47 protein-coding genes and 1 pseudogene (1 of these 48 running past the window's edge) are annotated in these 57,671 nt (G+C 70.9%); 26 read left to right on the forward strand and 22 right to left on the reverse strand.

The features are described from left to right. Positions 1 to 129: 129 nt before the first annotated feature. Genes urtB through urtE form a run of 4 tightly spaced genes read left to right on the forward strand, consistent with a single transcriptional unit; the run spans position 130 to position 4,357 of the window. Entirely contained in the window at positions 130 to 1,719 is a 1,590-nt protein-coding gene (urtB, locus tag QR78_RS07745) for an urea ABC transporter permease subunit UrtB (protein WP_048426925.1), read from the forward strand. A 2-nt stretch (positions 1,720 to 1,721) separates the two neighbouring features. Next, a complete protein-coding gene (gene urtC, locus QR78_RS07750; RefSeq protein WP_048426926.1) occupies positions 1,722 to 2,858 on the forward strand; it encodes an urea ABC transporter permease subunit UrtC in 1,137 nt (378 codons plus the stop codon). Continuing rightward, on the forward strand, positions 2,855 to 3,646 hold the full coding sequence (gene urtD / locus QR78_RS07755; RefSeq protein ID WP_089504209.1) for an urea ABC transporter ATP-binding protein UrtD: 792 nt from the start codon (positions 2,855 to 2,857) through the stop codon (positions 3,644 to 3,646). Before urtC ends, urtD begins: the two co-directional genes overlap by 4 nt. 15 nt (positions 3,647 to 3,661) lie before the next feature. Further along, the gene (gene urtE, locus QR78_RS07760; protein ID WP_048426927.1) at positions 3,662 to 4,357 is read left to right on the forward strand and encodes an urea ABC transporter ATP-binding subunit UrtE; all 696 of its coding nucleotides are present in this window, start codon (positions 3,662 to 3,664) and stop codon (positions 4,355 to 4,357) included. Positions 4,358 to 4,361: 4 nt separating this feature from the next. Here urtE and QR78_RS07765 read toward each other — a convergent pair whose 3' ends face one another. Further along, positions 4,362 to 5,234: a LysR family transcriptional regulator gene (locus QR78_RS07765; protein ID WP_048426928.1), complete on the reverse strand. Its 873-nt coding sequence runs from the start codon at positions 5,232 to 5,234 to the stop codon at positions 4,362 to 4,364. A 99-nt stretch (positions 5,235 to 5,333) separates the two neighbouring features. Here QR78_RS07765 and QR78_RS07770 point away from each other — a divergent pair, with 99 nt between their 5' ends. From QR78_RS07770 to QR78_RS07835, 14 genes and pseudogenes are all read left to right on the forward strand, one after another. Next, a complete protein-coding gene (locus QR78_RS07770) occupies positions 5,334 to 6,449 on the forward strand; it encodes an alkene reductase (RefSeq protein WP_048426929.1) in 1,116 nt (371 codons plus the stop codon). Between the two features lie 275 nt (positions 6,450 to 6,724). Further along, positions 6,725 to 7,321: pseudogene (rimP, locus tag QR78_RS07775) on the forward strand (ribosome maturation factor RimP); the annotation flags it as partial. A gap of 72 nt (positions 7,322 to 7,393) precedes the next feature. After that, on the forward strand, positions 7,394 to 9,073 hold the full coding sequence (gene nusA, locus QR78_RS07780) for a transcription termination factor NusA (RefSeq protein WP_048426931.1): 1,680 nt from the start codon (positions 7,394 to 7,396) through the stop codon (positions 9,071 to 9,073). A 29-nt stretch (positions 9,074 to 9,102) separates the two neighbouring features. Beyond that, positions 9,103 to 9,882 carry an RNA-binding protein gene (locus tag QR78_RS07785; RefSeq protein WP_244276483.1) on the forward strand — a complete coding sequence of 260 codons (780 nt, stop codon included), beginning with the start codon at positions 9,103 to 9,105 and terminating at the stop codon, positions 9,880 to 9,882. 115 nt (positions 9,883 to 9,997) lie between these two features. Beyond that, positions 9,998 to 12,997, forward strand: coding sequence for a translation initiation factor IF-2 (gene infB / locus QR78_RS07790; RefSeq protein ID WP_048426933.1), 3,000 nt, complete (start codon positions 9,998 to 10,000; stop codon positions 12,995 to 12,997). Between the two features lie 167 nt (positions 12,998 to 13,164). Continuing rightward, positions 13,165 to 13,575: a 30S ribosome-binding factor RbfA gene (gene rbfA, locus QR78_RS07795; RefSeq protein WP_089504210.1), complete on the forward strand. Its 411-nt coding sequence runs from the start codon at positions 13,165 to 13,167 to the stop codon at positions 13,573 to 13,575. Between the two features lie 220 nt (positions 13,576 to 13,795). After that, positions 13,796 to 14,896 carry a tRNA pseudouridine(55) synthase TruB gene (truB, locus tag QR78_RS07800; protein ID WP_048426973.1) on the forward strand — a complete coding sequence of 367 codons (1,101 nt, stop codon included), beginning with the start codon at positions 13,796 to 13,798 and terminating at the stop codon, positions 14,894 to 14,896. A gap of 12 nt (positions 14,897 to 14,908) precedes the next feature. Next, positions 14,909 to 15,334: an acyl-CoA thioesterase gene (locus QR78_RS07805; protein ID WP_048426934.1), complete on the forward strand. Its 426-nt coding sequence runs from the start codon at positions 14,909 to 14,911 to the stop codon at positions 15,332 to 15,334. 133 nt (positions 15,335 to 15,467) lie between these two features. Then, positions 15,468 to 16,379, forward strand: a complete 912-nt coding sequence (locus tag QR78_RS07810; protein ID WP_048426974.1) for a LysR family transcriptional regulator — start codon at positions 15,468 to 15,470, stop codon at positions 16,377 to 16,379. 124 nt (positions 16,380 to 16,503) lie between these two features. Further along, on the forward strand, positions 16,504 to 18,039 hold the full coding sequence (locus tag QR78_RS07815) for an ABC transporter substrate-binding protein (RefSeq protein WP_048426935.1): 1,536 nt from the start codon (positions 16,504 to 16,506) through the stop codon (positions 18,037 to 18,039). A 333-nt stretch (positions 18,040 to 18,372) separates the two neighbouring features. Beyond that, entirely contained in the window at positions 18,373 to 19,317 is a 945-nt protein-coding gene (locus QR78_RS07820; RefSeq protein WP_048426936.1) for an ABC transporter permease, read from the forward strand. Next, positions 19,314 to 20,162: an ABC transporter permease gene (locus QR78_RS07825; RefSeq protein ID WP_202972706.1), complete on the forward strand. Its 849-nt coding sequence runs from the start codon at positions 19,314 to 19,316 to the stop codon at positions 20,160 to 20,162. Before QR78_RS07820 ends, QR78_RS07825 begins: the two co-directional genes overlap by 4 nt. Beyond that, positions 20,162 to 20,986 carry an ATP-binding cassette domain-containing protein gene (locus QR78_RS07830; RefSeq protein ID WP_179945840.1) on the forward strand — a complete coding sequence of 275 codons (825 nt, stop codon included), beginning with the start codon at positions 20,162 to 20,164 and terminating at the stop codon, positions 20,984 to 20,986. Before QR78_RS07825 ends, QR78_RS07830 begins: the two co-directional genes overlap by 1 nt. Continuing rightward, positions 20,983 to 21,819, forward strand: a complete 837-nt coding sequence (locus QR78_RS07835; protein WP_048426937.1) for an ATP-binding cassette domain-containing protein — start codon at positions 20,983 to 20,985, stop codon at positions 21,817 to 21,819. Before QR78_RS07830 ends, QR78_RS07835 begins: the two co-directional genes overlap by 4 nt. Before the next feature lie 250 nt (positions 21,820 to 22,069). Here QR78_RS07835 and QR78_RS07840 read toward each other — a convergent pair whose 3' ends face one another. Both QR78_RS07840 and aptA read right to left on the reverse strand, forming a co-directional pair. Next, positions 22,070 to 23,566 carry a CoA-acylating methylmalonate-semialdehyde dehydrogenase gene (locus tag QR78_RS07840; protein WP_048426938.1) on the reverse strand — a complete coding sequence of 499 codons (1,497 nt, stop codon included), beginning with the start codon at positions 23,564 to 23,566 and terminating at the stop codon, positions 22,070 to 22,072. Between the two features lie 287 nt (positions 23,567 to 23,853). Next, complete coding sequence (gene aptA / locus QR78_RS07845) at positions 23,854 to 25,185, reverse strand: omega-aminotransferase AptA (protein ID WP_048426939.1); 1,332 nt, start codon at positions 25,183 to 25,185, stop codon at positions 23,854 to 23,856. Positions 25,186 to 25,348: 163 nt separating this feature from the next. On the opposite strand from aptA, the gene QR78_RS07850 reads away from it, so the two are divergent. The 4 genes from QR78_RS07850 (at position 25,349) to QR78_RS07865 (ending at position 28,944) form a co-directional block, all read left to right on the forward strand. After that, the gene (locus QR78_RS07850) at positions 25,349 to 25,900 is read left to right on the forward strand and encodes a cupin domain-containing protein (protein ID WP_048426940.1); all 552 of its coding nucleotides are present in this window, start codon (positions 25,349 to 25,351) and stop codon (positions 25,898 to 25,900) included. A gap of 69 nt (positions 25,901 to 25,969) precedes the next feature. Then, on the forward strand, positions 25,970 to 26,671 hold the full coding sequence (locus QR78_RS07855; RefSeq protein WP_244276485.1) for a GntR family transcriptional regulator: 702 nt from the start codon (positions 25,970 to 25,972) through the stop codon (positions 26,669 to 26,671). Positions 26,672 to 26,800: 129 nt separating this feature from the next. Then, positions 26,801 to 27,697, forward strand: coding sequence for a dihydrodipicolinate synthase family protein (locus tag QR78_RS07860; protein WP_048426942.1), 897 nt, complete (start codon positions 26,801 to 26,803; stop codon positions 27,695 to 27,697). 5 nt (positions 27,698 to 27,702) lie between these two features. Beyond that, positions 27,703 to 28,944, forward strand: a complete 1,242-nt coding sequence (locus QR78_RS07865) for an NAD(P)/FAD-dependent oxidoreductase (RefSeq protein WP_048426943.1) — start codon at positions 27,703 to 27,705, stop codon at positions 28,942 to 28,944. Positions 28,945 to 29,099: 155 nt separating this feature from the next. On the opposite strand, the gene paaZ is transcribed toward QR78_RS07865, so the two are convergent. The 8 genes from paaZ to QR78_RS07905 all read right to left on the reverse strand — a co-directional run bounded on the left by paaZ (position 29,100) and on the right by QR78_RS07905 (position 43,988). Continuing rightward, positions 29,100 to 31,130: a phenylacetic acid degradation bifunctional protein PaaZ gene (paaZ, locus tag QR78_RS07870; RefSeq protein ID WP_048426944.1), complete on the reverse strand. Its 2,031-nt coding sequence runs from the start codon at positions 31,128 to 31,130 to the stop codon at positions 29,100 to 29,102. 142 nt (positions 31,131 to 31,272) lie between these two features. Next, the gene (locus tag QR78_RS07875; protein ID WP_048426945.1) at positions 31,273 to 33,045 is read right to left on the reverse strand and encodes a HAMP domain-containing methyl-accepting chemotaxis protein; all 1,773 of its coding nucleotides are present in this window, start codon (positions 33,043 to 33,045) and stop codon (positions 31,273 to 31,275) included. 189 nt (positions 33,046 to 33,234) lie between these two features. Further along, on the reverse strand, positions 33,235 to 35,511 hold the full coding sequence (locus QR78_RS07880) for an NADP-dependent malic enzyme (protein WP_048426946.1): 2,277 nt from the start codon (positions 35,509 to 35,511) through the stop codon (positions 33,235 to 33,237). Positions 35,512 to 35,997: 486 nt separating this feature from the next. Then, positions 35,998 to 37,830 carry a dihydrolipoyl dehydrogenase gene (gene lpdA, locus QR78_RS07885; RefSeq protein WP_048426947.1) on the reverse strand — a complete coding sequence of 611 codons (1,833 nt, stop codon included), beginning with the start codon at positions 37,828 to 37,830 and terminating at the stop codon, positions 35,998 to 36,000. A gap of 24 nt (positions 37,831 to 37,854) precedes the next feature. Next, positions 37,855 to 39,207, reverse strand: coding sequence for a dihydrolipoyllysine-residue acetyltransferase (gene aceF / locus QR78_RS07890; RefSeq protein ID WP_082172116.1), 1,353 nt, complete (start codon positions 39,205 to 39,207; stop codon positions 37,855 to 37,857). 300 nt (positions 39,208 to 39,507) lie between these two features. After that, entirely contained in the window at positions 39,508 to 42,165 is a 2,658-nt protein-coding gene (aceE, locus tag QR78_RS07895) for a pyruvate dehydrogenase (acetyl-transferring), homodimeric type (protein ID WP_048426949.1), read from the reverse strand. Between the two features lie 200 nt (positions 42,166 to 42,365). Next, positions 42,366 to 42,635 (reverse strand): DUF6489 family protein, encoded by a 270-nt coding sequence (locus QR78_RS07900; RefSeq protein WP_048426950.1) that lies wholly within the window; start codon positions 42,633 to 42,635, stop codon positions 42,366 to 42,368. Between the two features lie 387 nt (positions 42,636 to 43,022). Continuing rightward, entirely contained in the window at positions 43,023 to 43,988 is a 966-nt protein-coding gene (locus QR78_RS07905; RefSeq protein WP_048426951.1) for a LysR family transcriptional regulator, read from the reverse strand. Positions 43,989 to 44,104: 116 nt separating this feature from the next. On the opposite strand from QR78_RS07905, the gene QR78_RS07910 reads away from it, so the two are divergent. After that, positions 44,105 to 45,052, forward strand: a complete 948-nt coding sequence (locus QR78_RS07910) for a ring-cleaving dioxygenase (protein ID WP_048426952.1) — start codon at positions 44,105 to 44,107, stop codon at positions 45,050 to 45,052. A gap of 100 nt (positions 45,053 to 45,152) precedes the next feature. Next, positions 45,153 to 46,058 (forward strand): hypothetical protein, encoded by a 906-nt coding sequence (locus QR78_RS07915; protein ID WP_048426953.1) that lies wholly within the window; start codon positions 45,153 to 45,155, stop codon positions 46,056 to 46,058. A gap of 33 nt (positions 46,059 to 46,091) precedes the next feature. Here QR78_RS07915 and QR78_RS07920 read toward each other — a convergent pair whose 3' ends face one another. From QR78_RS07920 to QR78_RS07950, 8 genes are all read right to left on the reverse strand, one after another. After that, on the reverse strand, positions 46,092 to 46,283 hold the full coding sequence (locus tag QR78_RS07920; RefSeq protein WP_048426954.1) for a hypothetical protein: 192 nt from the start codon (positions 46,281 to 46,283) through the stop codon (positions 46,092 to 46,094). Between the two features lie 577 nt (positions 46,284 to 46,860). Beyond that, complete coding sequence (locus QR78_RS33990; RefSeq protein WP_125940038.1) at positions 46,861 to 47,163, reverse strand: hypothetical protein; 303 nt, start codon at positions 47,161 to 47,163, stop codon at positions 46,861 to 46,863. An 84-nt stretch (positions 47,164 to 47,247) separates the two neighbouring features. Further along, complete coding sequence (locus QR78_RS07925) at positions 47,248 to 48,144, reverse strand: NAD(P)/FAD-dependent oxidoreductase (protein ID WP_048426977.1); 897 nt, start codon at positions 48,142 to 48,144, stop codon at positions 47,248 to 47,250. A gap of 121 nt (positions 48,145 to 48,265) precedes the next feature. After that, positions 48,266 to 48,604, reverse strand: a complete 339-nt coding sequence (gene grxD / locus QR78_RS07930) for a Grx4 family monothiol glutaredoxin (RefSeq protein ID WP_048426955.1) — start codon at positions 48,602 to 48,604, stop codon at positions 48,266 to 48,268. A 76-nt stretch (positions 48,605 to 48,680) separates the two neighbouring features. Next, positions 48,681 to 49,211: a DUF29 domain-containing protein gene (locus QR78_RS07935; protein ID WP_048426956.1), complete on the reverse strand. Its 531-nt coding sequence runs from the start codon at positions 49,209 to 49,211 to the stop codon at positions 48,681 to 48,683. 65 nt (positions 49,212 to 49,276) lie between these two features. Next, positions 49,277 to 49,513, reverse strand: a complete 237-nt coding sequence (locus tag QR78_RS07940; protein ID WP_048426957.1) for a BolA family protein — start codon at positions 49,511 to 49,513, stop codon at positions 49,277 to 49,279. Positions 49,514 to 49,758: 245 nt separating this feature from the next. Then, on the reverse strand, positions 49,759 to 51,981 hold the full coding sequence (gene purL, locus QR78_RS07945; RefSeq protein WP_048426958.1) for a phosphoribosylformylglycinamidine synthase subunit PurL: 2,223 nt from the start codon (positions 51,979 to 51,981) through the stop codon (positions 49,759 to 49,761). An 84-nt stretch (positions 51,982 to 52,065) separates the two neighbouring features. After that, the gene (locus QR78_RS07950; protein ID WP_048426959.1) at positions 52,066 to 53,235 is read right to left on the reverse strand and encodes a PepSY-associated TM helix domain-containing protein; all 1,170 of its coding nucleotides are present in this window, start codon (positions 53,233 to 53,235) and stop codon (positions 52,066 to 52,068) included. Between the two features lie 480 nt (positions 53,236 to 53,715). On the opposite strand from QR78_RS07950, the gene QR78_RS07955 reads away from it, so the two are divergent. Further along, positions 53,716 to 54,981 carry a branched-chain amino acid ABC transporter substrate-binding protein gene (locus QR78_RS07955; RefSeq protein WP_082172129.1) on the forward strand — a complete coding sequence of 422 codons (1,266 nt, stop codon included), beginning with the start codon at positions 53,716 to 53,718 and terminating at the stop codon, positions 54,979 to 54,981. Between the two features lie 29 nt (positions 54,982 to 55,010). Here QR78_RS07955 and QR78_RS07960 read toward each other — a convergent pair whose 3' ends face one another. The 3 genes from QR78_RS07960 to QR78_RS07965 form a co-directional block, all read right to left on the reverse strand. Beyond that, a complete protein-coding gene (locus tag QR78_RS07960; RefSeq protein WP_048426960.1) occupies positions 55,011 to 55,514 on the reverse strand; it encodes a CinA family protein in 504 nt (167 codons plus the stop codon). A 42-nt stretch (positions 55,515 to 55,556) separates the two neighbouring features. After that, positions 55,557 to 55,697, reverse strand: a complete 141-nt coding sequence (locus QR78_RS35470) for a hypothetical protein (protein WP_165602092.1) — start codon at positions 55,695 to 55,697, stop codon at positions 55,557 to 55,559. Between the two features lie 297 nt (positions 55,698 to 55,994). Continuing rightward, entirely contained in the window at positions 55,995 to 56,948 is a 954-nt protein-coding gene (locus QR78_RS07965) for an NAD(P)/FAD-dependent oxidoreductase (RefSeq protein WP_244276607.1), read from the reverse strand. A gap of 187 nt (positions 56,949 to 57,135) precedes the next feature. On the opposite strand from QR78_RS07965, the gene QR78_RS07970 reads away from it, so the two are divergent. Beyond that, positions 57,136 to 57,671: the 5' portion of a glutaminase gene (locus QR78_RS07970; protein ID WP_048426961.1), read on the forward strand. 394 nt of this gene lie beyond the right edge of the window; the window shows 536 of its 930 coding nt (coding positions 1-536); it begins with the start codon at positions 57,136 to 57,138; the stop codon falls past the right edge of the window.

Raw genomic sequence — 57,671 nt, forward strand, 5'->3', positions numbered from 1 at the left:
GGATCCCGGATCTCCTTCCACTTCGTTCCAGTCGTCCGGGAAAGGGGCGGGCGCCCAGCACGATGGACGCCACCACCGCCGCCTCGTCTCGCGAGGCAAATACATTCTTCTCCCCCGGACACTGACTGAATGCGCCGCTGCCTCGTCCTACTCCTCGTCGCCTGGTGCGCCGTCTGGGCCCTGCCCGCCGCCGCGCAGACCGGGCCCGACGCCGCCTATGCCCGGCTCGCCAGCGACAGCTATTCCGACATCGAGGCCGGCATCGCGGCGCTCGCCACCAGCGGCGATCCCAAGGCCGGGCCGGTCCTGCGTGCGCTCGCCGACAACCGCCTGCTCTACCGCCCGGACGACAAGGCGCTCGCCATCAAGGACGGCGCCAAGGTGACCGACGCCCGTACTGGCGCCGCCGTGAGCCCCGACGGCCTCAAGCCCGTGCGGGTCAACAACCGGGTCCGCCGCGCGATCGACGCCGCCCTCGGCAGCCTCAACCTGCTCGCCCCCGACGCCGCCACCCGCCGCAACGCCGCCGATGCGGTGTTCAAGGCCCGCGACGCCGCCGCGCTGCCGGCCCTCGACGCCGCGCTCGCCCGCGAATCCGACGCGGGCGTGAAGCGCAGCCTGCAGGAGGCCCGCGCCGCGGCGTTGCTGGCGAAGTCCGGCACCCCTGAGATCGAGCGGCTTTCGGCGATCGACATCCTCCAGGCCCGAGGCGATTCGGAAGCGCTCGGCATCCTGCGCGGCCTCGCGACCGATCCCGCCCAGAGCGTGCGCGACGCCGCCGCCCGCGGCGTGTCCGGCATCGAGACCCGCCAGGCCCTGATCGCGAACGTCCAGAACGCCTGGTACGGCGTGTCGCTCGGCTCGGTGCTGCTGCTCGCCGCCATCGGCCTTGCTATCACCTTCGGGGTGATGGGCATCATCAACATGGCGCATGGCGAGATGGTGATGCTCGGCGCCTACACCACCTACCTGGTGCAGGAGCTGATCCGCCAGAAGGCCCCTGGCCTGTTCGACTGGTCGCTGCCGATCGCGATCCCGCTCGCCTTCCTGGCCGCCGGCGCCGTCGGCGTCCTGATCGAGCGGACCGTCATCCGCCACCTCTACGGCCGGCCGCTGGAGACCCTGCTCGCCACCTGGGGCATCAGCCTCATCCTCCAGCAGGCGGTGCGCTCGGTCTTCGGCCCGACCAACCGCGAGGTCGGCGCGCCCTCCTACATGTCCGGCGCCTTCGACCTGTTCGGCCTCTCGATCACCTGGGGCCGGCTGTGGATCGTGGTGTTCGCGCTCGCCGTCTTCGTCGCCCTCAACCTGATCCTCAAGGCGACCTCCTTCGGCCTGAAGACCCGCGCCGTCACCCAGAACCGCCGCATGGCCGCCGCCATGGGCATCCGCACGCCCTGGATCGACGCCTTCACCTTCGGCCTCGGCTCGGGCATCGCCGGCGTGGCGGGGGTGGCGCTCTCGCAGATCGACAACGTCTCGCCCAATCTCGGCCAGGGCTACATCATCGATTCGTTCCTGGTCGTGGTCTTCGGCGGCGTCGGCAACCTGTGGGGCACGCTGGTGGCGGCGCTCACGCTCGGCGTCGCCAACAAGTTCCTCGAGCCCTATGCGGGCGCGGTGCTCGGCAAGATCCTGCTCCTCGTCTTCATCATCCTGTTCATCCAGAAGCGGCCGCGCGGCCTGTTCGCGCTCAAGGGCCGGGCGGTGGAGGCCTGACCATGCTGCTCTCCCGCATCGACAAGCCGGGCTGGATCTTCCTCGGCGTGCTGGCGGCGGCCTGCATCGCCGTGCCGGCCCTCAACCTGCTGACCGCGCCGGGCTCGGGCCTCCACGTCCCGACCTACGCCGTCTCGCTGATGGGCAAGTACCTCGCCTACGCGATCCTGGCGCTCAGCCTCGATCTCGTCTGGGGCTATTGCGGCATCCTCTCGCTCGGCCACGGCGCGTTCTTCGCGCTCGGCGGCTACGCGATGGGCATGTACCTGATGCGCCAGATCGGCCCGCGCGGCGTCTACGGCAATCCGATCCTGCCCGACTTCATGGTCTTCCTGAACTACAAGTCCCTGCCCTGGTACTGGCACGGCTTCGATTGGTTTCCCTTCGCCGCCGTGATGGTGCTGCTGGTGCCGGGCATCCTCGCCTTCGTGTTCGGCTGGCTCGCCTTCCGCTCGCGGGTGACCGGCGTCTACCTGTCGATCATCACCCAGGCGATGACCTTCGCGCTGATGCTCGCCTTCTTCCGCAACGACATGGGGCTGGGCGGCAATAACGGCCTCACCGACTTCAAGGATATTCTGGGCTTCAACGTCCAGGCGCAGGGCACCCGCGTCGTCTTGTTCGTCCTCACCGCCGTGGCGCTGGCGCTCGCCTATCTCGTCGCCCGCTTCATGACGACCTCGGCCTTCGGCAAGGTGCTCATCGCGATCCGGGATGCCGAGTCCCGCACCCGCTTCCTCGGCTACCGCACGGCGCATTACAAAGTGCTCGCCTTCACCGTCTCCGCCATGATGGCGGGGGTGGCCGGCGCCCTCTACGTGCCGCAGGTCGGCATCATCAACCCGTCCGAATTCGCCCCCGCCAACTCGATCGAGGCGGTGATCTGGGTCGCGGTGGGTGGGCGCGGCACCCTCGTCGGCGCGGCTCTCGGCGCGGTCCTGGTCAACTACGCCAAGACGCTGCTCACGGGCGCGATGCCGGATGCCTGGCTGTTCGCCCTCGGCGCCCTCTTCGTCGTCGTCACCCTGTACCTGCCCAAGGGCATCCTCGGCACCCTCGCCGAGCGCCTCGGGGCGCGGCGGGCCAAGGTGCGCACGGACGTTCCCCCCGCCCTGGCCGAGGAGGGCCGCGGATCATGAGCGCCGCGATGGCTCTGCCCGTTTCCGACCCGGTTCACGAGAAGCGCCTCACCCAGGCCCTGCTCTACGTCGACGACATCAAGGTCACGTTCGACGGCTACCGGGCCCTGCGCGGCCTGTCCCTGACCCTGATGCCCGGCGAGATGCGGGCGATCATCGGTCCGAACGGCGCCGGCAAGACCACGATGATGGATTGCATCACCGGCAAGACCCGGCCCGATACCGGCCAGGTGATTTATGACGGCGTGCACGACCTGACCCGGATGGACGAGGCGGCCATCGCCGAGCTCGGCATCGGCCGCAAGTTCCAGAAGCCGACGGTGTTCGAGAGCCAGTCGGTCGCCGACAACATCCTGCTGGCGCTCAAAGGGCCCCGCGCCGCGACCGCCTCTTTGTTCGGCTGGCGCAACCGGGTCGAGCGGGCGCAGATCGACGCCATCCTGGAGACGGTGGGGCTCACCGCCCACCGGGCCCGGCCGGCGGCCGACCTCTCGCACGGCCAGAAGCAGTGGCTGGAGATCGGCATGCTGCTGGCGCAGGACCCCAAGCTCCTCCTCGTCGACGAGCCGGTGGCCGGCATGACCGATGCCGAGACCGAGGCGACCGCGACGCTCCTGCGGCGTATCGCGAAAGACCACGCGGTCATCGTGGTCGAGCACGACATGCATTTCGTGCGGGCGCTGCAATGCCGCGTCACCTGCCTGCACGAGGGCGCGGTGCTCGCCGAAGGCTCGATCGATTCCGTCTCGGCCGACCCGCGGGTGGTCGAGGTCTATCTCGGCCGCTGAGGATCTTTTTCAGTCATGCTCTCCGTCGAGACCATCGATCTCCATTACGGCGCGGCGCAGGCTCTGCGCGGCGTCTCGCTGAGCGCCGAACCCGGCAAGGTGACGGCCGTGCTCGGCCGCAACGGCGTCGGCAAGACCTCGCTGATGCGCGCCATCGTCGGCCAGCAGCCGGTGTCGAAGGGCGCGGTCAAGCTCGACGGGCGCGACATCAGCCGGCTCGCCCCCTACGACCGCGCCCGCCAGGGCATCGCCTTCGTGCCGCAGGGCCGCGAGATTTTTCCGCTCCTCACGGTCAAGGAGAACCTGGAAACGGGCTTTGCGCCCTGCAAGCGCGCCGACCGCTACGTGCCGGCCGAGATCTACGATCTCTTCCCGGTTCTCAAGGACATGCTGGGCCGGCGTGGCGGCGACCTCTCGGGCGGCCAGCAGCAGCAGCTCGCCATCGGCCGCGCCCTGGTGACCCGTCCCCGCGTCCTCGTCCTCGACGAGCCGACCGAGGGCATCCAGCCCTCGATCATCAAGGATATCGGCCGGGCGATCGACTACCTGCGGGGCAAGGGCGACATGGCGATCGTGCTGGTCGAGCAGTACTTCGAATGGGCCCGCGACCTCTGCGACACCTACGCGGTGATGGATCGCGGCCAGGTGGTCGAGGCCGGGCCGCGCTCGGGGATGGTCGAGGCGCAGGTGCGGCGGTGGCTGTCGGTCTGAGCCCTCACGCCAATCCCCGCTCCAGGGCCGCCAGAAAAACCCGCAGCTTCGGCGGCGCGTAGCGCGCCGTCGGGTAGAGGGCCCAGATCGACAGGTCCTGCGGCTCGGCATCGCCGAGGGCGACGCTGGCGAGGCGCCCCTCCGCCAGCTCGTCCTTGACATCCCAGTAGGACAGGAGCGCGAGGCCGAGCCCGCGCCGGCAGGCCTCGTGCACGCCCTCGATGCTGCTCGACGTGAAGCGCCCCTCGATCCGCACGTTGCGGGATTGGTGGCCCGAGCGGAACGGCCAATGCGTCACGCCGGTCAGCCGCACGCAGTCGTGGGCCGCGAGGTCGGCGAGGCCGGCCGGTGCGCCCCGCGCGGCGAGGTAGGCCGGGCTCGCGCAGAGCAGGCGCGGGTTGGGGGCGAGTCGCCGGGCGATCAGCCCGGAATCCCGCAGAGGCGCGATCCGGATGGCGACGTCGAACCCCTCGCCGACGATGTCGACCACCGCGTCGGTCAGCTGCAGGTCGATGCGCAGGCCCGGCTGGGCGGCGAGCAGCGCCGGCATCAGCGGCACCACCACCTTGCGCCCGAAGGCGGCCGGCGCCGTCGCCCGCAGGAGTCCGGTGGCGCAGAGCTGGCCGGGGCTGAGGGCGGCGCGGGCGGCCTCCTCGGCCTCCAGCATCGCCTGGGCGTAGGGCAGCAGCGCCTCGCCCTCCGCGGTGAGCGCGACCGAGCGGGTGGTGCGGTGCAGGAGGCGGGCACCGCAATCCCGCTCCAGGGCGGCGAGGCGGCGCGAGGCCGCCATCGGGGTCAGGCCGAGGCGGCGCGCCGCCGCCGAGAGGCTGCCGGCGCTCGCCGCCGCCGCCAGCACTGCCAAGTCGCGGGTCTCCATGATTATAACGCGTCCCGTTAAGGCGGCTCCTCCGGCCCGGCACTACACCGCCGCCGCGCGATCGGCCATCTCGGCCCTATCACGCCCGGAGAACCACCCGTGTCGCTTCACGATCCCCTGTTCCAGCCACTCCAACTCGGCGCCCTGTCGCTCGCCCACCGCGTCGTGATGGCGCCGCTGACCCGTCTGCGCGCCCGCCGCCCCGGCGACGTGCCGGTCCCGCTGAACGCCACCTATTACGGCCAGCGCGCCAGCCGCGGCGGCCTGATCATCACCGAGGCGACCGACATCAGCGAGCAGGCCCGCGGCTATCCGGGCGCGCCGGGCCTCTACAGCGAGGAGCAGATCGCCGGCTGGCGCGGTGTCACCGAGGCGATCCATGGCCGGGGCGGGCTGGTCGCGGCGCAGATCTGGCACACCGGGCGCGTCTCGCATTCCTCGATGCAGCCCGGCGGCGCCGTTCCGGTCTCCTCCTCGGCCCGGCCGGTGACCGGCATGGGCCACATGGATGCGAGCGGGCAGCCGGTACCGTTCGAGACGCCCCGGGCACTCGAGGAATCCGAGATCCCCGGCATCGTCGCGGGCTTCGCGCAGGCCGTGCGCAACGCCCGGGACGCCGGCTTCGACGCGGTCGAGATCCACTCGGCGAACGGCTACCTGCTCGACCAGTTTCTCCAGGACGGGGTCAACGCCCGCACCGACCGCTACGGCGGCCCGATCGCCAACCGGGCGCGGCTGCTGCTCGACGTGGTCGATGCCGCGGCGCAGGCCTGGAGCGCCGACCGGATCGGCGTGCGGCTCTCGCCCTGGGGCAGCTTCAACGCCATGCGCGACAGCGATCCCGGCGCCCTGTTCGACCACGTCGCCGCCGCGCTCGGCACGCGGGGCCTCGCCTATCTCCACGTGGTCGAGCCCCGTGCCGACCAGAACAGCGACGTCAACGCCCTCGATCCCGAGGCGCCCGACGCCGCCGCGCGGGTGAAGGCGGCCTTCGGCGGCAAGGTGATCTCCGCCGGCGGCTACGTGCGCGACACCGCCGAGGCGGCACTCACCGAGGGCCGGGCCGACGCCATCGCCTTCGGGCGCCTGTTCATCGCCAATCCCGACCTGGCCGAGCGTCTGCGCCGGGGTGCGCCGCTCAACCGCTACGACCGGTCGACCTTCTACGGCGGCGATGAGCGCGGCTACACCGACTACCCGGCGCTCGCCGGCTGAACGACGTCCCGCCCGCTGCCTCCGTCCGGCCGCGGAGGGAGGCACCGGGCGGCCCGATCGCCGAACGTCTTGCATTTGGCATCCGCCCGGATTATCTCCGCCTCATCAGTTCTGTTCGTGGCCGATGAGGCTGCGGTGCGGGAGTGGGTCCCCCCGGGGCCCGCTCTTTTTTATTGCCGCAAGCCTCCCCGGGCGCGAGCCGAACGCCAGATTGCCTCCCCTCCAAGGGCCCCGTCCCCGGGGAACCTTGGGGACCGCACCACGGCACTGACCTCATGACCGACGCCCCAGACCAGAACCCGGCCGAGAAACGCCTGATCACCGAGACCGGCGTCGCCGCTCGCGTCGCGCAGATCATCGAGCCCGCGATCGAGGGCCTCGGCTTTCGCCTCGTGCGGGTGAAGGTCTCCAGCCAGAGCGGCTGCACGGTGCAGATCATGGTCGAGCGGCCGGACGGCACCATGTCGGTCGACGAGTGCGAGACCGTGAGCCGCACGATCTCGCCGATCCTCGACGTCGACGACCCGATCGGTGGCGCCTACTACCTCGAGATCTCCTCGCCGGGCATCGACCGGCCCCTGGTCCGCGCCGGCGACTTCGCCCGCTGGGCCGGCTACGAGGCCAAGGTCGAGCTGGCGACGCCGCTCGACGGCCGCAAGCGCTTCCGCGGCATCATCCGGGCGCCGCAGGGCGACACGGTGCGGATCGATCTGCCCGACGCCAAGGAGGGCCTGCCCTCCTCCTACGACCTGGCCCTGCGCGACATCGGCGAGGCCCACCTCGTCCTGACCGACGCGCTCGTGCGCGAGTCGCTCCGGCGCGGCTCGGCCCCGCCGCAGGACGATGCGGAGGACGACGAGGACGAGGGCGCCGCCCCGCCGCTCGCTCACTGAAGACGATCCAGCCGAATTTCCAAACACACCAACCCAGGAAGGACTGAACCGATGGCCGTCGTCAGCGCCAACAGGCTCGAACTCCTCCAGATCGCCGACGCGGTCGCCCGCGAGAAGGTGATCGACCGTTCCATCGTGATCGGCGCGATGGAGGAGGCGATCGCCAAGGCCGCCCGCTCGCGCTACGGCGCCGAGACCGACGTTCACGCCGAGATCGACCCCCGCACCGGGGCCCTGCGCCTGTCGCGCCACCTCCTCGTCGTCGAGGAGGTCGAGAACGACGCCCGCGAGATCGACCTGCCGGCGGCCCGCCGCCACAACCCGGCCGCCCAGGTCGGCGACGTGATCTCCGACACCCTGCCGCCGTTCGATTTCGGCCGCGTCGCCGCCCAGTCGGCCAAGCAGGTGATCGTCCAGAAGGTCCGCGAGGCCGAGCGCGAGCGCCAGTACGACGAGTACAAGGACCGCATCGGCGAGGTGGTGAACGGCCTCGTCAAGCGCGTCGAGTACGGCAACGTCATCGTCGATCTCGGCCGCGGCGAGGGCATCGTGCGCCGCGACGAGTCGATCCCGCGCGAGACCTTCCGCCCCGGCGACCGCATCCGCGCCTACCTGTTCGACGTCCGCCACGAGGTGCGCGGGCCGCAGATCTTCCTCTCGCGCTCGCACCCGCAATTCATGGCCAAGCTCTTCGGCCAGGAAGTGCCGGAGATCTACGACGGCATCGTCGAGGTGAAGGCGGTCGCCCGCGATCCGGGCTCGCGCGCCAAGATCGCGGTGATCTCGCGCGATTCCTCGATCGACCCGGTCGGCGCCTGCGTCGGCATGCGCGGCTCGCGCGTCCAGGCGGTGGTCGGCGAGCTGCAGGGCGAGAAGATCGACATCATCCCGTGGTCGCAGGACCAGGCGACCTTCATCGTCAACGCGCTGCAGCCGGCGGAAGTCGTCAAGGTGGTGCTCGACGAGGAGGCCGACCGCATCGAGGTGGTGGTCCCCGACGACCAGCTGTCGCTCGCCATCGGCCGGCGCGGCCAGAACGTGCGGCTCGCCTCCCAGCTCACCGGCTGGGACATCGACATCCTGACCGAGGCCGAGGAATCGGAGCGCCGGCAGAAGGAGTTCGTCGAGCGCACCAACACCTTCATGCAGGCCCTCGACGTCGACGAGACGGTCGGTCAGCTGCTGGCCGCGGAAGGCTTCCGCTCCGTCGAGGAGATCGCCTACGTCGAGCCGACGGAGCTTGCCAACATCCAGGGTCTCGACGAGGAGACCGGCGCCGAGATCCAGGCTCGCGCCCTCGATTACCTCAACCGCATCGAGGCCGAGAACGATGCCCGCCGCATCGAGCTCGGCGTCGCCGACGACCTGCGCGAGATCGACGGCATCACGACCCCGATGATGGTCGCGCTCGGCGAGAACGACGTGAAGAACGTCGAGGACCTCGCCGGCTGCGCCACCGACGATCTCGTCGGCTACACCGAAGGCCGCGGGCCCGAGGCCGTGCGCCATGCCGGCTTCCTCGACGGGTTCGAGCTCTCGCGTGCCGAGGCCGAGGCGATGATCATGGCCGCCCGCGTCCATGCCGGCTGGGTCGAGGCGCCCCCGGTCGAGGAGACCGAAGAGGGCGAGGAGGGCGAGCACGCCGAGGGTGAGGAATCCGAGGGCGAGGCCGCCGAGACCGTGCCGGTCGAGGAGGATGCCGCCGCGACCGCCGAGCGCCAGCCGACCTGATCGGGGAGCGTCGATCCATGAGCGCGACCATGCAGGACGAGACGCAGGATGCGGAGGCGCTGCCGCCGGACGTCCTCGACGCCGGCGTCGGGCGCGGCCGCGCCAACGCGGAGCGGACCTGCCTGGTCACGCGGCAGGCGGGCCGTCCCGACCGGATGATCCGCTTCGCCCTCTCCCCCGACGGCCAGGTGGTGCCGGACCTGCGCGCCCGGCTTCCCGGCCGCGGCGCCTGGGTCACCGCGACCCGGGCGGCGGTGGCGGAGGCGGTGAAGAAGCGCCTGTTCCAGCGCGCCTTCCGCCAGAAGGACGCGCGCGTCGCGCCCGATCTCGCGGATGTGATCGAGGCCGGGTTGCGCGACGACCTGCGTCAGGGCTTTTCGCTCGCCAACAAGGGCGGCTGCGTCGTCACCGGTTTCACCAAGGTGGAGAGCGCGGTGGACAGCGAGACCGGGGTCAAGGCCCTGGTCCATGCCAGCGACGCCAGCGCCGACGGGCGCCGCAAACTCGGCCAGGCATTGCGAAGGCGCTACGGCGATGCCATATCGAGGATCCCGGTGATCGACGACCTGTCCGGTGTAGAATTGGACATGGCCTTGGGCCGGGATCATGTGATACACGCTGCCCTTGTCGCGGGAGCCGGCACTGCCGGCTTGCTCGCGCGTTGGCGTCGGCTCCACGCCTTTCGCGGCGAGGCGGCGACGCCGGGAGCCGCCGGAACGGTGCCGACCGGCACCGACGCGGCGCTTCCGGACGCTGTCCAGGACGATGCAACCGCGTTGCGGACCGGCCCCCCGGAGGCCGGTGGTTGATACGAATCGAATGGGATCGGCCCGGTTGGCGGGTGCGCTCCCGGGAATACGATGGGAGGCGGCCGCCGGGAGGCCGGGTCCCGGGACGGACGAGAACCCCCAGGGTCTGAACTGAATGAGTGAGACGAAGAATCCGGGCGACAAGACGTTGCATACCGGCCCCGCCAAGACGCTGTCGACGAAGCGTCCGATCGAGCAGGGCACGGTCCGCCAGAGCTTCTCCCATGGCCGCTCGAAGTCGGTCGTGGTCGAGACGGTGAAACGTCGCCCCGGCGGCGCGCCGGCTCCGGCCGCGCCGAGAGACGCCGCGCCCAGCCAGGCGCGCTCCGCCCCCCAGGGGCAGGGCCGTCCGGGCGGGTCGCGCCAGGATCGTCCGGCCGCCGCGCGGTCCGGTGTCGTGCTGCGCACCCTGAGCGATCAGGAGCAGAGCGCCCGCATGGCCGCCCTCGTCGACGCCAAGCGTCGCGAGGAGGAGGAGCGCCGTCGCGCCGCCGAGGAGGCTCAGCGCCGCGTCGAGCGCGAGGCCGCCGAGATCCGTGAGCGCGAGGCCGCCGAGGCCCGCAAGCACGAGGAAGAGGAGCGCCGCCGTCAGGAGGACGCCCGCAAGCGCCGCGCCGCCGAGGAGGCCGAGCGCCGCGCCCAGGAGGATGCGGCCCGCAATGCGGCCGCTGCCGCTCCGGCCGCCCCCGCGGCGCCGGCCCCGGCGGCTACGGCGCCTGTTGCCCCGGCTCCGGCTCCTGCCGCCGCGCGCCCGGCCGCTCCGGCCGCCGCTGCCCGTCCGGCTGCTGCCGCGGTTCGCCCGGCTTCGGCCGGTGCCCGCCCGGCGGCTGCCGCAGGGGCCCGTCCGGCCGTCCCGGCCGGTGCGCGTGCCTCGGCGGTGCCCGGTGCCCCCCGCACGGTGCCCAGCGTCGGCATCACCCGTCCGGCCGCGCCCGCCGAGCCGCGCCGCGTCCTGACGGCGGATTCGCGCAAGCCCCGCGACCTGAACTTCATGGCCCGCCCGGCGCCGAAGCCGGAGCCCAAGCCCGAGCCGAAGCCCGAGACGCCCGCGGCCGCCGCCGCGGCGGCGAAGCCGGCCGCCGCCGGTGCGGCGCGCCCCGCCACCGGCCGTCCGGCCGCGGCGGAGGAGGAGGCCGAGACCAAGCGGGTCATCCGCCGTCCCGGCATGCCGCTCAAGGTCATCACCCCGCCCAAGACGCCGAAGTCGCCGGGCGGCGACCGCAACCGCGGCCGCCTGACCATCGCGACCGCGACCTCGGGCGAGGACGAGCGCACCCGCTCGCTCGCCTCGTTCCGCCGCCGCAACCAGCGCCTGACCGGCCACCGCCAGGTGGAGCAGAAGGAGAAGCTGGCCCGCGAGGTGGTCATCCCGGAGACGATCACCATCCAGGAGCTCGCCAACCGGATGAGCGAGCGGGCGGTCGACGTGATCCGCATGCTGATGAAGCAGGGCCAGATCCACAAGATCACCGACGTGATCGACTCGGATTCGGCCCAGATCATCGCCGAGGAGCTCGGCCACACCGTGCGCCGCGTCGCGGAATCGGACGTCGAGGAGGGCCTGTTCGACGAGCCCGATACCGACGACGACACCCAGCCGCGTCCGCCGGTCGTGACCATCATGGGCCACGTCGACCACGGCAAGACCTCGCTGCTCGACGCGATCCGCAACGCCAACGTCGTCTCCGGCGAGGCGGGCGGCATCACGCAGCATATCGGCGCCTACCAGGTGACCTCGCCCTCCGGCGGCAAGATCACCTTCATCGACACCCCCGGCCACGCGGCCTTCACCTCGATGCGCGCCCGCGGCGCCCGGGTGACGGACATCGTGGTGCTGGTGGTGGCGGCCGATGACGGCGTCATGCCGCAGACGATCGAGGCGATCTCCCACGCCAAGGCGGCCGAGGTGCCGCTGATCGTGGCGATCAACAAGATCGACAAGCCCGACGCGAACCCGCAGCGGGTGCGCACCGAGCTGCTGCAGCACGACATCCAGGTCGAGTCGATGGGCGGCGAGACCCTCGAGTTCGAGGTCTCGGCCAAGACCAAGGACGGCCTCGACGAGCTCCTGGAGGGCCTCGCCCTCCAGGCCGAGATCCTGGACCTGCGCGCCAACCCCGAGCGGTCGGCCGAGGGCACGGTGATCGAGGCCAAGCTCGACCGCGGCCGCGGCCCGGTGGCGACGGTGCTCGTCGAGCGCGGCACCCTGCGCACCGGCGACATCGTGGTGGCGGGCGCCGAGTGGGGCCGCGTGCGCGCCCTCGTCGACGATACCGGCCGCAACACCAAGGAGGCGGCGCCGTCCGTCCCCGTCGAGGTGCTCGGCTTCAACGGCACGCCGGAGGCGGGCGACCGCGTCGCGGTGGTCGAGAACGAGGCCCGGGCCCGCGAGGTCACCGAGTACCGTGCCCGCGTGAAGCGCGAGCGCGCGGCGGCCACCGGCAGCGGTGCCGGCCGGACGCTGATGGACATGATGCGCGACCTCAAGGAGGGCGCGGGTCGCAAGGAGTTCCCGCTCGTCATCAAGGGCGACGTGCAGGGCTCGGTCGAGGCCATCGCCGGCTCGCTCGAGAAGCTCGGCAACGACGAGGTGGCGGCCCGCATCCTGCATACGGGTGTCGGCGGCATCACCGAGTCGGACATCACCCTGGCCCAGGCCTCGGGTGCGGTCGTGGTCGGCTTCAACGTCCGTGCCCACAAGGAGGCCCGCGAGGCCGCCGAGCGGGCGGGCGTCGAGATCCGCTACTACAACATCATCTACGACCTCGTGGATGACGTGAAGGCGGCGATGTCGGGCCTGCTCCCGCCGACGCTCCGCGAGGAGCGCCTGGGCGAGGCGCGCATCCTCGAGATCTTCAACGTCTCGAAGGTGGGCAAGATCGCCGGTTGCCGGGTCGAGGACGGCCGGGTCGAGCGCGGCGCGCATGTCCGCCTCATCCGCGACAACGTGGTGGTGCACGAGGGCAAGCTCTCGCAGCTCAAGCGCTTCAAGGACGACGCCAAGGAAGTGGCGTCCGGCCAGGAATGCGGCATGGCCTTCGAGAACTACCAGGACATGCGTCCCCGCGACGTGATCGAGTGCTACATCGTGCACGAGGAGCGTCGCACGCTCTGACGCAAGCCCCGCTGCCATCGGCCGTCCGCCGTCATGGCGGCGGTCCCTGACAAGGATACCGCGAGCCCGGGACGCCAGCGTCCCGGGCTCGTCGGTTCAGATGACAGCCGCGAGGGCCCCTATGGCCGGGAGGCCGCCCCGCGGCCCGGTCCGAGCCCGGAGAGACGATGGTGCGCAAACCCCAGGAATCCGCAGGCCCCTCGCAGCGCCAGCAGCGCGTGGCCGAACTCGTGCGGCACGCCCTCGCCGAGGTGCTGAGCCGCGGCGACATCTTGGATCCGGTGCTGAACCAGCACGTGATCACCGTGCCCGAGGTGCGGATGTCGCCCGACCTCAAGCTCGCCACCGCCTACGTCATGCCGCTCGGCGGTCAGGACGAGCGCCCGGTGATCGAGGCGCTGGAGCGCAACAAGAAGGTGCTGCGCCAGGAGGTGGCGCGCCGGGTGGCGCTGAAATTCGCCCCCGACCTGCGCTTCCGCCGCGACGAGACGTTCGACGAGGCGGCCCGCATCGACGCGCTCCTGCGCAGCGACAAGGTCCAGCGCGACCTCGGCTCCGAGCCGGAATCCGAGGACTAGGCACCGCCCGCCGAATCGGTCACCGGTTCGGCGACGGCCGCAGGGTCACGCCGCTCGACCGGGGGACGCCCGCGATGCGGCCTTCGGCCCACGGGCATCCGGGCCGGTGAACCGGCCCGCCCGGCGACGACTTGAGACACCACACAGGATCGGCTGGGGCGACAAGCGGGCGGCACGTCCCGCGGCGACCGCCATCCGCGAACGGATACGGAAGATGACGATGCACGAGGATCAGCCCGCCGAGCCCGCGCCGCAGGCGACCCGCCCCGCCCGCGAGGACGCCCCGCGCCAGGATGGTCCGCGTCACGAGGGCCAGCGCCAGGATGGTCAACGTCACGATGGTCAGCGCCAGGACCGCCCGCGGCACGACCGGCCCCGCGGCCGCGGCCGCCCGCCGGGCGACCGGCCCAAGCGCCGCGAGATCAGCGGCTGGGTGATCCTCGACAAGGGCGTCGGCATGACCTCGACCCACGCGGTCGCGGCGGTCAAGCGCGCGCTCAACGCCAAGAAGGCGGGGCATGCCGGCACCCTCGACCCGCTCGCCTCCGGCATCCTGCCGATCGCGCTCGGCGAGGCCACCAAGACCGTGCCGTTCGTGATGGACGGCCGCAAGGCCTACGTCTTCTCGGTCACCTGGGGCGTCGAGACCGACACCGACGACGCGGAAGGGCGCCCGGTCGCGACCTCCGACGACCGGCCGACCCAGGAGCAGGTCGAGGCGATGCTGCCGCGCTTCGTCGGCGCGATCGAGCAGGTGCCGCCGCGCTACTCGGCGATCAAGATCCAGGGCGAGCGCGCCTACGACCTCGCCCGCGACGGCGAGGTGGTGGAGCTCGTCGCCCGCCCGGTGCAGATCGACCGGCTGGCGATCGTGGCCCACACCCCCGAACGCACCGTGATCGAGGCCGAGTGCGGCAAGGGCACCTATGTCCGCGCCATCGCCCGCGATCTCGGCCGCGCGCTCGGTTGCTACGGCCACGTCTCGGCCCTGCGCCGCACCCGCGTCGGCCCGTTCACCGAGGACCAGTCCTGCACCGTCTCGGCCCTCGAGGCCGCCGATGCCGAGGCCAATGCCGCGATCCTGCGCCCGGTCGAGACGGCCCTGATCGAGGCCGTGCCGCACGTCCCGGTTTCCCGCGACATGGCGATGCGCCTGATGCGCGGCCAGCCGGTGATCCTGCGCGGCCGCGACGCCCCGACCGAGGGCAAGGCCTACGCGACCTGCGGCGGCGTGCTGGTGGCGGTCGGCGACGTCGAGCGCGGCGAGCTCGTCCCGCACCGGGTCTTCCACCTCGGCGGCACCGCGCCCCGGACCGCCTGAGGGGCTTGCGCGATGACGAACGGGTTCGAGGCCGATCCGCGGGTGCTGTGGAGCGAGGACGTCCTGCGCTACCGCGACACGGACGCCAACGGCCACGTCAACAACGCGGTCTTCGCGGCGTTCTGCGAGAGCGGCCGGGTGCAGTTCTTCGCCACCCACCTGACCCCCTTGCTCACGCCCGACACTTTCTTCGTCATCGCCCGCTTCGTCATCGATTACCGGGCGGAGCTGCACTATCCGGGCCGGGTCCGCACGGCGACCTGGCTCGCCCGGGCGGGGCGCACCTCGCTCGGCTTCCGCCACCGCATCCTCACCGGCGACACGGTGGCGGGCGAGGCGGAGTCGATCTGCGTGCTCCTCTCGAAGGACACGCGGCGTCCGGTGCCGCTCGGCGCGGCGGGCGAGGCGGCGGGGCGGCTGGTGGTCGAGGCGGCCTGAGACCGGCCGCCTCGCGGTGAACCGGTCGCGGCGTCTCTTGCGCCCCCGGCCTGCGCGCGCATAGGTCCACGGTGTTTCCGCGCGGCAGGCCGTCCCGGCCGGCCGCCGGCGACCGCCAGGAGGGGGCGTGCCGGTGCAGCTGCGGGCCCTGATCTACTTCAACGAACTCGCCCGGCACGGCTCGATGCGGCGGGCGGCGGAAAAACTCGGCATCGCGCCGACCGCGATCAGCCGGCAGATCGAGAATCTCGAATACCATTTCGGCGCGCCGCTGGTGGAGCGCGACCCGACCGGGATCCGCCTCACCGCGGCCGGCGAGCTCTTGGCCGCGCGCTCGGCCCGCTCCCTGCGCGAGCTCGACCACGTCCGCACCCTGATCGACGACCTCAAGGGCCTGCGGGCCGGGCGGGTGACGGTCTATGCCAGCGGGGCGGCGGCCTCGGGCCTGCTGGTGCCGGCGCTGGCGGAGTTTTCCGCGAGCTACCCGGACGTGCGCTTCGAGGTGGTGGTGGCGAGCGCCGGGCGCAGCATGCAGGCCCTGGCGGACGGCGAGGCGGATCTCGCCGTCACCCTGTTCACGCCGCTCCGGACCGAGACCGTCGTGCGCGGCCGCGTCGCCATCGAGCACGCCGCCGTGATGGCGCCCGGCCATCCGCTCGCCGATCGCCTGCAGGTCGGCCCGGGCGATCTCCTGGCCCACCCGGTCGCGGTGCCGGACGCGGCCTTCGGGGTCCGACAGGCCCTCGACGCGCAGATGCGGGAGGCGGGCCTGCCCGCCCTCGATCCCGTCTTCACCACCGGCGCCCTCGAGGTCCAGCTCGAACTCGCCCGCCGCGGCCGGGCGGTCCTGGTCCTGCCGCCCTTCAGCGTGCGCCGCGACGAGGCGGCGGGAACGCTGGTGACGCGGCCGTTCCGGGACCTGCGCGTCCGCACCCATCTCGACCTGTCGCACCTGCGCGACCGGCCGCTCTCCTTCGCGGCCGCCAAGCTGGTGGCGGTTCTGGAGCAGCACATGCCGGATTTCCGCGCAGATCGCGAGGTGTAGCGGTTTCGGCTACGGGGTGCGCACCAGATCGCTGTTGCGGCCACACCCAAAATCCTGATCTCCTAGCGGCATCGGCCAGGCCGCCCGGCAGAGGCGGCCGGTGAAGACGCCAACGAGGGGTTCCATGGTCACACGCACGCGCTTCTCCCGCCCGCGCCGCCGCCTTCTGGCCGGTGCCGCCGCCGGGGCCGCCCTGGCGGTCGCGATGCTGGGGCTTCCGGGGCGCGCCGAGGCCGTGCCGCGCACCGACCTCGTCGTCGGCATGCCGGTCGAGCCCCCGGGCCTCGATCCGACCAGCGCCGCCCCCACGGTGATCGGCCAGGTGGTGTGGCAGAACGTGTTCCAGGGGCTGACCCGGATCGACCGCGACGGCAAGGTGCAGCCGCAGCTCGCCAAGAGCTGGACCGTCTCGCCCGACGGCCTGACCTACACCTTCGCGCTCCAGCAGGGCGCGACGTTCCACAACGGCGAGCCCTTCACCGCCGAGACGGCGAAGTTCAGCCTCGACGCGATCCGGGCGCCGGGCTCGGTCAACCCGCAGAAGGCGCTCTACGCGGTCATCGCCGACGTGAAGGCGCCGGACCCGCAGACCCTGGTCCTCACCCTGTCGAAGCCCTCCGGCAACCTGCTGTTCTGGCTCGGCCAGCCGGCGGCGGTGATGGTCGAGCCGAAATCGCGCGACGGGCTGAAGAGCCATCCGGTCGGCACCGGGCCGTTCCGCTTCGCCTCGTGGCGCAAGGGCGACCGGGTCGAGCTGACGCGCAACCCCGATTATTGGGACAAGGCCCGCCCGGTCCATCTCGACAAGGTGACCTTCCGCTTCATCGGCGATCCCCAGGCCGCCGCGGCGGCGCTCCGCGCCGGCGACGTCGACGCCTATCCGCTGCTGCCGGCGCCAGAGCTCTACGGGGCGTTCCAGAAGGACAAGGCCTTCATCGCCGAGCCGGGCCTGACCGAGGCGAAGGTCGTGGCCGGCATGAACAACGCCGAGAAGCCCTTCAGCGACAAGCGCGTGCGCCAGGCGCTGATGATGGCGGTGGACCGCAAGCTCCTGATCGAGGGCGCCTATTCGGGCTACGGCACACCGATCGGCAGCCACTACACGCCCAACGACCTGGGCTACAAGGACCTGACGGGCGTCTACCCCTACGACTCCAAGAAGGCGAAGGCGCTGCTGGCCGAGGCCGGCTACGCCAAGGGCCTGACCTTCAGCTTGAAGTCGCCGCAGATGGCCTATGCCACCCGCACGGCGGAAATCCTCCAGGCGATGTTCGCCGAGGTCGGGGTCACGATGACCATCGTCCCGACCGAGTTCCCGGCGAAGTGGGTGCAGGAGGTGATGCGCGACCGCAAGTTCGACATGACGGTGATTGCCCATTCCGAGCCGATGGATATCGCGATCTACGCCAACGACCCGTATTACTTCGGCTACAAGAACCCGGCCTTCAACGACGTGGTGTCGAAGGCCGCGCAGGCGACCGACGAGGCGGCGCGCCTCAAGCTCTACGGCGAGGCGCAAGAGATCCTCGCCGAGGACGTGCCGGCCCTGTTCCTGTTCGTGCTGCCGAAGCTCAGCGTGTGGCGGGCCAAGCTGACGGGGTTCTGGAAGAACGAGCCGGTGCCGTCGAACGACCTGACCGAGGTGCGGTGGACGGAGTAGGGGGCGGCTTCTGTCGCGTGCGGGGTTCGCCGGGGGATGTGCGCATCCCCTCTCCCCGCGGGCGGGGAGAGGGCTTCGGCGACCTTGTGGTCGACGGAGCGAGGCGGCAGCCGAAGGTGAGGGGGTGTCTCCGGAGGAGTCTCACTCGTCGAGACCCCCTCACCCTCGCCCTACGGGCTCGCTGCATCTCCTGAACGGAGACGCAGCCCTCTCCCCGCCCGCGGGGAGAGGGGGAAACCCGCGTCTCATGCGTCGGGGTTGGCGTTCCTCGCCTTCACATTCGATGACACAGTTCGGTCACAACAAAGCGCTCCCGATGCTTGAGTTCACCCCATGCTGAGGCACTTCCTCCGCCGCGCCGCCGGCTTCGCGGTCACGTTCCTGCTGATCTCGATCCTCGTGTTCTGCATGATGGAGATCGTGCCCGGGGACCCGGCCTCGGCGATGCTCGGCACCTCGGCGACGCCCGAAACGCTGGCCGCACTCCGCGCCCAGATGGGCCTCGATGCGCCGGCCTATCTCCGCTACCTGCGCTGGCTCGGCGGGCTCCTCGTCGGCGACATGGGGACGTCCACCACCTACGGCGTGCCGGTGGGCGCGCTGATCCGGGAGCGCCTGGCGGTGACCCTGCCGCTCACCGGGCTCGCGGTGCTCATGGCCGTCGGCATCGCCCTGCCCCTCGGCGTCACCGCGGCGGCGCGGCCCGGCGGCGTGGCGGACGGGGCCGCCACCCTCTACGCCCAGGCCGGCATCGCGGTGCCGAATTTCTGGATCGGGCTCCTGCTCATCATGGTGGTGGCGCTCGGCCTCGGCTGGCTGCCGGCCGGAGGCTTCCCGGGCTGGGACGACCCCGCGGCGGCGTTCCGCGCCCTGCTGCTGCCGGCTCTCGCGCTCGCCATCCCGCAATCGGCGGTGCTGACCCGGGTGACGCGGGCCTCGGTGGTCGAGGTGATGAACGAGGATTTCGTCCGCACCGCCCGGGCCAAGGGCGCCTCGGTCTCCCGCGCGCTCTGGCGCCACGCGGTGCCGAACGCGCTCGTGCCGGTCATCACCATGCTGGGGCTGCAGATCTCGTTCCTGATCGGCGGCGCGGTCCTGGTCGAGAACGTGTTCACCCTGCCGGGCATGGGCCGGCTCGCCTGGCAGGCCCTCTCCCAGCGCGACCTGATCGTGATCCAGAACGTCGTGATGGTGTTCGCCACCATCGTCATCGTGGTCAATCTCGGGGTCGACCTGCTCTACACCGTGGTCGATCCCCGCTTGAGGAGGCGCGCATGACGGCTCTCGCCTTGAAGATGCGGCGCGGGTGGCGCCCCGGCAGCGTCCCGCTCCTCGTCGGCGGCATCCTGACGGCCCTTCTCATCGCCATCGCGCTCACCTCCCTGGTCTGGACCCCGGCGGACCCGACCCGGATGCGCATCCTGCAGAAGCTCAAGGGGCCGCTGGTCTCGGGGTTGTTGGGCACCGACCAGCTCGGGCGCGACGTCGCCTCGATGCTGATGCGCGGCGCCTTCAACTCGCTCACCACCGCCTTCGCTGCGGTCGCCGTCGGCGCCGTGCTCGGCACGCTCGCTGGCGTCGCGGCAGCGGCGAACCACACGCTCGACGCGGTGCTGATGCGGATCTGCGACGCACTGTTCGCCCTGCCGCCGATCCTGTCGGCGATCATGCTCGGCGCGCTGCTCGGCCCCGGGGCGCTCACCGCCATCGTGGCCATCGGGTTCTTCATGATCCCCGTCTTCGCCCGGGTCACCCGCGGTGCGGCGATGCAGATCTGGGCGCGGGAATACATCATGGCCGCCCGCATGGCCGGCAAGGGCACGGCCCGGATCACGCTCGAGCACGTGCTGCCCAACATCTCGGCCCAGGTCATCGTCCAGGTCACGATCCAGCTCGCCATGGCGATCCTGACCGAGGCGGGTCTGAGCTTCCTGGGGCTCGGCCTGCCGCCGCCGGCCCCGACCTGGGGGCGGATGCTGGCGGAATCGCAGACCTACCTCCTCCAGGCGCCCCACCTGGCGCTCGCCCCGGGCCTCGCCATCGCGGCCGCGGTGCTCGGCCTCAACCTCCTGGGCGACGGGCTCGCCGCCCGCCTCGACCCGCGCCGCCGGCAGGCCTCCTGATGCTCGCGATCCGAAACCTCTCCATCGCCTTCCCGCGGCCCGGGGGCGAGGCCCGCGTCGTCGACGACGTCTCGGTCGAGGTCGGTCGCGGCGAGAGCCTCGGCATCGTCGGCGAATCGGGCTCCGGCAAGTCGATGCTGTCGCTCGCCACCATCGGGCTCCTGCCCAAGAGCGCCCGCACCTCCGGCGAGATCCTGCTCGAGGGCAAAAATATCCTCACGATGGGCGAGCGCGAGCTGTGCTCCCTGCGCGGCCGGCGCATCGGCATGATCTTCCAGGAGCCGATGACGGCGTTGAACCCCGCCATGACGGCGGGCGAGCAGATCGCCGAAGGGATCCGGCTCCACCGCGGCACCGGCCGGGCCGAGGCGCGGGCGGAATCCTTACGCCTCCTCGACCGGGTGCGGATCCCCGATCCCGCGCGGCGCATCGACAGCTACCCCCACGAGATGTCGGGCGGCCAGCGCCAGCGCGTCGGCATCGCGATCGCGCTGGCGCTGAAGCCCGACCTGCTCATCGCCGACGAGCCGACGACGGCGCTCGACGTGACGGTGCAGAAGGACATCCTCGACATCCTCGACGAGCTGGTGGCCGATCTCGGCCTGTCGCTGATCCTGATCAGCCACGACCTCGGGGTGATCGCCCGCAGCACCGACCGCACGCTGGTGATGTGCCGCGGCCGCGCCGTCGAAGCGGGGCCGACCGAATCGGTCCTGCGCCGCCCGAGCGCGCCCTACACGCGCGACCTGATCGCCGCCCTGCCGCGCCGGGCCCGGGCGGGCCTCGGCGAGGAGGCTCCTCTCGCCGCAGGAGGCGCCCGGTGACCGCGCCGCTTCTCTCGATCGACAACCTCCGCCGCGACTACGCCCTGCGCGGGGCCGGCGGCACCATCCGGTCCCTGCGCGCCGTCGACGGCGTCAGCCTCGACGTCGCCCCCGGCAGCATCTTCGCGGTGGTGGGCGAGTCGGGCTGCGGCAAGTCCACCCTCGCCCGTATCGTCATGGCCCTCGACCGGCCGACCGGCGGCACGGTGCGGCTCGGCGGCGACGACCTGTTCGCCCTGTCGCCGAAGGCGCTGGCGCGCAAGCGCCGCGACTTCCAGATGGTGTTTCAGGACCCCTACGGCTCGCTCAACCCGCGCCACTCCGTCGGCCGCATCGTCGCCGAGCCGCTCCACCTCCTCGACGATGCTCCGAGGGGCCGCGATCGCGCCGCCCTGGTCGCCCGGGCGCTGGAGGATGTCGGGCTGCCGGCACAAGCCGCCGAGCGCTACCCTCACGAATTCTCCGGCGGCCAGCGCCAGCGCATCGCCATCGCCCGGGCGCTCATCACCAACCCGAAGCTCGTCGTCGCCGACGAGGCCGTCTCGGCCCTCGACCTGTCGATCCAGGCCCAGATCCTGCGCCTGATCCTGAGCTTGCGCGACCGGCACGGGCTGACGGTCCTGTTCATCACCCACAATATCGGCGTCGTCGACGAGATCGCCGACCGGGTCGGGGTGATGCAGGCGGGGCGGCTGGTCGAGACCGGAACCGTGCGGGAGGTTCTGGACCATCCCCGCGAAGACTACACCCGCACCCTGCTCGCCGCCGAGCCGACGCTGGCGGTGCTGGGGCAGAGACGCCGCCGGGCCTCAGGCGCGGCGCCCGGCATGTAGCGGGCGCATGGCTGACACGTCACCTCGGCGCTTGCCTTGTGCGGTGCAAAATGTGAAAACGATTTCACGCACAGCGGCGATGGCGTCGCCGCGGTGCTGCCCTTCTTGGGCGTTTCCTCCCTTGACTTCGGGCCGCCTCGCAAGAGGCGGCCTTTTTTCTGCGTCCGGCCTCGCCCGGTGCCGATGGGGCCCGGTTACCCGGATCCGCCGGCGGGACGCCCCTTCCCCAAGCGGAAAGGGGCGCCGGTTCTCACTTCATCGTCGGCATCACGAACTCGGCGCCGGCGCGGATGCCGGTGGGCCAGCGGGTCGTGATGGTCTTGAGCCGGGTGTAGAACCGCACGCCCTCCGGGCCGTGCATGTGGTGGTCGCCGAACAGCGACGCCTTCCAGCCGCCGAAGGAGTGGAACGCCATCGGCACCGGGATCGGCACGTTGATGCCGACCATCCCGACCTGGATCTGGTGGGCGAATTCCCGCGCCGCGTCGCCGTCGCGGGTGAAGATCGCCGTGCCGTTGCCGAACTCGTGCTCGTTGATCATCCGCGCCGCGGTCTCGTAGTCGGGGGCGCGGGCGACGGCGAGGACCGGCCCGAAGATCTCCTCCTTGTAGATCGTCATCTCGGGCGTCACCCGGTCGAACAGCGTGCCGCCGACGAAGTAGCCGTTCTCGTAGCCCTGCAGGCTCAGGGTCCGGCCGTCGACCACCAGCTCGGCGCCCTCAGTAACGCCACGGTCGATGTAGCCCTTCACCTTGTCGCGGGCTTGAGCGGTGACGAGCGGGCCCATCTCGGCCTCCGGGTCGGTGCCGGGACCGACCTTCAGCGCGCGGACCTTCGGGACCAGCTTCTCCATCAGCCGGTCGGCGGTGTCCTCGCCGATCGGCACCGCCACCGAGATCGCCATGCAGCGCTCGCCGGCCGAGCCGTAGGCCGCGCCCATCAGGGCGTCGACGGCCTGGTCCATGTCGGCATCGGGCATCACCACCATGTGGTTCTTGGCCCCGCCGAGGCACTGGGCGCGCTTGCCCGTCCGCGCCGCGGTCTCGTAGATGTACTTGGCGATCGGGGTCGAGCCGACGAAGGACACCGCGGAGACGTCGGGATGGTGCAGGAGGGCGTCCACCGCCTCCTTGTCGCCCTGCACCACCGAGAACACGCCGTCGGGGAGCCCCGCCTCCTTCAGCCACTCGGCCATCACCAGGGCGGCGGAGGGGTCGCGCTCGGAGGGCTTGAGCACGAAGCAGTTGCCGCAGGCGAGCGCGACGGGGAACATCCACATCGGCACCATGGCGGGGAAGTTGAACGGCGTGATGCCGGCCACGATCCCGAGCGGCTGGCGGATCGCGCTGCTGTCGACGCGGGTGCCGACATTCTCGGTGATCTCGCCCTTGAGGAGCTGGGGCGCGCCGGTGGCGAACTCGACCACCTCCATGCCGCGCTGGATCTCGCCCTTGGCGTCGGACAGCACCTTGCCGTGCTCGGCGGTGATCACCGCGGCGAGCTCGTCGGTGCGCTCCTCCAGGAAGCGCAGGAACTTGTTGAGGATGCGGGCGCGGCGCAGCGGCGGCGTGGCGGCCCAGGCCGGGAAGGCGGCGCGGGCGGCCGCCACCGCGGCCCCGACCTCGTCGGCGCTGGCCAGCGCCACGGTGCCCGTCTGCTCGCCGGTGGCCGGGTTGAAGACCGGCGCGGTGCGGCCCGAGCGGCCGGGAGTCTGGCTGCCGCCGACGAAGTGTCCGATGGTGTGCATGGTGTCTTTGCTGGTCCGTATGCGGGGATGACGAGAATTTCGATGCTTTGATCCGCGCGGCATGCCTCGCCCCATCCACGATCTCATCCTGAGGTGTTGGTCGATCGCAGATCGACGAACCTCGAAGGAGGGCTCCAGGGATCGCGAGACTTCCGGAGGTCTCCTTCGAGGTCGGTCCATCATTGATGGACCGACACCTCAGGATGAGGTTGCCGTGTGGGAGACGAGGCGCTCGCGGCACCGCTTCCACCGACGAGGAGGCTGTCGATGTCCGGCTGGATGGATGCTTACGCCGCCCGGCGCAGGGCCTCGCCCAGCATCGACGCCATGGTGTCGATGTGCTCGGGCTCCGCGATCAGCGGCGGCGACAGGGCGATGATGTCGCCGGTGACGCGGATGAGCAGGCCCTTCTCGAAGCAATCGGTGAAGACGTCGTAGGCCCGCGCGCCCGGCTTGCCCGCCCGCGGCTCCAGCTCGATGCCGGCGATGAGGCCGATGGTGCGGATGTCGATCACGTTCGGGCAGTCGCGCAGGGCATGCATCGCCGCGTGCCACTGCGCCTGGACCTGCGTCGTGCGGGTGAGGAGGTCCTCCTCCGCGTAGATCTCCAGGGTCGCGAGGCCGGCCGCGCAGGCGACCGGGTGGCCCGAATAGGTGTAGCCGTGGAAGAGCTCGATCGCGCCCTCCGGCCCGTGCATCAGCGCGTCGTGGACCGCGCGGGTCGCGAAGACCGCGCCCATCGGGATCGTGCCGTTGGTCAGCCCCTTGGCGGTGGTGATGAGGTCCGGCGTCACGCCGAAATAATCGGTGGCGAAGGGCGCGCCCAGGCGGCCGAACCCGGTGATCACCTCGTCGAAGATCAGCAGGATGCCGTGCTTCGTGGCGATCGCGCGCAGGCGCTCGAGATAGCCCTTCGGCGGTACCAGCACGCCGGTCGAGCCCGCCACCGGCTCGACGATGACGGCGGCGATGGTCTCGGCGCCGTGGAGCGCCACCAGCCGCTCGAGGTCGTCGGCGAGGTCCGCGCCGTGCTCGGGCTGGCCCTGCACGAAGGCGTTGCGAGACAGATCGTGGGTGTGGCGCAGGTGGTCGACGCCCGGCAGGAGCGGGAACATCCGGCGGTTGTTGACGAGCCCGCCGACCGAGATGCCGCCGAAGCCGACGCCGTGATAGCCGCGCTCGCGCCCGATCACCCGGGTCCGGGTGCCCTGGCCGATGGCGCGCTGGTAGGCGAGCGCGATCTTGAGCGCGGTGTCGACCGATTCCGAGCCCGAGCCGGTGAAGAACACCCGGTCGAGCGTGCCGCCCGGCGCGATGGCGGCCAGGCGCTCGGCGAACTCGAAGGCGATCGGGTGGCCCATCTGGAACGAGGGCGCGTAGTCGAGGGTCGAGAGCTGGCGCTCGACGGCTTCCGCGATGCGGCGGCGGCCGTGGCCGGCATTGACGCACCACAGGCCGGCGGTGCCGTCGAGGACGGTGCGGCCGTCATCCGCCGTGTAGTGCATGCCCTCGGCCGCCACGAGGAGGCGCGGCGCCGCCTTGAACTGGCGGTTGGCCGTGAACGGCATCCAGTAGGCGTCGAGGCTCGGGCGGTTGAGGCGCGGCGGATGGGCGTTCATGGCTCTGGTCCTCGACGGGGCTCTGTGGGGCGCGGTCGCCGCCAGACAAGACCGTTCCGGGGAGGCCAACAAGTCCTTTTCTGCCGCATGCCAACCCTTTGCCACCGCAGGCCCGCGAGCTAGAGTGTTGCGCGATCCGCAACAGCCTCAACAGGGAGCCGGCGTGACCAACGACGAGGTGGGCGCGCGCCTGCGCCACGTCCGCACCCTGCACGGCCTGTCGCAGCGGGCGCTCGCCAAGCGCGCCGGGGTGGTGAACTCGACGATCTCGCTGATCGAATCGGGCCAGACCAACCCGTCGGTCGGCGCCCTCAAGCGCATCCTCGACGCGGTGCCGATCGGGCTCGCCGAGTTCTTCTCGCTGACCCCGGAGCGGACCGAGAAGGCGTTCTACGCCAGCGAGGAACTGGTCGAGATCGGCAAGGGGCGGATCTCCTACCGGCAGGTCGGCGACAGCCTGTTCGGCCGCGCCCTGCAGCTCCTGAAGGAGCGCTACGAGCCCGGCGCCGATACCGGCCGCGTGCCGCTGGTCCATGACGGCGAGGAAGGCGGCATCGTGCTCTCGGGGCGGCTCGAGGTGACGGTGGACGACGAGCGCCGGGTGCTGGGCCCCGGCGACGCCTACTACTTCTCGAGCCGGCGGCCGCACCGCTTCCGCTGCGTCGGCCCGACCCCGTGCGAGGTCGTGAGCGCCTGCACGCCGCCGACCTTCTGAGCGTCTTGCCAGGGTCTGATCGTATACAATATTGGGTCGGGTGACAGGGTTGGAGTGGAGAACATGGCCGTGACGGAGCGCGCACGCGGAGCCCGATCCGTCGCCGGGGGCCTCGGACACCGGACCGTCTCGGCGGCGGTGGCCGAGGCCCTGCGGCAGCGCATCCTCTCGGGCGCCCTGGCGCCGGGCGTCCAGCTGCGCCAGGACGCGCTGGCCGAGGAATTCGGCATCAGCCGGATCCCGATCCGCGAGGCGCTGCTGCAACTGGAGGCCGGCGGCCTCGTCAAGATCGTGCCGCATCGCGGTGCGGTCGTGTCGGGCCTCTCGATCGAGGAGGTCGAGGACATCTTCCAGCTCCGCGTCTCCCTCGAGCCGCAATTGCTGATCCTCTCGGCCCGCCACCTCACGCCACAGGACTTTTCCGAGCTGCGCGCCCTGCGCGACGAGTACGGTGCCGCACTCAAGGCCGGCACGGTCGAGACCTGGGGCGAGCTGAACCGGCGCTTCCATCTCGGCCTGCTGCGCCATGCCGGACGGCCGCGCTCGCTCGCGATCATCGCCGGCCTGCTCCAGGATTGCGACCGCCCGACCCGGCTCCAGCTCTCCGTCACCGGCGACGTCGCCCGCGCCGACATGGAGCACACCACCATCCTCGACCTGTGCGAGGCCGGCGAGATCGTCGCGGCGGCGAATCTCCTGCGGATCCACGTCGAGCATGCCGGGCGGTCGCTGGTGGAGATTTATCGCCGCTCGGCCGCATCCCCGGCTTGATCCGCGCGCATATTTTATACAATCTGCGAACCAAGAGCCACGGAGGGCCGGTGTCCTGTGCGTGGCGCCGCGGTCGCGCGATCCGTGGCGGATCATGCGGCCCGATGAGCCCGGAGAGGAAACACACCCATGTGGACAGGCGTCCTTCCCGCCGTCACCACCAAGTTCACCCCCGACGGTGATCTCGATCACGCCGAGATGGAGCGCTGCTTCGCGCTCCAGATGCAGGCCGGCTGCGACGGGATCATCGTCTGCGGCTCGCTCGGCGAGGGGCCGATGCTGTCGCCCGACGAGCGGCTCGCGGTGCTGAAGACCGCCCGGTCGGTGGCGGGCCCCAAGCCGGTGCTGCTCACGATCTCCGAGGCCGGCACCCGCGAGGCCTGCGCGCTGGCGGCCCGGGCCGCCAAGGCCGGCGCGTCGGGCCTGATGGTGGTGCCGAGCCCGATCTACCACACCGACGCGGACGAGACCGTCGCCACCCTGAGCGCGGTCGCCGCCGCCGGCGATCTGCCGGTGATGATCTACTCGAACCGCGTCGCCTACCGGGTCGACGTGACGGTGCCGATCATGGAGCGGCTGGCCGCGGATGCGCGCTTCGTCGCCATCAAGGAATCCTCCGACGACATCCGCCGCACCACCGAGATCATCAACCATTTAGGTGACCGCTTCGCGGTGCTGACCGGCGTCGACAACCTCGCCTTCGAGGCGCTGAGCGTCGGCGCGGTCGGCTGGGTCGCGGGCCTCGTCGTCGCCTTCCCCGAGGAGACCGTGGCGATCTACCGGCTGATGAAGGCAGGGCGGATCGCGGAGGCGCTCGAGATCTACCGCTGGTTCCGCCCGCTCCTCGACCTCGACGTCTCGACCTTCCTGGTCCAGAACATCAAGCTCGCCGAGGCGCTGGCGATCGGCTCGACCGAGCATCTCCGCATGCCGAGAAAGCCGCTCTCGGGCGAGCGCCGGGCCGCCGTCGAGGCGATCGTGCGCACCGCCCTGGAGCGCCGCCCCGCCCTGAAGCGGGCGGCGTAAGGGGCTTGGCCCGCGAGGTCGTCATCGTCGGAGCCGGCATCGTCGGCCTCGCCACCGCCCACCACCTGCTGGCCGAGGGCCGGCGGGTGCGGCTCATCGAGCGCGGCGGCATCGCCGAGGGGGCGAGCCTCGGCAATGCCGGGGCGCTCGCCTTCACGGACGTGCTGCCGCTCGCCTCGCCGGGCATCCTGCGCAAGGCGCCGCGCTGGATGCGCGATCCCCTCGGGCCCCTGGCGCTGCCGCCCGCCTACCTGCCGCGGATCGCGCCCTGGCTCGTGCGCTTCTGGCGCGCCAGCCTGCCCGACCGGCACCGGCACGCGACAAAAGTCCAGTCCGGCCTGATGCGGCTCGCCGCGGACGCCATGGCGGCGATGGTGGACGCTGCCGGCCTGACTGGACGGCTGCGCCATGACGGCAATCTCGAACTCTACGAGAGCGAGGCGGAACTCGCCGCCTCCGCGCCCGGCTGGGCGGTGCGGGAACGGGAGGGCATCGCCTTCGAACATGTCCGCGGCGCCCGCCTCGCCGAGTTGCAGCCCGGCCTGTCGCCGCGGTTCGTGGCCGGCACCTTCACGCCCCACTGGATGACGGTGGACGATCCGTACCGTTTCGCCCTGGCGCTCCACGCCGACGTGATGGCGAAGGGCGCCGCGCTCACGACAGGCGAGGTGCGGGACATCGCGCCTGCGGGCGAGGGCGTGCGCCTGACGCTGGCCGACGGCACGTCACTCACCGTCGAGGCCTGCGTCCTCGCCGCCGGGGCCTGGTCGCGGGATCTGGCGCGCCGCCTCGGCGACCGGGTGCCGCTCGACACCGAGCGCGGCTACAACACCACGCTGCCGCCCGGCGCCTTCGATCTGCGCCGCCAGCTCACCTTCGGCGGCCACGGCTTCGTGGTGACGCCGCTCGCCACGGGGGTCCGGGTCGGCGGCGCCGTCGAGTTTGGCGGCCTGCACCGACCGCCCAACTTCGCCCGCGCCGACGCGATGCTGAAGAAGGCCGCCGCCTTCCTGCCGGGCCTGCGCACCGAGGGCGGCCGGCAGTGGATGGGCTTTCGCCCCTCGCTCCCCGACAGCCTGCCGGTGATCGGCCCGTCGCGGGCGACGCCACGCGTGATCTACGCCTTCGGCCACGGCCATCTCGGCCTGACGCAGAGCGCCGGGACGGGGCGGATCGTGGCCGATCTGCTGGCGGGGCGTCGGCCCGGGGTGGATGTGGCGGCTTTGCGGGCGGGGCGGTTCGGGTGAGACCTACCCAGATCAATTTTGCTCTACGGCAGGGTTGTCCGGGAAACGGGAAAAGGCGCGGGACATCCTCGTCCCGCCCCGGAGAGAAGTGAAACCCCCGCCCCTTCGTTTCCCCGGACAGCTCTGCGCGGAGGGGAGGGGTTCAGGCACCCCGCTCACGACCCCCGCATCGCGTTCATCGTCAGCAACTCGTAGGTTGCCGCCGTTTCCCCCGCCGCCGTCCGGATCTCCACGTCCCAGCGTACCTCGCCGTATTGCGGGTTGCGGGGCGATTTCTCCTTGGCGGTGAGCCGCACCCGGATCGCCTCGCCGGGCTGGAGCGGCTTGAGGAAGCGCAAGGAATCGAGCCCGTAATTGGCCAGGACCGGGCCCGGATCGGGATCGACGAACAGGCCGGCGGCGAAGGACAGGAGCAGGTAGCCGTGGGCGACGCGGCCGGGGAAGAACGGATGGCCCTTCGTCGCCTCCTCGCTCATATGGGCGTAGAAGGTGTCGCCGGTGAATTCGGCGAAATGCTCGATGTCCTCGAGCGTGATCACCCGCTCGGCGGAGTGGAAGCTGCGGCCGATCTCCAGGTCCTCGAAGTGGCAGCGGAACGGATGCTCGGGGCGGATGTCCTCCGGCGCGCCCTTGATCCAGCTTCCGGTGATCCGGCTCAGCATCGCGGGCGAGCCCTGGAGGGCGGTGCGCTGCAGGTAGTGGTGCAGCGCCCGCACGCCGCCGAGCTCCTCGCCGCCGCCGGCCCGGCCGGGGCCGCCATGGGTCATGTGCGGCATCGGCGAGCCGTGGCCGGTCTGCTCCCTGGCGCAGTCGCGGTCGAGGACGACGAGCCGGCCGTGATAGGCGCCGATGCCGAAGACGAGGTCCGCGGCCGCTGCCGGATCGTGGGTGTAGAGCGAGGCGACGAGGCTCCCTTCGCCGCGATTGGCGAGGGTCGCCGCCTCGTCGAGCCCGTCATAGCCCATCACGGTGCAGACCGGGCCGAAGGCTTCGAGGCTGTGCACCTGGCGCGCCCGGAGCGGATCGGCACAGTGCAGGAGCAGCGGCGGCAGGAAGGCGCCGGCCTCGGCATCCGCCCCCTCGACCGCGAGACGGGCGGGATCGCCGAAGACCAGCTCGGCCTCCGCCCGCAGGGCCTCGACCCGGGCGAGCACGTCGCGGCGCTGCGCGAGGCCCACCACCGGCCCCATCCGGACGTCCTCGCGGGCGGGATCGCCGATCTTGACCCCGGCGAGGCGCCGGCTCAGGGCCTCGATCACCGCCGGGACATGCTCGCGCGGTGCCAGCGCCCGGCGGATCGCCGTGCATTTCTGCCCGGCCTTGACGGTCATCTCCTTGGCGACCTCCTTGATGTAGAGGTCGAATTCCGGGCTGCCCGGCCCGGCATCGGGGGCGAGGATCGCGGCGTTGAGCGAATCGCGCTCGGCCACGAAATGCACCGCCTCGCGGGCGATCACCGGATGGCGCTGGAGCCGCTGCGCCGTCTCGGCCGAGCCGGTGAACGACACCACGTCCTGGCCGGTGAGGTGATCGAGCAGGTCGCCGGTCGGGCCGACCACGCATTGCAGCGCGCCTGCGGGCAGGATGCCGGATTCGGCGATCAGCCGCACCAGGGCATGGGCGACGTAAGCCGTGATCGTGGCGGGCTTCGTCACCACCGGCATGCCGGCGAGGATCGCGGGGGCGAGCTTTTCGAGCAGGCCCCAGCACGGGAAGTTGAAGGCGTTGATGTGGACGGCGCAGCCGTGGCGCGGCGTCATCACGTGGCGACCGACGAAGCTGCCGCCGCGCGACAGCGGCTCCACCGCCCCGTCGATCAGGAAGGTCTCGTTCGGCAGTTCCCGCCGCCCCTTCGAGGCGTAGACGAACAGGGTGCCGATGCCGCCGTCGATGTCGATCAGGTTGTCGGTGCGGGTCGCCCCGGTCTGGTGCGAGAGGGCGTAGAGCCCGTCGCGGCGCTCGTTGAGATAGGCGGCGAGCCGCTTCAGCATCTCGGCGCGCTGGTGGAAGGTGAGACGGTGCAGGGCAGGACCACCGACCCGGCGGGCATGGTCCAGCACCTCGCCCATCGCCAGCCCGCCGCCCGCGACCTCCGCCACCACGGCGCCGGTCACGGCGCTGCGGATGCCGGTCCAGTCTCCCCCCGGCGCGATCCAGCGTCCCTGGACGTAGCTCTCCAGCCGCATGGCGTCCCTCCTGTTCGTTGGCGCCCATTATTGACCGACCGGCCGGTTGGTCAAGCGGGGGCGGACGTTCAGGGCTCGGAACGCGAACGGGCCGCGATCCCGCAGGGAGATCGCGGCCCGTGCCGTCCGGCGGGGAGGGCGCTCAGGCGGCGCGGATGCGGGAGAGAAAGCGCGTGACCTCGGTGCTGAGATGCTCGGCCTCCCGCGAGACCGAGGAGGCGACGGTGAGCATCCGGCCGGCTTCGCCGCCGGTCTGGCCGGCCGCGTCGGCGACACCCTGGATCGTCGTCGTGACCGCGCCGGTGCCGGCGGCGGCATGGCTGATGTTGCGGACGATCTCCTGCGTCGCCACGCCCTGCTCCTCGACCGCCGCCGCGATCGTGGTCGAGATGTCGCTCAGGGTCCCGATCCGGCCGGCGATCGTGCCGATCGCCTCGACGGCCTCCCGGGTCGCGCCCTGGATGCCGCCGATCTGCGCCGAGATCTCCTCGGTGGCCTTGGCGGTCTGGGTGGCGAGCTGCTTGACCTCCGCCGCGACGACCGCGAAGCCGCGGCCCGCCTCGCCGGCCCGGGCCGCCTCGATCGTGGCGTTGAGCGCCAGAAGGTTGGTCTGGCCGGCGATGCCGTTGATCATCGCCACCACGTCGCCGACCCGCGTCGCCGCCTGGCTCAGGGTCCGCACCAGCTCGGCGGTCTGCGCCGCCTCGGCCACGCTCTCCTTGGCGAGGGCGGCCGAGCCCGAGACCTGGCGGGCGATCTCGCCGACCGAGGTGCTGAGCTGCTGGGCCGCCGCCGCCACGGTGGCGACGTTGACGGAGGCTTCCTGCGCCGCCTGGGTCACCGCGCTGGAGCGCTCCGCCGTGCCGTCGGCGAGCCGCGACAAGCCTTGCGCGCTGGCCTGCAGCTCGGTCGCCGAGGTCGCCACCGTCCGGGCGATGCCGCCCACCGCCTCCTCGAAGGCATCGGCGAGGGACGCGGTCTGCGCCCGGCGGGCGACCCGGCGCTCCTCGCTCTCCCGGGCGTGGCGCGCCTCGAGATCGGTCGCGAGGTTGGTCTTGAAGGATTCCAGGCTGCGGGCCATGTCGCCGACCTCGTCGCGCCGCTGCGTCCCCGGGACCTCGGCCGCGTAGTCGCCGGCCGCGATCCGGCCCATCGCGGTCCCCACCGAGGCATAGCCCCGCACCAGGGCCTCGTAGGCGAACCAGGCGAGCGCCAGGACCGACCCCGCGGTGACCGCCAGCATGCCGAGGACGACCAGGAAGGCGAGGCTCGCCCGCTCCTCGTTCTCCACCACCGCCTGCCTGGTCCGGGTGTCCAGCATGACGTAGAAGTCGTCGAGCGGCTTCATGATCTTGGCCTTGGCCGCGTGGTAGGCGTCCGAGTGGACGAGCTGGATCGCCCGGTCGCGATCCCGCTCCGCCACCCCGGACTGGCCCTTGCCGTCGACGAGCCCCATCGCCTCGTTCTCGACGCTGACGAGCTCGTTGGAGTTGCGGACCGATTCCGCCAGCTTCGCCTCTTCCTCCGGCGTCACGCCGACGCGCTTCATCAGCGTGCTCACCGCCACGGTCTCGCCGTCGGGGCGGGGCTTGGCGTCGCCGGCGGCCACGAAGTCCCAGTAGATGCGGTGATACTCGACCGGCCGGGCCTTGCGGCCGGCCCGGATGTCGACGACGTCCTGATATTGCCGCTTGAAGCTCGGATTGCCGGTGACGACGTAGGTGCGTCCCAGCCGGGTCAGGTCGTCCGAGGTCTGCCGCAGCTCGGTCGCCAGGAGAATGGAGGACAGGCGCGTGTCCTGCGCCGCTTTCACGCGTTCGTTTGACTGTTTGTAGAGAATAAATGCGCCGGCCAGCAGAGTGGTCGACACGAAACTGGCGGCACACAAGCCAACGAACTTTCGGGCAAGGCTCATGATCGATTTCCTCTCGGAAGTCGAAATGACACGGATGCCCTTAAGAAAGGGAGAATCTGCGTCCTGCTGCCGCAATATTCATCGTCCGAGCGGTCCTCCGGCGCGGGAGAGGCCGTCGCCGGAGGCCGGACCCGCGGCGGGTCGTCGGCGATCGGCCGCCGGGGCGTCGCCCGGCGGCCGTCGTCTCGGTCAGCCCGCCCGTGCGGCGGCGGCTACCGCCGTCACCGCCGTCATGTTGACGATGCCGCGCACGGTGGTGGTGTGGGTGAGGATGTGGACCGGGGCGGCCGCACCCAGCAGGATCGGCCCGACGCTGATGCCCTGGCCCGCCACCACCTTGAGGGCGTTGAGGGTGATGTTGGCGGCGTCCAGGTTCGGCATCACCAGGAGGTTGGCTTCCCCGGTGAGGCGCGAGTCCGGAAACACCCGCTCCATCAGCGGCCGGCTCAGCGCCGCGTCGGCCTGCATCTCGCCCTCGACCTCGAGATCGGGCTCGCGCTCGGTGATCAGCCGCAGGGCCTCGCGCATCTTGGAGGCGGAGGGGTTGCGGGCGGTGCCGAAGCTCGAATGCGAGACGAGCGCGACCCGCGGGGTCTGGCCGAAGCGGCGCATCTCGGCCGCGGCGAGCAGAGTCATGTCGGCGAGCTCGTCCGAGGCCGGATCGAGATGGATGTAGGGGTCGCAGATGAACAGGGTGTGGCGCGGCAGCTGGAGCAGGCTCATGGCGGCCAGCGCCCGCACCTTCGGCGCCAGGCCGATCACCTCCCGCACGTGGCGCAGGTGGCTGTGATAGGAGCCGGTGCCGCCGCAGAGCAGCCCCTGGACCTTGCCGAGATGCAGCAGCATCGCCCCGATCACGGTCGGGTTGCGCCGCGTCTCGGCGAGCGCCACGCCGCGCGACAGCCCGTGGCGCTTGCGCAGGGCGTAGTAGCCCTCGGTCGCCTCGGCCTGGAAAACCTCGTCGTCGAGATCCTGCACGTCGACGTCGCGGCCGACCTCGATGCGAAGACCCAGCGCCTTAATCTTGTCGGCGATGATCTCGCGGCGGCCGACCAGGACCGGACGGGCGATCCCCTCGTCGACCACCACCTGGGCGGCGCGCAGCACCCGGTCGTCCTCGCCCTCGGCATAGGCGATGCGGGTGCGCCCGGCCTCGGTCGCCGCGGCGAAGACCGGCTGCATCACCGTGCCGGAGGTGTAGACGCGGCTCTCCAGCGAGCGGCGATAGGCCTCGACGTCGAGCATCGGCTTCGTGGCAACGCCGCTCTCGGTGGCGGCGAGCGCGACGGCGGGCGCCACCTTGGTGATGAGCCGCGGGTCGAACGGGCGCGGGATCAGGTAATCGGGCCCGAAGGCGATGTCCTGCGTACCGTAGGCGGCCGTCACCACGTCCGACTGCTCGGCGCGGGCGAGTTCCGCGATGGCCCGCACCGCGGCGAGCTTCATCTCCTCGTTGATCGTCGTCGCGCCGACATCGAGCGCGCCGCGGAAGATGAACGGGAAGCACAGGACGTTGTTGACCTGGTTGGGATAGTCCGACCGGCCGGTGGCGATGATCGCGTCGGGGCGCACGGCCTTCGCCGCTTCCGGCCGGATCTCCGGCTCGGGATTGGCGAGGGCCAGGATCAGCGGCTTGTCGGCCATGCCCTTGACCATCTCGGGCGTCAGCGCGCCGGCCGCGGAGAGGCCGAGGAAGATATCAGTTCCCGGCACCGCGTCGGCGAGCGTGCGCGCCTCGGTGACTTGCGCGTATTGCGCCTTCTGGGCGTCGAGGTTGTTGCGGCCCTGGTAGATCACGCCGCGGCTGTCGGTGACCAGCACGTTCGCCTTGTTCAGACCGAGGCTGACCAGCAGGTTGAGGCAGGCGATGGCCGCCGCGCCCGCACCCGAGCAGACGACGCGCACCTCGCCGATCTTCTTGCCGACCACTTCGAGGCCGTTGAGGATCGCCGCGGCGGCGATGATCGCGGTGCCGTGCTGATCGTCGTGGAAGACCGGGATCTTCATCCGCTCACGCAGGCGGGTCTCGATCTCGAAGCACTCGGGGGCCTTGATGTCCTCGAGGTTGATGCCGCCGAAGGTCGGCTCCAGGCTCGCGATGATGTCGACGAGCTTGTCCGGGTCGGTCTCGTCGATCTCGATGTCGAAGACGTCGATGCCGGCGAACTTGCGAAACAGGCAGCCCTTGCCCTCCATCACCGGCTTGCCGGCGAGCGCGCCGATATTGCCGAGGCCGAGCACCGCCGTGCCGTTCGAGATCACCGCCACGAGGTTGCCGCGGGACGTGAGTTCCGCGGCCTGGGCCGGGTCCTTCTCGATGGCGAGGCAGGCCGCGGCGACGCCCGGCGAGTAGGCGAGCGCGAGGTCGCGCTGCGTGCTCATGTCCTTGGTCGGCAGCACCGCGATCTTCCCCGGGGTCGGGAAGCGGTGGTAGTCGAGGGCGGCCTTCTCGAATTGCTCGTCCACGGGGTGTCCTCCTGATGTGTGGGATGGCGGCGCGCGGAGCCGTTTCCCGGCCAGTGCCGTTCGAGGGCACCGATCGGGATGGCAACGCTCAAGGTTAGTGTCGTGATCTCCGCGGATATGCGGGGTTGCACCACGCGGCTGTTACGTCGGCCTGGGCGATGAACGATAAGCTAGACTTTGCCGCCCTGACGCAGACGACCTTCAAGAAGGCGCAGGTTTCCCCTCTCCCCGCGGGCGGGGAGAGGACTTCATCGACCTTGTCGTCGATGAAGTGAGCTGCGAACCGCAGGTTCGCCGCGAGGGTGAGGGGGTGTTTCCGGAAGAGTCTCGTTCGTCGAGACCCCCCTCACCATCGGCTGCCGCCTCGTCTCGCCCCCGACAAGGGGGGCTCGACCCTCTCCCCGCCCGCGGGGAGAGGGGGACATGCGCGTCCTCGGTGAGAAAGCCTGGAGGCGGGGCGAGGCGATCTCCGCCCCGCCCGTCACCTCAATGCGCCTTCTTCTTCGGCATGTAGAGGTCGGTGATCGTGCCCTCGAAGGCCTCGGCCGCCATGCCGACCGTCTCCGACAGGGTCGGGTGCGGGTGGATGGTCATCCCGATATCCTCGGCATCCGCCCCCATCTCGATGGCGAGCGCGGCCTCGGCGATCAGGTCGCCGGCCGAGGGGCCGACGATGCCGCAGCCGACGATGCGGTTCGATTCCTCGTCGAACAGCACCTTGGTCAGGCCCTCGTCACGGCCCAGCGACAGCGAGCGGCCGCTCGCCGCCCAGGGGAAGACGCCCTTGCCGACCTTGATGCCCTTGGCCTTGGCCTCGGTTTCCGAGAGGCCGACCCAGGCCACCTCCGGATCGGTATAGGCCACCGACGGGATCACCTTGGCGTCGAAGAACGAGTTCTTGCCGGCGGCGGCTTCCGCCGCGACCTTGCCCTCGTGCACCGCCTTGTGGGCGAGCATCGGCTGGCCGACCACGTCGCCGATGGCGAAGATGTGCGGGGCGGTGGTGCGCATCTGCTTGTCGACCGGGATGAAGCCCCGCTCGTCCACCGCGACGCCGGCCGCCTCGGCGCCGATCAGCTTGCCGTTGGGACGGCGGCCGACCGAGACCAGGATCTTGTCGAAGGTGTCGGTGGCCGGGGCCGAGCCGCCCTCGAACGTGACCTTGAGGCCTTCGGGCAGCGCCTCGACGGCGGTGACCTTGGACTTCAGGTAGATCGCCTCGTACTGCTTCGAGATCCGCTTGAAGAGCGGGGTGACGATGTCCTTGTCGGCGCCCGGGATGATCTGGTCCATCAGCTCGACGATGGTCACCTTGGACCCGAGCGCGTGGTAGACCGTCGCCATCTCGAGGCCGATGATGCCGCCGCCGATCACCAGGAGCCGCTTCGGCACCCCGTCGAGTTCGAGCGCGCCGGTCGAGTCGATCACCCGCGGGTCGTCGTGCGGGATGAAGGGCATCTTGATCGGCTCGGACCCGGCGGCGATCACCGCATTGTCGAAGCCGATGACCGTCGTCTTGCCCTCGTGCTCGACCGCGATCTGGTGCGGGCTGACGAAGCGGGCGGTGCCGGTGACCACCGTCACCTTGCGCTGCTTGGCCAGACCCCCGAGGCCGCCGGTCAGGCGCTTGACCACGCCTTCCTTCCAGCTGCGCAACTGATCGATGTCGATCTGCGGTGCCGCGAAGCTGATGCCGTGCGAGGCCATCGCCTGGCTCTCGTCGATCACCTTGGCGGCGTGGAGGAGCGCCTTCGAGGGGATGCAGCCGACATTGAGGCACACCCCGCCGAGGCTCGCCCAGCGCTCGACCAAAACAACCTTCTTGCCGAGATCGGCGGCGCGGAACGCCGCCGTGTAGCCGCCGGGACCGGCGCCGAGCACCAGCACCTCGGCCCGCATCGCCTCGCCGGAGACCGGCGCGGCGCCCTTCGGGGCGGGCGCGGCGGACGCCCCCGTCCCGCCGGCCGTGGCCGGCGAGCCGTAGCCCGCCTGGCCCGCACCTGCCGCGAGCGGCGAGCCGCCCGCGGAGGCTGCCGGGGCCGCCTTCTCGGCGACCTCGGGCTTGGCCGGCGCGGCGCCGGCGCCGGCGCCCTCCAGCACGAGCAGCAGGTCGCCCTGCGTGACCGCGTCACCCGGCTTGATCTTCACCTCCTTGACCGTGCCGGCCACGGAGGAGGGGACGTCCATGGTCGCCTTGTCGGATTCCAGGACGACGATGGTGTCGTCGACCGCGATCGTGTCGCCGGCCTTGACCAGCACCTCGATCACCGGGACGTTCTTGAAGTCGCCGATATCCGGCAGACGGACTTCGTTGCTCATCGGATCACCTCGCTGCGTGGTTCGTCAGACGACGAGGCGCCGGACGTCCTCGAGGACGTGGGCGAGGTGGCGGGTGAAGCGCGCGGCCAGCGCACCGTCGATCACGCGGTGGTCGTAGGAGACCGAGAGCGGCAGCATCAGCCGCGGCTTGAACTCGGAGCCGTTCCACACCGGGGCCATCTTGGAGCGCACGACGCCCAGGATCGCGACCTCGGGCGCGTTGACGAGCGGCGTGAAGCCGGTGCCGCCGATGCCGCCGAGCGACGAGATCGTGAAGGTGGCGCCCTGCATGTCGCCGCCGCCGAGCTTGCCGTCGCGGGCCTTCTTCGACAGCGAGCCGAGTTCCTGGCTGATCTCGACGATGCCCTTGCGGTCGGCATCCTTGACCACCGGGACGACGAGGCCGTCCGGCGTGTCGACGGCGACGCCGATGTTGTAGTACTTCTTGAGGATCAGCGCGTCCTTCTCGGGGCTCAGCGACGAGTTGAACTCCGGGTGCTGGCGCAGCGCCGAGACCGCGGCCTTGATCAGGAACGACAGCAGGGTGACGCGGTAGCCCTTGTCCTTGCCGGCGGTGTCGAGTTCCTTGCGGTAGGCGTCGGTCTCGGTGATGTCCGACTCGTCCGAATGGGTGACGAGCGGCACGTTGAGCCAGGCGCGGTGCAGGTGCGGGCCGGAGATCTTCTTGATCCGCGGCAGCGGCTTGACCTCGGTCGGGCCGAACTTCGAGAAGTCGACCGCCGGGATCTCCGGGATGCCCATGCTGCCGGTGGCGACCGCGGTACCAGCGGAAGCAGCCGGGGCGGCGGAGCGCACCAGCGAGCCCTTCACGTCCTCCTTGGTGATCCGGCCCTTCTCGCCGGAGCCCTTGATGCCGTTGAGGTCGACGCCGAGCTCGCGGGCGAGCCGCCGCACGGCGGGGCTGGCATGGACGTTCGAGAAGTCGGGGGCCGAGGAGGCCGGCGCCGGGACCGGGGGAGCGGCGGGCTTGGCCGGATCGGGCTCTTGCTTCGGCATCAGGGCGGCGGTGTCGGCGGCGGGGGCCGCGCCGGCATTCGGGGTCGCGGCGGCTGCGGCGGCCGGCGCCTTCTCCTCGGACTCGCCCTTCAGGAGCAGGACCGGGCTGCCCTCGCTCACCGTGTCGCCGACCTTGACCAGGATCTTCTCGATCACGCCGGCCGACGGGGAGGGGACCTCCATCGTCGCCTTGTCGGATTCGAGCGAGACGATCGGGTCCTCGGCCCCGATGGTGTCGCCCTCTTTCACCAGGATCTCGATGATCGGGATGTTCTTGAAATCACCGATATCCGGGATCTTGACCTCGATCGACACTGCGCACTCTCCCGATTGATTTGCTTGATACGTCTTTACGAAGATGAAATTCCCGACGCACGAGGCAGCCCTCGCCAGGGCATCCGCTATCGCATCTCCACAACTCGGTCTGATTGCTCTCTTCCCCTGGAAGGCGCGCACCTCTCCTCCCCCCTGTGGGGAGGAGTTGGAGGTGGGGGTGGTGCAGGAGGCGCCGCATAGCTTTACGCGGAACCACCCCCACCCCTGACCCCTCCCCACAGGGGGGAGGGGAAGGCGCACGAATTTACAGAGGGTTAGCTCTCAGAGGAGACGTGTGAAACCGAACGGACATCCGGGAGAGGGGACCTCGCACGTCTTGACCAATCACACCGTCCAGGGGGCCGGCTTCTCCGGGTTCAGCCCGTACTTGGCGATCGCCTCGGCGACCTTGGCGGCCGGCACGGCGCCCTCCTCGGCCAGGCTCTTGAGCGCCGCGACGACGACCCAGTAGCGGTTGACCTCGAAGAACTCGCGCAGGCGCACCCGGTAATCCGAGCGGCCGAAGCCGTCGGTGCCGAGCACCTTGTAGCGGCCCGGCACGTAGGGGCGGATCTGGTCGGCGAAGAGCCGCATGTAGTCGGTCGCCGCGATCACCGGGCCCTGACGGCTCGACAGGCAGGTCTCGACGTAGGACGTCTTCTGCGTCTCGGTCGGGTGGAGCATGTTCCAGCGCTCCACCGCCATCGCCTCCCGGCGCAGCTCGGTGAAGCTCGGGCAGGACCAGATGTCGGCACTGACACCGAAATCCTGCTCCAGAAGCTCGGCCCCGGCGATGACCTCGCGCAGGATCGTGCCCGAGCCCATCAGCTGGACGCGGTTCGCCGCACCCGCCTTGCCTTCGCGGAACAGGTACATGCCCTTGAGGATCCCGGCCTCGGCCCCTTCGGGCATGCCGGGATGCTCGTAGTTCTCGTTCATCACCGTGATGTAGTAGAACACGTCCTCCTGCTCGGCATACATCCGGCGCAGGCCGTCCTGCACGATCACCGCCACCTCGTAGGAGAAGGTCGGGTCGTAGGAGACGCAGTTCGGGATGGTGGCCGAGATCAGGTGGCTGTGGCCGTCCTCGTGCTGGAGGCCCTCGCCGTTCAGGGTCGTGCGGCCGGCGGTGCCGCCGATCATGAAGCCGCGGGCGCGCATGTCGCCGGCGGCCCAGGCGAGGTCGCCGATGCGCTGGAACCCGAACATCGAGTAGTAGATGTAGAACGGGATCGTCGGCGCGTCGGAATGGGAGTACGAGGTCGCGGCCGCGATCCAGGACGACATCGCGCCGGCCTCGTTGATGCCCTCCTGGAGCATCTGGCCCTTCTCGTCCTCGCGATAGTACATCAGCTGGTTGGCATCTTCCGGCCGGTAGAGCTGGCCGACCTGGCTGAAGATGCCGAACTGCCGGAACATGCCCTCCATGCCGAAGGTCCGGCTCTCGTCGGGCACGATCGGCACGATGCGGTTGCCGATGTTCTTGTCGCGAAGCAGGGTATTGAGCACCCGCACGAACGCCATGGTGGTGGAGATCTCGCGGCCCGCCGTCTCCTTCAGCTGGGCCGAGAAGGCGTCCAGCGGCGGGATCTGGAGGGCCTGAGACTTGCCGCGCCGCGCCGGCAGCGGGCCGCCGAGCGCCTTGCGGCGCTCCATCAGGTAGGTGTGCTCCGGCGACCCCTCGGGGAAGCGGATGAACGGGATCTCGGCAATCTGGTCGTCGTTGAGGTCGATGCCGAAGCGGTCGCGGAACTGCTTGAGCACCGCCTCGCCCATCTTCTTCTGCTGATGGGTGATGTTCTGCGCCTCACCGGCCTCGCCCATCCCGTAGCCCTTGACGGTCTTGGCGAGGATGAGGGTCGGCTGGCCCTTGTGCTTCACGGCCGCGGAGTACGCCGCGAACACCTTGCTCGGGTCGTGGCCGCCGCGGGTGAGCCGCCAGATGTCCTCGTCGCTCCAGTCCTTCACCAGGGCGGCGGTCTCCGGGTACTTGCCGAAGAAGTGCTCGCGGATATAGGCTCCGTTCTTCGACTTGAAGTCCTGGTACTCGCCGTCGACGCACTCCTCCATCAGGCGCGCCAGCATGCCGGTGGTGTCGCGGGCGAGAAGCTGGTCCCAGCCCGAGCCCCACAGCACCTTGATGACGTTCCAGCCGGCGCCGCGGAAGTTGGCCTCCAGCTCCTGGACGATCTTGCCGTTGCCGCGCACCGGGCCGTCGAGGCGCTGCAGGTTGCAGTTGATGACGAAGACCAGGTTGTCGAGCTTCTCGCGCGAGGCGAGCGAGATCGCGCCGAGCGACTCCGGCTCGTCCATCTCGCCGTCGCCCATGAACGCCCACACCTTGCGGCCGTCGGTATTGGCCAGCCCGCGATGGTGCAGGTAGCGGAGATACCGCGCCTGGTAGATCGCCATCAGGGGCCCGAGACCCATCGAGACGGTCGGGAACTGCCAGAAATCCGGCATCAGCCAGGGATGCGGATAGGAGGAGAGGCCCTTGCCGCCGACTTCCTGGCGGAAGCTCAGCAGCTGCTCCTCGGTCAGGCGGCCTTCCAGGTAGGCGCGGGCATAGATGCCCGGCGAGGAATGGCCCTGGACGTAGATCAGGTCGCCGCCACGGTCGCCCTCGGCGCCGTGCCAGAAATGCATGAAGCCGGTGTCGTACAGGGTCGCGGCGGACTGGAAGCTGGCGATGTGGCCGCCGAGCTCCGACGAATCCTTGTTGTTGCGCAGGATGATCGCGATGGCGTTCCAGCGGATCGCCGAGCGGATCCGGTGCTCGATCGCCCTGTCCCCCGGATGGGGGGGCTGCTTGTCGGCCGGAATCGTGTTCACATAGGCCGTGTTCGCCGAGTAGGGGACCGGCGCGCCCTTCTTGCGGGCCCCCTCGATGACCTGCTCGATGAGGAAGTGCGCCCGATCCGGGCCCTCGACCTCCAGCACGCCGTCGAGCGAATCGAGCCACTCCTGGGTCTCGACCGGGTCGAGATCGCGACTGCGTTCCACGTTGTCCTCCCTTAGGTCATACTCGATCGGCGAGTCGAGCTGCCGCAGGCGTCAGCATTGTTCGTGCCACCGCTATGCTTTCGCAACTCGTCAGGCATTGCAAGGGTTTAGCTTACCCGGTGGCGGGGCTGGTTCCGGTGATCCGCATCCCGCCCGTCGTTGCAGTGCGGAAATCCGGAACAGCCTCCGGGCCGGTGACCTCAAGTGTCCGACTTGCTCGGCGCCGACGCGCTGCCGCCGAAGCCTTGCTGGAACATCTTGAGGAACATGGTCTGCATCTGGTCCGCGTTCTGGGGAAATACCGTGAACCAGCTGCGCATGATCGTGTCGGGCGAGAAGCGGTCCATCTCGGCCATCATGCGCCGCTCGACCTCGGCCATCACCGCCGCCTGGAGCGGCTCGACGTTGGGAAGACCAACGAACTGGCGGGCCTCGACCGGGGTGCAATCGACCTCGACGCGGAACTTCATTGCATTCTTTCCTCTCGGTCCCCGATCGGAGCTTAGATCACCTTTTGATCCGGGTGGAAACCGGGCGGGACGCAAAAAATGCGGTGAAATCAAGGGCCTAGTCTAACATACGGCAGCACGGCCGCGCCCCGGGCGGCTGATACCGTCCTACGACGAAGGTCGTATGCGCCCCCCCCTCGGCCATTCCGGCGGCCTTGTAAAGCCACATTGTGACGGACGGGCCGTTCTGTCACCGGTTGCGCTTGCCGTGTCGTCTCCCGACGTCTCGCGCCTCGCCGGCCCTCGCCTAGAGCCCTTCACGATCGCGCTGCAATCGCGAAGCTCTCTAAGTCTTTGTTTTGTCGCATTTTCTTCAACGAACCGGTATCCACTTCGTCGGAAAATGCTCTAGTCTGTCGTCTCCTGTACCTCATCTCGCTTCGCGCGGATGTCGTTTGGTCCCGCGTCGCTGGCCCAGGGTGCCGCGGCGAGGCGGCGCTCCAAGAAGGTCACCAGGGCGGTGACCCGGGCCGGGCGGGCGGCGCCCGGCGGCATCAGCAGGTTGAGCCCGACCGGCGGCGGCGACCAGCCCGGCATGACCCGTTCCAGCCGCCCGGCGCGCAGGTCGTCCCAGACCAGGAAGTCGGGCTGCACCGCCAGCCCCAGGCCGGCGCGGAGCGCCGGCGTCAGCGCGTCGGCATTGTTCGCCCGCAACCGCCCGGTGGGGGTCACGGTCACCTCGGTGCCCGTCGCGTCGCGGAAGTGCCAGCGCTCGGGGTTCGGCAGGTAGGCGTAGCCGAGGCAGGCATGCCCGGCGAGGTCGCGCGGATGCGCCGGCCGTCCGGCCCGGTCGAGATAGGCGGGGGCCGCGACCAGGGAGCGGCCGACCGCGCAGAGGCGGCGCAGGCGCAGGCTCGAATCGGCGAGCGCCGCGATCCGCAGCCCGAGGTCGAACCCGTCGCCGACGAGATCGACCTGGGCGTCGCTCAGATGCAGGTCGACCGCGACCTCCGGATGCGCGGCGAGGAAGTCGGGCAGGAGCGGGGCGACATGGGCGAGGCCGAACGACATCGGGGCCGCCACCCGCACGAGGCCCCGGGGCGAGGCCGATTGCGCCATCGCCTCGGCCTCCGCGGCCTCGCCGGCCGCCAGGATGCGGGCGGCGCCGTCGAGGGCGAGGCGTCCGGCCTCGGTGAGGGCGAGGCGCCGCGAGGTCCGGTGCAGCAGGGCGGCGCCGAGGCGGCGCTCGAGCCGGCTCACCGCCTTCGACACCGTGGCCTTGGACAGGCCGAGCTCGGTGGCGGCGCGGGAGAACGAGGCGGTCTGCGCCACCCGGGCGAAGATCGCCCAGGCCTCGAAATCGGGGAGCGGAATCGACGCCTCCGGAAACGATGGGTTTCGATTGTTTCTATTCTGGCGCTGGAGGGCAAGTCCTAGATTGCCGTGATCGCGACGGACCCGACGGCCCGCCCATCAGGAGCTTTCCGGCCATGACGACCACCCGCACCGCCACCACCTCCGCCGGCCTGCATCACGTCACCGCCATCTCGGGGCCGGCGCGCCGCAACCTCGACTCCTACACCCGGGTCCTCGGCCTGCGGCTGGTGAAGAAGACCGTCAACTTCGACGATCCGGGCACCTACCACCTCTATTACGGCGATGCCGACGGCGCGCCCGGCACGATCCTGACCTTCTTCCCCTGGGAGCATGTCGCTCCGGGCCGGGTCGGGGTCGGGCAGACCGAGGAGACGGCGTTCCGGGTGCCCGAGGGGTCGATCGGCTACTGGACCCACCGGCTGGTGGCGGCCGGCATCGCCTTCGAGGCGCCCGCCAAGGTTTTTGGCGAGACGGTGCTGCCGTTCCGCGATCCCGACGGGATGCGGCTCGCGCTCGTCGGCGTGGCGGGGGCGGAGGCCGAGCCGGCCTGGACCGGGTCCGAGGTGCCGGCCGAGCACGCGGTGCGGGGCTTCCACGGCGTGACCCTGATGCTGCGCCAGGCGGCGCCCACCGCCCGGGTGCTGACCGAGGTGCTGGGTCTCGCGGAGACCGGCCGGGAGGGGGCGCTCACCCGGTATGCCGGCGCCGCCGGGCTCGGGGCCCACGTCACCCTGCGGGAGGTCGGCGACTTCCTGCCCGGGCGCTCGGGCGGCGGCTCGGTGCACCACGTCGCCTTCCGGGCCGCCGACGATGCGGCGCAGGCCGCGATGGCGGAGCGGGCAGGGGCGCTGGGGTTGCAGGTGACCGAGCAGCGCGACCGCAACTACTTCCGCTCGGTCTACTTCCGCGAGCCCGGCGGCGTGCTGTTCGAGATCGCCACCGACGCGCCGGGCTTCGCCGCCGACGAGCCGGCGGAGGCCTTGGGCGAAGCCCTGAAGCTGCCGTCCTTCCTTGAGCCGCACCGGGCCGAGATCGAGCGGGTGCTGCCGGCGCTGGCGTGAGGGGAGGGGACCGGGCCGCGATCCGGCCCCCTTTTCGGTAACCAATCGGTAAGCAAGCATGGTTACCCAAATCTTCCTGGATTTCTGGGAAGCTCGGGTCATGGTGGATCAGAACGACGTGGCCGGTTCGTCGGCCGGTTCATCGGCTGGCGCGTCGGCCGGCGCGGCGCCCTCGCTCAAGGGCGGTGTCGCGGCCCTGTCCGGGTGGCGCAAGCTGAAGACGACGACGGTGGCGGGGTTGCTCTGCGCGGGCTGCGTCGGCGCCCTGTCGGGCGGCGCCACCGTGGCGCTGATGAACGCGGCCCAGGGCGGCGGTGCCGGCATCCCGCAAGCCGAGTGGACGCGGCTGAATGCCCGGGTCGAGGCCGGCGGCACCGAGAGCGCGCGGCTCGCCACCGATCTGTCGCTCCTGCGCGACCGCACGGTGCAGGCGCACGAGGCGGCCGACAAGGGCCGGGCCGAGGCCGGCGCCCGCCTGGGCCAGATCTCCGAGCGTGTCGAGCGGCTGCAGCGCCAGGACGGCGACCTCGCCGGCAAGGTGGCGGCCCTCACGGAACGCCTGACGGCCATGGCCGAGCGCCAGGAGCACGCCGACCGCGAGCAGGCGGCGCGTCTCACGGCGGTGATGGACAAGCTGGAGAAGCGCCCGGCGCCCGTGGCCGCGATCCCGGCGGTCTCGGCTCCGATCGCCCAGGCCCCGGCGATCCACGCGCCCGCGGCAGCCGCACAGGTCGCGGCAAGGCCGGTCGCTGCGGCGGAGCCGGCCCTCACCGGAAGCCTGCCCGACAAGCCGGCCGACAAGGCGAAGCCGCCCGCCATCGAAGGCTGGGTGCTGCGCGACGTCTATGACGGGATGGCGATGATCGAGAACCGCAACCGGCGGCTCGTCGAGGTCGGCCCGGGCGACACCCTGCCGGGGGCCGGCCGGATCGAGGCGATCGAGCGTCGCGGACGGACCTGGGTCGTGGTGACCACGAAGGGTCTGATCACCCCGCAGACCTGGTGAGGCACGGCCCGATCGCGGGCCTGCCGACGGGGATCAGGCGTGCTGGAGGGCGTGCCCGGCGGGGCCAGCCGGCGCAGGGCTCTGGGCCGGCAGAAAGCCGGTCGCCGCACGGCGGCGGCCGCGGTCCTTGGCCTCGGCCCGGGCGGACTTGGTGGGATGGAGAAGCTCGGCGAGGCGGGTGAGGCTCTCGACGTCGTCGAGGTTCCGTGACTCGAAATCAGGCATGGGGGTCCCCCGGGCGCGCGGCCCGTGGCTGTCTGGGAAGACGCATACTCGGGTGAGAGAACCAATAACGACTAAGAAATGCCATAGTTCCGCACCCTGGACCGCCGCGCAAGAAAAAGTTCACGGTTGCCGACTAAGGTGGCGGGTCGCCGCATGCGACAGTGAAGCAGGGATTAGCGCAAGGGTTGCGAGACGCGTGTGCGTCAGCGCACGTGACCTATTGTGCGCTGCAAGAAAATCTCGCGCGCAAAGTAGCAGGGCCGGATCGTCGCGAAACTTGGCGGTGAGACGACCGGAGACGACCGCGGGCCGCGTCACCGCAGGACGGCGTGGCACTTTCCGTCACGGTCGTGTCCGATCGTGGATGACCGTCGGATCCTGCCTGGTAGCCGGCCTTCGCACGAGATTCCGCCCCTCAACCCATGGCGGAGTCGTTCGGTTCCCCGGCCCGCTGCGGGGGTCAATGCCGCGCCGGGACCGTTCGACGCCCGGTGGTGCATCGCGGGGCCGAGGTCGTCGCCGAGGTCGTCTTGCGAGATCGTCTTGCGAGGTCGTCTTGGACCGAACGGCGTGAGGATCAGTTCCGTGTTTCGCTCGACGCGAGGGCGGATTGCGCCATACGGATCAGATCCCGCGCGGTGAGGGCGTGATGCTCGCCGTCGGCCTGCCGCAGGGCAGCCTCGCGGATCGTTGCAGCGCGTTGCACGCGCCGGGCGAGCCCTGCTCGCCAAGCCTGCCCCAGCCCCTTCATGACGAAATCCCCCTCGCCGCCCGGCAAAGCTAACAAGCCTGCGGCGCAGGATATAGTCTTGACAGGAGGATTGTTGGTCCCGGTCGATCGGTCCGGTGGGGCGGGGGAGATGCCAAGCGCCTGATCCACCCACGTTATTGGACTGACACAGGGCATGCGAAAAAATGCGGAATCCTGTCCTGGCCTATGCTCGGCCTCGGCTGATTCGGTCCGTCAGCGGGTGTCGTCGCGCAGGAGTTCGGTGTTGATCGCGAAGGCCGCCATCGCGCCTTCGGCGGCGGCCACGATGGCGAGCTGGACCCGCCGCGAGGCATCGCCCGCGACGTAGAGGCCCGGCACGTTCGTCTCCTCGTAGTCGCCGGTCGGCACCGTGCCCTTGCGCGACAGGTCGCAGCCGAGACGTTCGACGAGCCGGGAGGGGATGCAGGGCCCGGTGACGAAGAACAGGGCTCCGAAGGCGAGGGCCCCGCCGTCGCGCAGGCGGACCCTGGCGAATCGCCCGTCCTCGCCTTCGAGCCGGGCCACCGCCCGCTCCTCGATCCGGATGCCGTTCCGGGCGAGGCGGTCGCGCTCCGGGGCGTCGAAGCCGCTGGGCCCGTCGGTGCAGAGCGTCAGGTCGCGGCTCCAGGCGGTCAGTTCGAGGGCCAAACCCTTCCCGGCCTCGCCCGGACCGTAGATCGCGAGCGGCCGGTCGCGGTTCTCGTAGCCGTCGCAATACGGGCAATGGTGGACGCCGTGGCCCCAGAACTCCGAAAACCCCTCGATCGGCGGCAGGTCGGTGCGCAGGCCGGTGGCGAGGATCATCCGGCGGCCCTTCTCCCGGCGCTGGTCGTCCATCACCACCTGGAAGCCGTCCGGCGCCACCACCGCGTCGGCGACGCGCCCGTCCCAGATCTCGACCGTGTCGTAGGCGGCGAGTTCCCGGCGGCCCTCCTCGCGCAAGTCGCCGGGCGGGCGCCCGTCGCGGCCGAGGAAGCCGTGCATGTGCGGCGTCACCGCGTTGCGCGGGTGGCCCGAATCGATCAGCAGCACCCGGCGCCGGCAGCGCCCGAGGATGAGGGCGGCGGACAGGCCCGCCGGCCCGCCTCCCACGATGATCACGTCCCGCATGTCGCCGTCCCGCGCGCCCGCCACTCCGGGGTAGACGCATCGACGGGTGGCCGGGTTTCGCGGCGGCGCAACGAAAAAGGGCGCTCGCGCGCCCTTCCTCCTCGGTCTCGCGGGGTCTGGATCAGGCCGCGGCGGTGTTGGTGGCGATGCCCTTCTCGGTCAGCATCTGCTGCAGCTCGCCGGACTGGAACATCTCGCGGGTGATGTCGCAGCCGCCGACGAACTCGCCCTTGACGTAGACCTGCGGGATGGTCGGCCACTGCGAGAAGGCCTTGATGCCCTCGCGGATCTCCATGTCCTCGAGCACGTTCACGCCCTTGAACGGCACGCCGAGGTAATTGAGGATCTGGGCCACCTGGCCCGAGAAGCCGCACATCGGGAATTGCGGCGTGCCCTTCATGAACACCACCACGTCCTGGGACTTGATCTCGGTCTCGATGCGGCTATTGACGTCGGTCATGGCTACGGTCCTCGTTCCGTGTATCATGTAAGGATGGCCGGCCGGAATGTCCAAGGTGGACGATCCGGCGGCGGTCTCAGCGCCGGCGCCGCGTCGCCCGCGTGGAATCCAGCGATGCGGCGAGCTGGATCAGGCTGCGATCGAGGTCGAACGTCTCGGTGACGAGGTCGTCCAGCGTGAAAGGCGAAGTCTCGGGCAGACCTGCCACCACGGCGTCGTGGTATGCGGTGAGGTTCGCCTCTGCCTGGACCACTGCATCACGCCAGACCTTGTCGAGATCGATCTTCCGCCGCATCGAGGCACGGTAGCTTGATCGTCCGGTGATCTGAAACGCCACGATTTCCGAGCGCCAGTGATACGACGGCGGCAGGTGCGGCGCCGAGAGGTGCTTGATCAGGTGCACGAGCACCAGGCGAAGTGCGCTCTCGACGGTGCTGACCTCCGAACGCCCCACCGTCTCGACCTCCTCGATGATGTTGTCCCAGTCGAGGGTGTTCGAGAGGTCCGGGCGCGCCCCGAGGGCGCGCAGAGCCGCCGCCTGCTGCTCCGCCCAGGCGACGACGTCCTCGTCGTAGAGGCTCGGCCGATCCGTGCGGATCTCGTCCATGCGTCAGACCTCCGGGGGAATCGATCCTTGAGGCGTCGATCCTTGGGGCATCGATCCTTGGAGCGTCAATCCTGCGGCACGCCCGTGGTCAGGGCAAGGGCGTGCAGCACCCCGCCCATGCGCCCCTGGAGCGCGCCGTAGACCATCTGGTGCTGCTGCACCCGCGACTTGCCCTTGAAGGCCGCCGACACGACGGTGGCGGCGTAGTGATCGCCGTCGCCGGCCAGATCGCGGATCTCGATCGTGGCGTCGGGCAGGGCCTCCTTGATCATCGCCTCGATCTCGCGGGCATCCATCGGCATCGGGTCGTCTCCTACTCGGAATCGGATTGCTTCGAAGATATCCGGGGCATGTGAACCCGTTCATTCCTGCCCGCAACCTCATCCTGAGGGGCGGGCGATCGAAGATCGCTGAGCCTCGAAGGAGGGCTCCAGTTAGCTCGAAGACTTCTGGAGCCCTCCTTCGAGGCCAGTCCATCGAAGATGGACTGACACCTCAGGATGAGGTCGCGGGTGGGACGGATTGGTCGAAGCGCTCGAACAGATCCTCAGGCCGCGTCGGCTGCCGGACCCGCCATGTAGCCCGGCAGCCAGTCCTCGTGCGCCTTGCGCAGGTCGTCGAGGGCGATGAGCTCGTCGCCCGGCAGAGTCAGGGAATCGGCGCCGGTGACGCCGATGACCGCCGCGTCGATCCCCTGTGCGCTGGCGCTGTAGAGCAGGTCGGCGACCGCGTCGGGTTCCACCGCCAGGAGGTAGCGGCCCTGGTCCTCGCCGAACAGGTAGGCGTGGCAGGCCACCGGCAGCGGGCATTCGGGCAGCACGGCGCCGATATTGCCCGCCATCGCCATCTCGGCGACGGCTACCGCGAGGCCGCCGTCGGAGAGGTCGTGCACGGTGTCGACGATCCCTGCGGTGATCAGCCCGCGCACGAAGTCGCCGTTGCGCTTCTCGGCGGCGAGGTCGACCGGGGGCGGCGCCCCCTCCTCGCGGCCGCAGATCGTGGCGAGGTACGCCGACTGGCCGAGCCAGCCCTTGGTCGCGCCGATCAGCACCAGGGCGTCGCCGTCGCGCTTGAACGCCACCGTGGCGATCTTGTTCACGTCGTCGACCACGCCGACGCCGCCGATGGTCGGGGTCGGCAGGATGCCCACGCCCTCGGTCTCGTTGTAGAGCGAGACGTTGCCGGACACGACCGGGAAGTCGAGGGCGCGGCAGGCCTCGCCGATGCCCTGGATGCAGCCGACGAACTGGCCCATCACCTCCGGCTTCTCCGGGTTGCCGAAGTTGAGGTTGTCGGTGATGGCGAGCGGACGGCCGCCGACCGCCGTGATGTTGCGCCAGGCTTCCGCCACCGCCTGCTTGCCGCCCTCGACCGGGTCGGCCTCGCAGTAGCGCGGGGTCACGTCGGTGGAGATCGCCAAGCCCTTCGGCCCGTCCTCGACCCGCACCACCGCGGCGTCGCCGCCGGGCTTCTGCACGGTGTTGCCGAGGATGAAGTGGTCGTATTGCTCGTAGACCCAGCGCTTCGAGCACAGGTCCGGCGAGCCGACGAGTTTTTTGAGCGCGTCGACGTTGCGCATCGGCGCCGCGACGTCCTCCGCCTTGATCTCGGGCTGGTAGGCGTTCTGGCGGTGCGGCCGGTCGTAGAGCGGCGCCTCGTCGCCGAGTTCCTTGATCGGCAGGTCGGCGACGGTCTCGCCGCCGTGCTTGATGACGAAGCGGAGCGTGTCGGTGGTGTGGCCGATGATCGCGAAATCGAGGCCCCACTTCACGAAGATGGCCTGCGCCTCGGCCTCCATGCCGGGCTTGAGCACCATGAGCATGCGCTCCTGGCTCTCCGACAGCATCATCTCGTAGGCGGTCATGCCGGGCTCGCGGGTCGGCACCGCGTCGAGGTTGAGTTCCACCCCGAGATTGCCCTTGGCGCCCATCTCCACCGCCGAGCAGGTCAGGCCCGCCGCGCCCATGTCCTGGATCGCGATCACCGCGCCCGACGCCATCAGCTCCAGGCAGGCCTCGAGCAGGAGCTTTTCCGCGAAGGGGTCGCCGACCTGAACGGTCGGGCGCTTCTCCTCCGACGAGGCATCGAAGGCGGCGGACGCCATGGTGGCGCCGTGGATGCCGTCGCGGCCGGTCTTCGAGCCGAGATAGACGATCGGGTTCCCGACGCCGGTCGCCGCCGCGTAGAAGATCGCGTCGGTCTTGGCCAGGCCCACCGCCATGGCGTTGACCAGGATGTTGCCGTCGTAGCGGGTGTGGAAGCCCACCGCGCCGCCGACCGTCGGCACGCCGAAGGAATTGCCGTAGCCGCCGATGCCCGCGACCACGCCGGAGACGAGGTGGGGCGTGCGCGGATGGTCCGGCGAGCCGAAGCGCAGCGCGTTCAAGGCCGCGATCGGCCGGGCGCCCATGGTGAAGACGTCGCGCAGGATGCCGCCGACCCCGGTGCCCGCGCCCTGGTAGGGCTCGATGAAGCTCGGGTGGTTGTGGCTCTCCATCTTGAACACGCAGGCGAGGCCGTCGCCGATGTCGATGACGCCGGCATTCTCGCCCGGGCCCTGGATCACCCACGGCGCCTTGGTCGGCAGCGTCTTCAGGTGGAGGCGCGAGGACTTGTACGAGCAGTGCTCGTTCCACATCGCCGAGACGATGCCGAGTTCGGTGATGGTCGGCTCGCGCCCGATCAGCCCGACGAAGCGCTGGTACTCGTCCTCGGTCAGGCCGTGCTGGCGCACGAGCTCGGGCGTGATGGAGACGTCGTTGCGGATCATGCGGCATCCTCTCGCCGGTCGGGCGGCCCTGCTGCCCGTGCGCTTACTGCCTGATGGGACCGAAAGGCAACTCGCGACCGAAGGTCAGGCCGCCTGCTCGGGCCGCATGTCGGTGGACCGCGCCGGCCGGACCGCCGCCGCCGCATGACGCCGCCGGCTGCGGCGCCGGCCGAGATAGAGCAGCAGCCCCGTCACCCCGAAGAGCGGCAGGGCGAGCGCCGCCAGCATGAAGGCGATCCAGCCGACGGGGCCGAAGAAGCGGCCCTCGTGCAGGGCCAGCATGCTGCCGGCGAGCCGGGGGCCCAGCGCCCGCTCGGCATAGAGGTCGCGGGAGTCGAGGGTGCCGTCCGGGTGGAAGCGCCACTCGTCGCGGGCCTGGAAATGAGCGGCGTCGGGGGCCACCGACCGGATGCGGAGGGTCTCGCCCGCGCGGGCCGGCGCGAGCGTGGCGGTGGCGTAGCGGCCGCCCGTCGCCGCCGTGAAGGCCGCGAAGGCGGGATCGAGGGCGGCGGGCGCGCCCTCGCGCTTCGGCATGTCCCGGTTTCCCGCGGTCCGAGCCGGCACGGCGGCCGGCGCGCGGCCGGTGAGCAGCAAGGTCGCCCCGTCGCGGTACCAGCCGTAGGACCACCACAGGCCCGAGAGCGCCATCACGAGGTAGAGCACCAGCACCCAGGTTCCGACGACCGCGTGCAGCGACCAGTACAGCGCCCGGCCGCGGCGGTTGAGCGCCGGCTTCAGCCAGATCCGCCAGTCTCGCCGGCCCCTGGGCCAGCGCAGGTACAGGCCCGACAAAGCGAGGTAGACGAGCGCGAGCGCCGAGGCGCCGGTGATGGTGCGGCCCCAGCCGTCGCCGTTGCCGGGAAGCAGCAGCCAGCGGTGCAGCCGGCGCACGTCGTCGAAGAAGGCCTCGCCCCGCGCCGGCCCGAGGACCCGGCCGTCATAGGGATCGACATAGGTCTCGACGCCGCGTCCCGGCCCGTCGGCGAGGCGCACCCGCGCCGCCCGGTCGGGGGCGCCGTTCAGCACCAGCAGGGTCACGCGCCGCCCGGGCGTCCCGTTCGTCAGCTGCGCGACCAGCGCGTCCGGCGTCAGCCGCGGCGCCTCCCGGGCCTGGACGGCGACGATGTCGGGGCTGAGCAGGCCGGTGACCTCGTCCTCGAGGCCGAGGAGGCCGCCGGTCGCCCCGACCACCATCAGGACGAGGCCGGCGGTCAGGCCGAGGAACCAGTGGAGCTGGAAGAGGGCGGATCTCACCGGGGGCGTCTCGCGCGGGGCGCGTCGGGCTGAATCATGGTCCGTGTCCCCGCCACGCGCCTCGACCCGAAGGAGCGCCGCCGGCCGTTCGACGGCCCGCATCGCCGCGACGCTTAAGCCGCCGGCGGCGCGGATGTCAATGTTTCGGGCTGCAACCCCGCCGAAAGGCCGTAATTATAATCATTCCAATTCATTGGATGTCGGAGCGTTCGCAGGACAAATCGTGGCGTGATCCTGTGAGATGTTCGCGGGAGAGGGCGGCCTGCCGGCGTCTCGTCTGCAGGATGCGTCGGATCTCTTCCCGAGTCGGCTGCGCGCATGGGTTTCGATTCCATGTCACATGTAAAACGGCGCGGGCAGTCCCGCGAGGCTGCGGTTTCCACTTGACGGGCTTCCACCCCGCGCCGGACCCTCGGCGCCGGCAACGCGGCACCGGCCCCATCGGGGATCCGAGACGACCGCGGGCGAGAGGAGAGGAACATGACGCCCATTCGCGAGGCGCTGCGTGGCGCCGCCTTCGTCGTCGCGGTCGGCGGTCCGGCCCTGTGGGGGACGGCCCAGTGCGGCGCGGCCGCCGCGCAGGAGACGGTGAAGATCGCCTTCATCGATCCGCTCTCGGGCGGCGGCGCGCCGACCGGCGAGGCCGGCCTGCGCCACTTCCAGTACATGGCCGAGGTGCTGAACGCCCGCCAGAAAGCGTTTCGCTTCGAGGTCCTGGCCTACGACAACAAGGTGAACCCGCAGGAGACCGTGATCGCCGCCCAGAAGGGCATCGATGCCGGGGCCCGGGTGGTGGTGCAGGGCAACGGCTCATCCGCGGCCGCGGCGCTCACCGATTTCGTCGCCAAGCACAACGAGCGCAACCCCGACCGCCAGGTCATCTACATCAACTACTCGGCGGTCGATCCGTCCCTCACCAACGAGAAATGCAACTACTGGCATTTCCGTTTCGATGCCAACTCGGACATCAAGATGGAGGCGCTGACGAACTTCATCAAGACGAGGCCGGAAATCAAGAAGGTCTACCTGATCAACCAGGATTATTCGTTCGGCCAATCGGTGCGGCAGCAGGCCCGTGCCATGCTGAAGACCAAGCGGCCCGACATCCAGATCGTCGGCGACGAGGTGACGCCGCTGCAGAAGGTCAACGATTTCGCGCCCTACGTCACCAAGATCAAGGCGTCGGGGGCCGATTCGGTCATCACCGGCAACTGGGCGCAGGACATCAACCTGCTGCTCAAGGCCGCCGCCGAGGCGGGGCTCCAGGCGAGCTTCTACACCTACTATGCCGCCGGCACCGGCGGGCCGACGGTGGTGCGCCAGACCGGCCTCGCCCACCGGGTGTTCGAGGTCTCGCAGGGCGCCGCCAACGAGGGCGATACCGCCGCGCAGGAGTTCGAGGCCGCGTTCCGGGCCCGCACCGGCATCGGCTCGACCTATCCCCGCGCCTTCAACGCGATGAACGCGCTGCTCACCGCGATGCAGGAGGCCGGCTCGTCGGAGGCGCGCAAGGTGGCGCCCAAACTCGAACAGGCCCACCTCAAACCGCATGTCGGCAGCGAGGGCTACGTGCGGCCCGACGACCACCAGTATTTCCAGACGATGTTCGTCCACTCCTTCGGCCCGATGGAGCCCGGCATGCGCTTCGACGAGGAGGGCACCGGCTGGGGCTGGAAGACGGTCGGCCGGGTCGAGACCAAGGACACGGTGCTGCCGACGACCTGCCGGATGGACCGGCCGAGCTGATCCGGGGCCGCCTCGTCCGGAAGCGGGCCCTACGGGGCCCGTATCCGATCCGCCTCCGCGAGCGCATCCAGGAAGGCGTCCAGCATGGCGGCCGCAAAGGCTTCCATGTTGGCGGCCCGGTCGCCGTGGCCGGTCTCGACGGTCAGGCGGCGCGACACCGGGCCGGCCACCGCCAGGCAGGTATGGCCGGCCGCATCGCCGTAGCGGTTGCCGCGGGGGCCGGCGGCGCCGGTCTCGCACAGGCCCCAGGCCGCGCCGTGGCGCTCCCGCACCAGGGCGGCGACGCGCTCGGCATAGGGTTCGCTGGCGCTGCGCAGGCCGGCCATCCCGGCCTCGTCGAGGCCGAGCAGAGCCCGGCGCGCCTCGCCGGTATAGACCACCGCTCCGCCGAGGAAGTAGGCCGAGGCGCCCGGCACCGCGAGCAGGGACGCGGCGACGAGGCCGCCGGCGGAGGATTCGGCCACCGCGACGGTCTCCCGCCGCGCCGTCAGCCGGGCGGCGACGCGGCCGGCCCTGTCCATCAAGTCCCGCATCGTCCCGTCTCCCGGCGAGGGGCCCGCTTCGGTCTCAAGTCTCTACTCGGCCAGCGCGCCGTCGTCGTCGCCACCCGGGGCCTGCCGCACCCAGGCGTCGAGGGCCTTGCCGATTCCGACCCCGGCGAGAGCCACGAAGGTCATCGATCCGGCGATGTGGAGGAAGAGGTACGCATCAGACATCGAACTCACCCGACATGAAGGTTGGACGAACCAGGAAGCGGGGCGGGAAGCCGCCCGGCACCGAGAACCGTCGTCGCCCTGTGGTGTGGTGGAAGGCCGGAGCGGTCCGGCCTGCGGGAGCCGGCGGTGCCGGCACGGGGACGATCCCGACAGGAGGGTCGCCCCGGGGATGAAGCCCATCCCGTTCGGGAGCGGTGTCGCACCGCCTTGGGGCGGAACGATGGTCCCGATGTGGCAAGGCTAGCGCCGGCCACGCTTGCGCTGCGGTGCGCTCCCGCACCTCGGCAATCGCGGGGCTCACGGCGCGCCCCCGTCGATCACGCGCTCGGCCAGGGCGAGCCCGCTGAGATAGGCGAGCTCCACCCGCGGGCCGAGGCAGCCGTCGCCGGCAAAGCCCAGGCCGGTCTCCGGCGCGAACAGGCAATCCGCGCCGACCGCGCGCTCGACCTGGGCGTAGCGCCAGCGATGGGCGGCGGCGTGGCGCACGGTCCCGACGGGGACGAGGGTCTTCAGGGCCGCGACCAGCCGCTCGGCGATCCTGTCGGCCGGCTCTTCGAGGTTGGCGCGCGACCAGGCGGGGGCGGCATGCGCCACCAGGGTGCCGCCGTCACGACCGGGCTTGGTGTCGTCGCGGGCGATCCAGGCGAAGACCGCGTCCGGATCGCGATCCTCCCGCACCGGCCCGTCGAAGGGCGGCGGCCCGTCATGGGCGAGCATCAGGGTCCAGCACGGAGCGTAGCGCACGTCGCCGACGCCCGGCAGATCACGGCCGGCGCCGGCCAGGAGGGCGAGGCTCTGGGGCGAGGGGCAGGTCAGGAACACCGTCGAGAAGGCGGTGCCTTCGGCGAGCGCCGTGCCGTCGGCCTCCTGCAGGCGCCAGGCCTCGCCGTCCCGCACCAGGCGCCCGACGGCGCGGCCGCAGCGGAGATCGATGCCGGCGAGGAGGTCGCGGGCCGGCGCCGACATGCCGGGCGTGCCTGCGTGCCGGTGCGGCCCGCCCCAGGGGGCGGCGACGCCCCGCGCCGTCCAGTCCTCGACCCGGGCGGCGAACCGGGGATCGCGGGCGGTGAAGAACTGGGCGCCGTGGTCGAAGCGCAGGCCGTCCGGTCCGCGCCGGGTCGCCATGCGCCCGCCGGGGCCGCGGCTCTTGTCGAAGACGACGACGCGGCGTCCGGCGGCGTGCAGGCGGTGCGCCGCCGCGGCACCGGCGATGCCCGCCCCGATGATCGCGATGGTGCCACCCGTGCTCAAATCCGCCTCTTCCCCCGCCGCGACCGCATCCCGGGCGGTCCCTGCGTCAACGCGCGAGAGGTCGTTGTGGTCCCAATCGATCGCGCGAAACCCCTTGCTTCCGGCGGAATGTCGCCAAGACGCGCTTGAGGCCCCGAACTTGCAGCGATAAGGCCGCGCTTGTCTTCCTGTCAGGGATCCCCGCTCCGTGCCGAACCTCGAAACCGTCGTGAGCGAGATCGCCGACGAGATGCGCCAACGGAGCGACCGCGGCGAGGTGGCGCGCTACATCCCGGAGCTCGCCCGGGTCGATCCGAACCAGTTCGGCCTCGCGGTGATCGGCGCCGACGGCACGATGGCGGCCGCGGGCGATTGCGACGTGCCGTTCTCGATCCAGAGCATCTCGAAGGTCTTCACCCTGACGCTGGCGCTCGGCATGGTCGGCGACCGGCTGTGGCAGCGGGTCGGGCGCGAGCCCTCGGGCAGCCCGTTCAACTCCGTCGTCCAGCTCGAATACGAGCGCGGCATCCCCCGCAACCCGTTCATCAATGCCGGTGCCATCGCCGTCACCGACCTGATCCTGTCGCGCCACCAGCCCCGCGAGGCTTTGGGCGAGATCCTGCGCTTCATGCAGTACCTGGCGCAGGACAGCACCATCACGATCGACGAGGAGGTGGCGGCCTCCGAGCAGCGCACCGGATTCCGCAACGTGGCGCTCGCCAACTACATGAAGTCGTTCGGGAT

Origin of the sequence: Methylobacterium indicum (assembly GCF_001043895.1) — a bacterium.
GTDB lineage: Bacteria > Pseudomonadota > Alphaproteobacteria > Rhizobiales > Beijerinckiaceae > Methylobacterium > Methylobacterium indicum.

Bases quoted from the DNA above. Each gene is read 5' to 3' on its own strand.
- urtB (WP_048426925.1), top strand. From the start codon at position 130: ATGCGCCGCTGCCTCGTCCTACTCCTCGTCGCCTGGTGCGCCGTCTGG.
- urtC (WP_048426926.1), top strand. From the start codon at position 1,722: ATGCTGCTCTCCCGCATCGACAAGCCGGGCTGGATCTTCCTCGGCGTG.
- urtD (WP_089504209.1), top strand. From the start codon at position 2,855: ATGAGCGCCGCGATGGCTCTGCCCGTTTCCGACCCGGTTCACGAGAAG.
- urtE (WP_048426927.1), top strand. From the start codon at position 3,662: ATGCTCTCCGTCGAGACCATCGATCTCCATTACGGCGCGGCGCAGGCT.
- QR78_RS07765 (WP_048426928.1), bottom strand. From the start codon at position 5,234: ATGGAGACCCGCGACTTGGCAGTGCTGGCGGCGGCGGCGAGCGCCGGC.
- nusA (WP_048426931.1), top strand. From the start codon at position 7,394: ATGGCCGTCGTCAGCGCCAACAGGCTCGAACTCCTCCAGATCGCCGAC.
- QR78_RS07785 (WP_244276483.1), top strand. From the start codon at position 9,103: ATGCAGGACGAGACGCAGGATGCGGAGGCGCTGCCGCCGGACGTCCTC.
- infB (WP_048426933.1), top strand. From the start codon at position 9,998: ATGAGTGAGACGAAGAATCCGGGCGACAAGACGTTGCATACCGGCCCC.
- rbfA (WP_089504210.1), top strand. From the start codon at position 13,165: ATGGTGCGCAAACCCCAGGAATCCGCAGGCCCCTCGCAGCGCCAGCAG.
- truB (WP_048426973.1), top strand. From the start codon at position 13,796: ATGCACGAGGATCAGCCCGCCGAGCCCGCGCCGCAGGCGACCCGCCCC.
- QR78_RS07805 (WP_048426934.1), top strand. From the start codon at position 14,909: ATGACGAACGGGTTCGAGGCCGATCCGCGGGTGCTGTGGAGCGAGGAC.
- QR78_RS07815 (WP_048426935.1), top strand. From the start codon at position 16,504: ATGGTCACACGCACGCGCTTCTCCCGCCCGCGCCGCCGCCTTCTGGCC.
- QR78_RS07820 (WP_048426936.1), top strand. From the start codon at position 18,373: ATGCTGAGGCACTTCCTCCGCCGCGCCGCCGGCTTCGCGGTCACGTTC.
- QR78_RS07825 (WP_202972706.1), top strand. From the start codon at position 19,314: ATGACGGCTCTCGCCTTGAAGATGCGGCGCGGGTGGCGCCCCGGCAGC.
- QR78_RS07830 (WP_179945840.1), top strand. From the start codon at position 20,162: ATGCTCGCGATCCGAAACCTCTCCATCGCCTTCCCGCGGCCCGGGGGC.
- QR78_RS07840 (WP_048426938.1), bottom strand. From the start codon at position 23,566: ATGCACACCATCGGACACTTCGTCGGCGGCAGCCAGACTCCCGGCCGC.
- aptA (WP_048426939.1), bottom strand. From the start codon at position 25,185: ATGAACGCCCATCCGCCGCGCCTCAACCGCCCGAGCCTCGACGCCTAC.
- QR78_RS07860 (WP_048426942.1), top strand. From the start codon at position 26,801: ATGTGGACAGGCGTCCTTCCCGCCGTCACCACCAAGTTCACCCCCGAC.
- paaZ (WP_048426944.1), bottom strand. From the start codon at position 31,130: ATGCGGCTGGAGAGCTACGTCCAGGGACGCTGGATCGCGCCGGGGGGA.
- QR78_RS07875 (WP_048426945.1), bottom strand. From the start codon at position 33,045: ATGAGCCTTGCCCGAAAGTTCGTTGGCTTGTGTGCCGCCAGTTTCGTG.
- lpdA (WP_048426947.1), bottom strand. From the start codon at position 37,830: ATGAGCAACGAAGTCCGTCTGCCGGATATCGGCGACTTCAAGAACGTC.
- QR78_RS07900 (WP_048426950.1), bottom strand. From the start codon at position 42,635: ATGAAGTTCCGCGTCGAGGTCGATTGCACCCCGGTCGAGGCCCGCCAG.
- QR78_RS07910 (WP_048426952.1), top strand. From the start codon at position 44,105: ATGACGACCACCCGCACCGCCACCACCTCCGCCGGCCTGCATCACGTC.
- QR78_RS07915 (WP_048426953.1), top strand. From the start codon at position 45,153: ATGGTGGATCAGAACGACGTGGCCGGTTCGTCGGCCGGTTCATCGGCT.
- QR78_RS07920 (WP_048426954.1), bottom strand. From the start codon at position 46,283: ATGCCTGATTTCGAGTCACGGAACCTCGACGACGTCGAGAGCCTCACC.
- QR78_RS07925 (WP_048426977.1), bottom strand. From the start codon at position 48,144: ATGCGGGACGTGATCATCGTGGGAGGCGGGCCGGCGGGCCTGTCCGCC.
- grxD (WP_048426955.1), bottom strand. From the start codon at position 48,604: ATGACCGACGTCAATAGCCGCATCGAGACCGAGATCAAGTCCCAGGAC.
- QR78_RS07935 (WP_048426956.1), bottom strand. From the start codon at position 49,211: ATGGACGAGATCCGCACGGATCGGCCGAGCCTCTACGACGAGGACGTC.
- QR78_RS07940 (WP_048426957.1), bottom strand. From the start codon at position 49,513: ATGCCGATGGATGCCCGCGAGATCGAGGCGATGATCAAGGAGGCCCTG.
- purL (WP_048426958.1), bottom strand. From the start codon at position 51,981: ATGATCCGCAACGACGTCTCCATCACGCCCGAGCTCGTGCGCCAGCAC.
- QR78_RS07955 (WP_082172129.1), top strand. From the start codon at position 53,716: ATGACGCCCATTCGCGAGGCGCTGCGTGGCGCCGCCTTCGTCGTCGCG.
- QR78_RS07960 (WP_048426960.1), bottom strand. From the start codon at position 55,514: ATGCGGGACTTGATGGACAGGGCCGGCCGCGTCGCCGCCCGGCTGACG.
- QR78_RS35470 (WP_165602092.1), bottom strand. From the start codon at position 55,697: ATGTCTGATGCGTACCTCTTCCTCCACATCGCCGGATCGATGACCTTC.